The organism is Shewanella sp. (assembly GCF_041630135.1).
Lineage (GTDB): Bacteria > Pseudomonadota > Gammaproteobacteria > Enterobacterales > Shewanellaceae > Shewanella.
The window spans coordinates 1-57,671 of record NZ_JBFKLW010000012.1 but is presented as its reverse complement, the minus strand read 5'-3'; the positions used below and the strand labels follow the sequence as shown (position 1 = coordinate 57,671).

At 52.2% G+C, this 57,671-nt stretch carries 48 protein-coding genes and 1 pseudogene (1 of these 49 running past the window's edge); 29 read left to right on the top strand and 20 right to left on the bottom strand.

Translation table 11 applies throughout. The annotated features are described in order from the left end of the window. A protein-coding gene (locus ABYK60_RS05225; RefSeq protein WP_372870869.1) for a patatin-like phospholipase family protein crosses the window boundary here: on the top strand, positions 1-419 show its 3' portion. 1,783 nt of this gene lie to the left of the window's left edge; the window shows 419 of its 2,202 coding nt (coding positions 1,784-2,202); its start codon lies off the left edge, out of view; the stop codon is at positions 417-419. A 121-nt stretch (positions 420-540) separates the two neighbouring features. Beyond that, on the top strand, positions 541-2,637 hold the full coding sequence (locus ABYK60_RS05220) for a M13 family metallopeptidase (protein ID WP_372870868.1): 2,097 nt from the start codon (positions 541-543) through the stop codon (positions 2,635-2,637). Positions 2,638-2,707: 70 nt separating this feature from the next. On the opposite strand, the gene hxpB is transcribed toward ABYK60_RS05220, so the two are convergent. After that, entirely contained in the window at positions 2,708-3,373 is a 666-nt protein-coding gene (gene hxpB / locus ABYK60_RS05215; protein ID WP_372870867.1) for a hexitol phosphatase HxpB, read from the bottom strand. 370 nt (positions 3,374-3,743) lie between these two features. Here hxpB and acnB point away from each other — a divergent pair, with 370 nt between their 5' ends. From acnB to ABYK60_RS05170, 9 genes and pseudogenes are all read left to right on the top strand, one after another. After that, positions 3,744-6,341, top strand: coding sequence for a bifunctional aconitate hydratase 2/2-methylisocitrate dehydratase (gene acnB, locus ABYK60_RS05210; RefSeq protein WP_372870866.1), 2,598 nt, complete (start codon positions 3,744-3,746; stop codon positions 6,339-6,341). 1,284 nt (positions 6,342-7,625) lie between these two features. After that, positions 7,626-7,934, top strand: coding sequence for a hypothetical protein (locus tag ABYK60_RS05205; protein WP_372870865.1), 309 nt, complete (start codon positions 7,626-7,628; stop codon positions 7,932-7,934). Between the two features lie 73 nt (positions 7,935-8,007). Further along, entirely contained in the window at positions 8,008-8,238 is a 231-nt protein-coding gene (locus tag ABYK60_RS05200; RefSeq protein WP_372870864.1) for a PspC domain-containing protein, read from the top strand. 81 nt (positions 8,239-8,319) lie between these two features. Then, on the top strand, positions 8,320-9,354 hold the full coding sequence (locus ABYK60_RS05195; protein ID WP_372870863.1) for a zinc dependent phospholipase C family protein: 1,035 nt from the start codon (positions 8,320-8,322) through the stop codon (positions 9,352-9,354). Beyond that, entirely contained in the window at positions 9,351-9,749 is a 399-nt protein-coding gene (locus tag ABYK60_RS05190; RefSeq protein WP_086585074.1) for a hypothetical protein, read from the top strand. Before ABYK60_RS05195 ends, ABYK60_RS05190 begins: the two co-directional genes overlap by 4 nt. 141 nt (positions 9,750-9,890) lie before the next feature. Further along, positions 9,891-10,295, top strand: a complete 405-nt coding sequence (locus tag ABYK60_RS05185; RefSeq protein ID WP_372870862.1) for a hypothetical protein — start codon at positions 9,891-9,893, stop codon at positions 10,293-10,295. A gap of 147 nt (positions 10,296-10,442) precedes the next feature. Next, entirely contained in the window at positions 10,443-10,880 is a 438-nt protein-coding gene (locus ABYK60_RS05180; protein ID WP_372870861.1) for a DUF695 domain-containing protein, read from the top strand. 56 nt (positions 10,881-10,936) lie between these two features. Then, entirely contained in the window at positions 10,937-11,554 is a 618-nt protein-coding gene (locus ABYK60_RS05175; RefSeq protein ID WP_372870860.1) for a hypothetical protein, read from the top strand. Between the two features lie 197 nt (positions 11,555-11,751). Next, positions 11,752-12,387: pseudogene (locus tag ABYK60_RS05170) on the top strand (transposase); the annotation flags it as partial. A gap of 639 nt (positions 12,388-13,026) precedes the next feature. Here the strand turns inward: ABYK60_RS05170 and ABYK60_RS05165 are convergent. The 5 genes from ABYK60_RS05165 to dctP form a co-directional block, all read right to left on the bottom strand. Further along, on the bottom strand, positions 13,027-14,409 hold the full coding sequence (locus tag ABYK60_RS05165) for a DEAD/DEAH box helicase (protein WP_372870859.1): 1,383 nt from the start codon (positions 14,407-14,409) through the stop codon (positions 13,027-13,029). Between the two features lie 668 nt (positions 14,410-15,077). Then, the gene (locus ABYK60_RS05160; RefSeq protein WP_372870858.1) at positions 15,078-15,695 is read right to left on the bottom strand and encodes an alpha/beta hydrolase; all 618 of its coding nucleotides are present in this window, start codon (positions 15,693-15,695) and stop codon (positions 15,078-15,080) included. Between the two features lie 236 nt (positions 15,696-15,931). Next, positions 15,932-16,552 (bottom strand): glutathione S-transferase family protein, encoded by a 621-nt coding sequence (locus tag ABYK60_RS05155; RefSeq protein WP_372870857.1) that lies wholly within the window; start codon positions 16,550-16,552, stop codon positions 15,932-15,934. A gap of 286 nt (positions 16,553-16,838) precedes the next feature. Continuing rightward, a complete protein-coding gene (locus ABYK60_RS05150; protein ID WP_372870856.1) occupies positions 16,839-19,115 on the bottom strand; it encodes a putative bifunctional diguanylate cyclase/phosphodiesterase in 2,277 nt (758 codons plus the stop codon). A 3-nt stretch (positions 19,116-19,118) separates the two neighbouring features. Beyond that, positions 19,119-20,189, bottom strand: coding sequence for a TRAP transporter substrate-binding protein DctP (dctP, locus tag ABYK60_RS05145; RefSeq protein ID WP_372870855.1), 1,071 nt, complete (start codon positions 20,187-20,189; stop codon positions 19,119-19,121). 586 nt (positions 20,190-20,775) lie between these two features. On the opposite strand from dctP, the gene ABYK60_RS05140 reads away from it, so the two are divergent. Further along, positions 20,776-21,564, top strand: a complete 789-nt coding sequence (locus tag ABYK60_RS05140) for a substrate-binding periplasmic protein (RefSeq protein ID WP_372870854.1) — start codon at positions 20,776-20,778, stop codon at positions 21,562-21,564. Between the two features lie 61 nt (positions 21,565-21,625). On the opposite strand, the gene rsd is transcribed toward ABYK60_RS05140, so the two are convergent. Next, positions 21,626-22,090 (bottom strand): sigma D regulator, encoded by a 465-nt coding sequence (gene rsd / locus ABYK60_RS05135; protein WP_372870853.1) that lies wholly within the window; start codon positions 22,088-22,090, stop codon positions 21,626-21,628. Between the two features lie 458 nt (positions 22,091-22,548). Here rsd and hemE point away from each other — a divergent pair, with 458 nt between their 5' ends. Continuing rightward, on the top strand, positions 22,549-23,613 hold the full coding sequence (gene hemE / locus ABYK60_RS05130; protein WP_126169225.1) for a uroporphyrinogen decarboxylase: 1,065 nt from the start codon (positions 22,549-22,551) through the stop codon (positions 23,611-23,613). A 95-nt stretch (positions 23,614-23,708) separates the two neighbouring features. Here the strand turns inward: hemE and ABYK60_RS05125 are convergent, their stop codons facing one another. From ABYK60_RS05125 to ABYK60_RS05110, 4 genes are all read right to left on the bottom strand, one after another. Continuing rightward, positions 23,709-25,136, bottom strand: coding sequence for a sensor histidine kinase (locus ABYK60_RS05125; RefSeq protein ID WP_372870852.1), 1,428 nt, complete (start codon positions 25,134-25,136; stop codon positions 23,709-23,711). After that, positions 25,136-25,894 carry a response regulator transcription factor gene (locus ABYK60_RS05120; RefSeq protein WP_372870851.1) on the bottom strand — a complete coding sequence of 253 codons (759 nt, stop codon included), beginning with the start codon at positions 25,892-25,894 and terminating at the stop codon, positions 25,136-25,138. The genes ABYK60_RS05125 and ABYK60_RS05120 overlap by 1 nt, the downstream gene beginning before the upstream one ends. 64 nt (positions 25,895-25,958) lie before the next feature. Continuing rightward, entirely contained in the window at positions 25,959-26,675 is a 717-nt protein-coding gene (locus tag ABYK60_RS05115) for a spondin domain-containing protein (RefSeq protein ID WP_372870850.1), read from the bottom strand. Between the two features lie 11 nt (positions 26,676-26,686). After that, a complete protein-coding gene (locus tag ABYK60_RS05110; protein ID WP_372870849.1) occupies positions 26,687-27,388 on the bottom strand; it encodes a spondin domain-containing protein in 702 nt (233 codons plus the stop codon). A gap of 338 nt (positions 27,389-27,726) precedes the next feature. On the opposite strand from ABYK60_RS05110, the gene ABYK60_RS05105 reads away from it, so the two are divergent. Both ABYK60_RS05105 and ABYK60_RS05100 read left to right on the top strand, forming a co-directional pair. Then, positions 27,727-30,195 carry a putative bifunctional diguanylate cyclase/phosphodiesterase gene (locus ABYK60_RS05105; RefSeq protein WP_372870848.1) on the top strand — a complete coding sequence of 823 codons (2,469 nt, stop codon included), beginning with the start codon at positions 27,727-27,729 and terminating at the stop codon, positions 30,193-30,195. 70 nt (positions 30,196-30,265) lie between these two features. Continuing rightward, a complete protein-coding gene (locus ABYK60_RS05100; RefSeq protein WP_372870847.1) occupies positions 30,266-31,066 on the top strand; it encodes an SDR family oxidoreductase in 801 nt (266 codons plus the stop codon). Between the two features lie 58 nt (positions 31,067-31,124). On the opposite strand, the gene ABYK60_RS05095 is transcribed toward ABYK60_RS05100, so the two are convergent. The 3 genes from ABYK60_RS05095 to purH form a co-directional block, all read right to left on the bottom strand. After that, entirely contained in the window at positions 31,125-34,331 is a 3,207-nt protein-coding gene (locus ABYK60_RS05095) for an ImpA family metalloprotease (RefSeq protein ID WP_372870879.1), read from the bottom strand. A 194-nt stretch (positions 34,332-34,525) separates the two neighbouring features. After that, positions 34,526-35,821, bottom strand: a complete 1,296-nt coding sequence (purD, locus tag ABYK60_RS05090; protein ID WP_372870846.1) for a phosphoribosylamine--glycine ligase — start codon at positions 35,819-35,821, stop codon at positions 34,526-34,528. A 57-nt stretch (positions 35,822-35,878) separates the two neighbouring features. Then, on the bottom strand, positions 35,879-37,468 hold the full coding sequence (gene purH / locus ABYK60_RS05085; RefSeq protein WP_372870845.1) for a bifunctional phosphoribosylaminoimidazolecarboxamide formyltransferase/IMP cyclohydrolase: 1,590 nt from the start codon (positions 37,466-37,468) through the stop codon (positions 35,879-35,881). 294 nt (positions 37,469-37,762) lie between these two features. Between purH and zntR the strand changes: the two genes are divergently transcribed. Together zntR and ABYK60_RS05075 are read left to right on the top strand one after the other, a co-directional pair. Continuing rightward, a complete protein-coding gene (gene zntR / locus ABYK60_RS05080; RefSeq protein WP_372870844.1) occupies positions 37,763-38,242 on the top strand; it encodes a Zn(2+)-responsive transcriptional regulator in 480 nt (159 codons plus the stop codon). Beyond that, positions 38,233-39,624, top strand: coding sequence for an SO_0444 family Cu/Zn efflux transporter (locus ABYK60_RS05075; RefSeq protein WP_372870843.1), 1,392 nt, complete (start codon positions 38,233-38,235; stop codon positions 39,622-39,624). The genes zntR and ABYK60_RS05075 overlap by 10 nt, the downstream gene beginning before the upstream one ends. Before the next feature lie 54 nt (positions 39,625-39,678). On the opposite strand, the gene ABYK60_RS05070 is transcribed toward ABYK60_RS05075, so the two are convergent. Then, complete coding sequence (locus ABYK60_RS05070; RefSeq protein ID WP_372870842.1) at positions 39,679-40,269, bottom strand: carboxymuconolactone decarboxylase family protein; 591 nt, start codon at positions 40,267-40,269, stop codon at positions 39,679-39,681. 199 nt (positions 40,270-40,468) lie between these two features. Here ABYK60_RS05070 and ABYK60_RS05065 point away from each other — a divergent pair, with 199 nt between their 5' ends. Both ABYK60_RS05065 and ABYK60_RS05060 read left to right on the top strand, forming a co-directional pair. Next, entirely contained in the window at positions 40,469-41,857 is a 1,389-nt protein-coding gene (locus tag ABYK60_RS05065; protein WP_372870841.1) for a PLP-dependent aminotransferase family protein, read from the top strand. Between the two features lie 93 nt (positions 41,858-41,950). Further along, the gene (locus tag ABYK60_RS05060; RefSeq protein WP_372870840.1) at positions 41,951-43,906 is read left to right on the top strand and encodes an alpha/beta fold hydrolase; all 1,956 of its coding nucleotides are present in this window, start codon (positions 41,951-41,953) and stop codon (positions 43,904-43,906) included. Between the two features lie 388 nt (positions 43,907-44,294). Here the strand turns inward: ABYK60_RS05060 and ABYK60_RS05055 are convergent, their stop codons facing one another. After that, positions 44,295-45,332 carry a DUF4382 domain-containing protein gene (locus ABYK60_RS05055; RefSeq protein WP_372870839.1) on the bottom strand — a complete coding sequence of 346 codons (1,038 nt, stop codon included), beginning with the start codon at positions 45,330-45,332 and terminating at the stop codon, positions 44,295-44,297. A gap of 311 nt (positions 45,333-45,643) precedes the next feature. Here ABYK60_RS05055 and ABYK60_RS05050 point away from each other — a divergent pair, with 311 nt between their 5' ends. Together ABYK60_RS05050 and ABYK60_RS05045 are read left to right on the top strand one after the other, a co-directional pair. Continuing rightward, complete coding sequence (locus tag ABYK60_RS05050) at positions 45,644-46,105, top strand: GNAT family N-acetyltransferase (protein WP_372870878.1); 462 nt, start codon at positions 45,644-45,646, stop codon at positions 46,103-46,105. Beyond that, positions 46,102-46,419, top strand: a complete 318-nt coding sequence (locus ABYK60_RS05045; RefSeq protein ID WP_372870838.1) for a putative quinol monooxygenase — start codon at positions 46,102-46,104, stop codon at positions 46,417-46,419. The genes ABYK60_RS05050 and ABYK60_RS05045 overlap by 4 nt, the downstream gene beginning before the upstream one ends. A gap of 57 nt (positions 46,420-46,476) precedes the next feature. On the opposite strand, the gene ABYK60_RS05040 is transcribed toward ABYK60_RS05045, so the two are convergent. Beyond that, complete coding sequence (locus tag ABYK60_RS05040) at positions 46,477-46,731, bottom strand: hypothetical protein (RefSeq protein ID WP_372870837.1); 255 nt, start codon at positions 46,729-46,731, stop codon at positions 46,477-46,479. 133 nt (positions 46,732-46,864) lie between these two features. On the opposite strand from ABYK60_RS05040, the gene ABYK60_RS05035 reads away from it, so the two are divergent. Then, on the top strand, positions 46,865-47,749 hold the full coding sequence (locus tag ABYK60_RS05035) for a radical SAM protein (protein WP_372870836.1): 885 nt from the start codon (positions 46,865-46,867) through the stop codon (positions 47,747-47,749). A 95-nt stretch (positions 47,750-47,844) separates the two neighbouring features. Here ABYK60_RS05035 and ABYK60_RS05030 read toward each other — a convergent pair whose 3' ends face one another. Next, the gene (locus ABYK60_RS05030) at positions 47,845-48,678 is read right to left on the bottom strand and encodes a mechanosensitive ion channel family protein (protein WP_372870835.1); all 834 of its coding nucleotides are present in this window, start codon (positions 48,676-48,678) and stop codon (positions 47,845-47,847) included. A 301-nt stretch (positions 48,679-48,979) separates the two neighbouring features. Between ABYK60_RS05030 and ABYK60_RS05025 the strand changes: the two genes are divergently transcribed. Then, positions 48,980-50,155 (top strand): type III PLP-dependent enzyme, encoded by a 1,176-nt coding sequence (locus ABYK60_RS05025; RefSeq protein ID WP_372870834.1) that lies wholly within the window; start codon positions 48,980-48,982, stop codon positions 50,153-50,155. A 70-nt stretch (positions 50,156-50,225) separates the two neighbouring features. Here ABYK60_RS05025 and ABYK60_RS05020 read toward each other — a convergent pair whose 3' ends face one another. Further along, a complete protein-coding gene (locus ABYK60_RS05020; protein WP_372870833.1) occupies positions 50,226-50,441 on the bottom strand; it encodes a YdcH family protein in 216 nt (71 codons plus the stop codon). Positions 50,442-50,821: 380 nt separating this feature from the next. On the opposite strand from ABYK60_RS05020, the gene udp reads away from it, so the two are divergent. The 5 genes from udp to ABYK60_RS04995 all read left to right on the top strand — a co-directional run bounded on the left by udp (position 50,822) and on the right by ABYK60_RS04995 (position 54,609). Further along, complete coding sequence (gene udp, locus ABYK60_RS05015) at positions 50,822-51,580, top strand: uridine phosphorylase (protein WP_372870832.1); 759 nt, start codon at positions 50,822-50,824, stop codon at positions 51,578-51,580. A gap of 139 nt (positions 51,581-51,719) precedes the next feature. Next, positions 51,720-52,187: an NfeD family protein gene (locus tag ABYK60_RS05010; protein ID WP_372870831.1), complete on the top strand. Its 468-nt coding sequence runs from the start codon at positions 51,720-51,722 to the stop codon at positions 52,185-52,187. A gap of 22 nt (positions 52,188-52,209) precedes the next feature. Then, the gene (locus ABYK60_RS05005) at positions 52,210-53,121 is read left to right on the top strand and encodes an SPFH domain-containing protein (RefSeq protein ID WP_372870830.1); all 912 of its coding nucleotides are present in this window, start codon (positions 52,210-52,212) and stop codon (positions 53,119-53,121) included. A gap of 12 nt (positions 53,122-53,133) precedes the next feature. Further along, on the top strand, positions 53,134-54,066 hold the full coding sequence (locus tag ABYK60_RS05000; protein ID WP_372870829.1) for an SPFH domain-containing protein: 933 nt from the start codon (positions 53,134-53,136) through the stop codon (positions 54,064-54,066). Positions 54,067-54,096: 30 nt separating this feature from the next. Next, positions 54,097-54,609, top strand: a complete 513-nt coding sequence (locus ABYK60_RS04995; protein WP_372870828.1) for a DUF2059 domain-containing protein — start codon at positions 54,097-54,099, stop codon at positions 54,607-54,609. Positions 54,610-55,182: 573 nt separating this feature from the next. Here the strand turns inward: ABYK60_RS04995 and ABYK60_RS04990 are convergent. Next, entirely contained in the window at positions 55,183-56,091 is a 909-nt protein-coding gene (locus ABYK60_RS04990; RefSeq protein ID WP_372870827.1) for a winged helix-turn-helix domain-containing protein, read from the bottom strand. Between the two features lie 141 nt (positions 56,092-56,232). On the opposite strand from ABYK60_RS04990, the gene ABYK60_RS04985 reads away from it, so the two are divergent. Next, positions 56,233-57,671 (top strand): UvrD-helicase domain-containing protein (locus ABYK60_RS04985; RefSeq protein WP_372870826.1); only part of this gene is annotated, 1,439 nt, incomplete at its 3' end.

The following is a 57,671-nucleotide window of genomic DNA, read 5'->3' as shown; positions in this document are numbered from 1 at the left end:
CTGACTGGAAAGGGGCGCTGGGCGTTGGTAATCACGCGTTTGTGGGTAAGGCATCGCTTGAGTCGTCAAATTCCGATGGTAATTCCATTCACATTGCCGAGCTTGGGGGCTTCCTTAACCTGTCTGGATATCGCAAAGATGCGTTGGCCGGTGCCCACAAACTGTTTGGTGCCTTTGTGTACCAATATGATCTCGGTCGTGATGCGCTTGGCATGACAGATTACCCCCTCTACCTCGGGGCGAGTATTGAAGCCGGTAATGTGTGGTGGGAAAGGGACGATGTGTCCCTGAAAGACCTGATTTTTGCCGGCAGCCTCTACATAGGTACCGACACCGACCTGGGCCCTGCCGCACTGGGTATAGGTTTAAGTGATGATGGCCAGCGCTCTTTCTATTTGTTTGTCGGCAAGAATTTTTAACTCACAGAATTTTACAAAACCCGCTTAGACCCGCCTGGCAACTCCTGCTAGGCTGTGCGGGAGCATTTTACCCGCAACAACCCGTTGCGGCGTATATATAACAATAAAACCGGGGATTGATATGACCAAGTTATCTACTCTGGCTCTGGGCGTCGCCCTGGGTCTTGGCCTTGTGGGTTGTGGCGATAAAGCGTCAACGCCAGCCGTTGCCGAAAAGCCAGCAGAAGCCGCACCAACCGTTGCCGCAGCGGCTGAAAAAGCCCTGATATCAGGCATCGAGCAGCAAAACTTCGATAAAGAAGTGCGCCATCAGGACGACTTTTACTACAGCGTGAATGGCACTTGGCTGAAAAACACACCTATTCCGGCCGATAAGTCCAACTATGGTGCTTTCTCCGTACTTTATGATGACAGCCAGAAAGCCCTGCGCGAAATTGTTGAAGCGGCAGCCGCCAAAGAGAACAAACAGGCCGGCTCCACCGAACAGAAAATTGGCGACTTCTATGCCAGTTACATGAATACCGACAAGCTGGAAACGCTGGGCGTTGCGCCAATTAAGGCGAGCCTGGATGCCATCGTTGCGGCCACCGACCACAAAGCGCTGGCGGGGCTGATGGGAACACTTCTTACCAATGGCAGCTCAATTCCATTCGGTTTCTGGGTAAATAACGACGCCAAAAACTCGACTCAATATGCGGTGTACATGAGCCAGGGCGGTCTGACACTGCCGGATCGTGACTACTACCTGAAAGACGATGCCAAGGACGTTGCCAACCGCGAAGCTCTGGCCAAATACGTGACCGCTGTACTCAGCGCCGCCGGATATGCCGATGCCGAACGCGCCGCCAAGAGTGTGGCTGACATTGAGCTGTTTATTGCGCAAAACCAGTGGAGCCGGGTTGAGTCCCGCGATGCCAACAAGGTTTACAACAAACTGACCCGCGCTGAGCTGAGCACCCTGCTGGGCGACTTTGATTTTGAAGCCTTTGCAGCCAGTGCAGGTATGGGCGACAAGGTGACTGAAGTGATTGTACGTCAGCCATCTTATTTTGAGTCACTGGGCAAAGGCTACAGCCAATTCCCGCTTGAAGCCTGGCAGGACTACCTGGCTTTCCACCTGGTGGACGGCGCAGCCGAGCTGCTGAGCGATAACTTCGTGCAGTTGCACTTTGATTTCCATGCCAAAACTCTGGCCGGTGTGCAGGAGCAGGCGCCGCGCTGGAAGCGTGCTGTGGACGCGGCCGATCAGGTGATTGGTGAGCTGGTGGGTGAAGCCTATGTGAAGGCCCACTTCAAGCCTGAAGCCAAGGCTCGCATGGAACAGCTTATTCATAACCTTATCAAGGCGTTTGAAGTGAGCATCAATGAGCTGGAGTGGATGACTCCTGAGACCAAGATTGCCGCACAGGAAAAACTCGCCAAGTTCACCTACAAGATTGGTTATCCGGACAAGTGGAAGGATTACACCGGGCTTGAAATCAAGGCCGACGATCTGGTGGGCAACTACGTGCGCTACGCCAACTTCGAATACGCCGATATGCTGGGCAAGCTGGGTCAGCCAATCGATCGCACCGAGTGGCATATGACGCCGCAAACCGTGAACGCCTACTACAGCCCCGTGGGTAACGAGATTGTGTTCCCGGCAGCCATTCTGCAGCCACCATTTTTCAACATGGATGCCGATGATGCGGTGAACTATGGCGGCATTGGCGCGGTTATTGGCCATGAAATCAGCCATGGCTTTGACGATCAGGGCTCCAAGTATGACGGTAACGGTAACCTGCGCAACTGGTGGTCAGACAAAGACCGTGAAGAGTTCCAAAAGCGCGGCAAGCAGCTCTCTGAGCAGTACAGCAAGTACGAGGCGCTGCCGGGCAAGTTTGTTAACGGCGACCTGACATTGGGTGAAAACATCGGTGACCTTGGTGGCCTGACCGTGGCACTGCGCGCCTATCAGATGAGTCTGAATGGCCAGCCATCCGTGGTTATTGATGGCCTGAGCGGTGAACAGCGCTTCTTTATGGGCTGGTCGCAGGTATGGCGCCGTAACTACCGTGATGAAGAGCTGAGCAAGCGTCTGCTGACCGACAACCACTCTCCAAGCCACTTCCGTGCTATGGGAACGCCACGTAACATCCCCGGCTTCTACGAGGCCTTTGGCGTAACCGGTAACGACAAGATGTACCTGCCTGAAGAGGCACGGGTGAAGATCTGGTAACGGATTTTCAGCAATAAAAAAGCCGGTCTGCTGTAAAGCGGCCGGCTTTTTTCATATCCAATTGACTCGATTAATCTTGAGCCGCCAGCAAGGTCGGCAATACGGTCAGGTCACTGGCTTTTACGTGGGCGATAGCCCAGCGGGCTTGCTGCTGTTCGTGGGCTGGAGGAATGGCCAGGGTTTGCATGGTGGCGGCGCGGGCGGCAATCAGGCCGTTGAAAGAGTCTTCCACTGCCAGACAGTGACGGGCGGCAATGCCCAGTTTGGCTGCGCAGTTGAGGTACACCTCAGGATGCGGCTTGCCAAAGGCCAGATGTTCGGCGGATTCCATGGCATCAAAATAGTCGCGGATCTTCAGGGTATCCAGCACAGCATCGATAATGGCCCAGCTTGAAGAGGTGGCAAGACCAATCTTCAAACCCTGTTGCTTACAGTAATCCAGCGCTTCTATCACGCCCTTCATCGGCACGCCCTCGGCGAGGATATGGGCTACTACGCCGTCAACAATCTGTTTGGCCACTGCGCCGTTGTCGTAGTTATCCCAGGGGAAGCGGCGATACCAGTAGTCCACCACCATATCGATACGCAGCCCCACGGTATCGTGAATGTCTTCGGGCTTGATTGGCAGGCCGAGCCCGGCCAGTACTTCGTATTCGGCCAGCTGCCACACGGGTTCTGAATCGATAAGTATGCCGTCCATATCAAAAATCACGGCATCGATGCGGTTGGTTAACATGCTGTCTCCTCGGCTAAAGAGCCGATATTGTCACTTGGGCAAAATTTTTTTTCAGCCTCAATTTACCAATGTCAAAAAGTAGCCCGTTGAATTTAAATGGCGTGGTAACAGGTAACTTGCTGTATTGTATGGTATTTGACGTCGTTTCAAACTATTGTCTAATTTCATGCGTTTTATCACTGGGATAAGGTGGCCATTGCCCACAGAATTTCCGCAGATTTCCCCCGCACAAGAGTGTGAGCTGATTCATACTTTTTCAAAGCTGTAGTATACTGCAGCCCGGAAATCCGGGTCGTCCTGTCGGACTGTAGCCTTCATCTACGAAGACGTGCAGTTTCGTTGAGAGCGCCATACAAAGAGGAATGTTGCCGTGCTAGAAGCATATCGTAAACACGTCGAAGAACGTGCTGCAGAGGGCGTTGTCCCTAAGCCACTCGATGCCCACCAGGTAGCCGAACTGGTTGAATTAGTAAAGAATCCTCCAGCAGGTGAAGAAGCCTTCATCCTGGATCTGCTTGAAAACCGTATTCCCCCCGGCGTTGACGAAGCCGCCTATGTGAAGGCCGGTTTCCTGGATGCCATCGCCAAGGGCGCTGCCACTTCTCCCATCCTGAGCGCTGAGCGTGCCGTTGAGCTGCTGGGCACCATGCAGGGTGGCTACAACATCGAGCCGCTGATCCATCAACTGGACAACGACAAGCTGGCCCCGCTGGCCGTTAAAGCCCTGTCGCACACCCTGCTGATGTTCGACTCTTTCCACGACGTGGTTGAGAAGATGAACGCCGGCAATGCCCACGCCAAAACTGTGGTTGAGTCATGGGCCAACGCCGAGTGGTTCCTGAGCCGTCCAAAGCTGGCTGACAAGATTTCGCTGACCGTATTCAAGGTAACCGGTGAAACCAACACCGACGACCTGTCTCCGGCCCCGGATGCCTGGTCTCGTCCAGATATCCCGCTGCACGCCCTGGCGATGCTGAAAAACGCCCGCGACGGCATTGTGCCCGATGAGCCAGGCGCCATTGGCCCAATCAAGAAAATCGAAGAGCTGAAAACCCAGGGTTTCCCACTGGTTTATGTGGGTGACGTAGTAGGTACAGGTTCTTCCCGTAAGTCTGCCACCAACTCAGTGCTGTGGTTCATGGGTGATGACATCCCATTCGTGCCTAACAAGCGTGCCGGTGGTTTCTGTCTGGGCGGCAAGATTGCGCCTATCTTCTTCAACACCATGGAAGATGCCGGCGCGCTGCCAATCGAGCTTGACGTCAGCAAGATGGAAATGGGCGATGTGATTGATATCTACCCTTACGAGGGCAAGGTACGTCGCCATGGCAGTGATGAAGTGATTTCTGAGTTTGAACTCAAGACCGACGTGCTGCTCGATGAAGTACGCGCCGGTGGCCGTATTCCGCTGATCATCGGCCGCGGTCTGACCGACAAGGCCCGTGAAGTGCTGGGTCTGGGCGCGTCGAAAGAGTTCGTCCGTCCGCAGGATGTGGCCGACACTGGTAAGGGTTACACCCTGGCCCAGAAGATGGTGGGTAAAGCCTGTGGCGTGGCCGGTGTTCGCCCCGGTCAATACTGTGAGCCCAAGATGACTTCTGTTGGTTCTCAGGACACCACAGGTCCTATGACCCGTGACGAGCTGAAAGACCTCGCATGTCTGGGCTTCAGTGCTGACCTGACCATGCAGTCATTCTGTCACACCGCCGCTTATCCAAAGCCAGTGGACGTGAACACTCACCACACCCTGCCTGACTTCATCATGAACCGCGGTGGTATTTCACTGCGTCCCGGTGACGGTGTTATCCACTCATGGCTGAACCGCATGCTGCTGCCCGATACCGTAGGTACCGGCGGTGACTCGCACACCCGTTTCCCAATCGGTATCTCCTTCCCGGCCGGTTCCGGTCTGGTAGCCTTCGCCGCTGCCACCGGCGTTATGCCACTGGATATGCCTGAGTCGGTACTGGTGCGCTTCAAGGGTCAGATGCAGCCTGGTATCACCCTGCGTGATCTGGTGCATGCCATCCCGCACAAGGCCATCGAAATGGGTCTGCTGACCGTTGAGAAGAAAGGCAAGAAGAACATCTTCTCTGGCCGCATCCTCGAAATCGAAGGTCTGGAGCACCTGAAAGTAGAGCAGGCGTTCGAGCTGTCTGATGCCTCTGCCGAGCGCTCTGCCGCCGGTTGTACCATCAAGCTGGATAAAGATCCTATCATCGAGTATCTGAACTCCAACATCGTCATGCTCAAGTGGATGATCGCCGAAGGCTACGGTGACCGCCGTACCATCGAGCGTCGCATCAAGGGCATGGAAGAGTGGCTGAAGAACCCAGAGCTGATGGAAGCCGATAAGGATGCCGAGTACGCTGCGGTTATCGAAATCGACCTGAACAACATCAAAGAGCCAATCCTGTGTGCCCCTAACGATCCGGACGATGCCGTGCTGCTGTCTGCCGTTGCCAACACCAAGATTGACGAAGTGTTCGTGGGTTCTTGTATGACCAACATCGGCCACTTCCGTGCTACCGGTAAGGTACTGGACAAGTTCGCCAAGAGCCTGCCAACCCGTCTGTGGATTGCTCCGCCAACCAAGATGGACAAGGACCAGCTGACCGAAGAAGGTTACTACGGTATCTTCGGCCGCGTCGGTGCCCGCATCGAAATCCCCGGCTGTTCACTGTGTATGGGTAACCAGGCTCGCGTAGCCGATGGCGCCACCGTGGTGTCTACCTCTACCCGTAACTTCCCGAACCGTCTGGGTACCGGTGCCAACGTGTACCTGGCCTCAGCCGAACTGGCCGCCGTAGCCGCCCTGCTGGGCCGTCTGCCATCGCCAGAGGAATATCAGGTTTACGCCAAGGAAATCGACGCCACTGCCGCCGATACCTACCGTTACCTGAACTTCGACCAGATTGATTCCTACACCAAGAAAGCCGGTGAAGTGATCTTCCAATCTGCGGTCTAAGTACTGATTCGCTGAGTCAAATGAAAGCCGGCGCAAGCCGGCTTTTTTGTATCTTTTTTTAGTAGGTTAGTAAAAGCCCGCCGCCCCAAGGGCAAGGCTTTACACTCGTACAGATATTTGGTTGCCCGTCATCGTTCTTTGTTGTACCTTGGTGCAACTTGTTACTGACAAGGCTTTGTTAACCCTAAGGTGATGAATTGCAGGCGTTAATTAAGCATGCCGTACACGGTACACGGTACACGGTACACGGTACACGGTAAACGGTAAACGGTACACGGTAAACGGTACACGGTACACGGTACACGGTACAACAACGTGGATCAGGGAAGAACCGCTTAGCCAAGCCGCCACAGGCTCGGCCAGCAAAGCAGGGACAGCGCCACTTAGGCACGCCACTTAGGCACGCTACTTAGGCACGCCACTTCGGCAAAAGCAGCCCTCCCTTCAACTTCTCCCCTCGTTGCACAAAACATGATGCAGTCCAAGGTTTAATTAAGCCCAGACTGTTAGCGTAGTAAAGTTAATTTTTTAAACGAAATCTGTTGGTTGGGTACGTAATAAGGCTGCGAGTGCCGGTGCGGTAGCCTACCCGGAATTTGGGTGTTTAGCGCCAACACTGGGGCTTTCGTGGGAATGCCAAACTGCGTTTGGCGAAAGTCGTGGGGCTTCACCCCACACCCGAGGAAAGGGGGCAGTATCGACTTGCCCCCTTGTCCAATCCCCCAGCGACCCGCCACGAAGCGGACGGCTCCTTGGGCATTTGGTGTCCTATAGCTATCGCGTCAGACGCTCATCCCTGATTCGACTGACGCTGCCTCGGTATCCATACCTCGGCCACGCAACGGACACCAATGCCCCGCGGCCGCTTCAAGCGGGAGCGGCGTAGAATTCGGCAAATGCGTTGGCGGGAAGAGTTGTGGGTGTGCTATCACTCACGCGCGATTCTGTTGGCCACCAGAATCGGCCTAACTCTGTATGCCCATACAGTATGATTTAAAATCAGTCGATTTTGGGGCTAAAAACAGTGCCGTCGTTGCGCATTATTTCTGAAGCACTTTTTATAACTTCAACAAATTCATGAGCTTAAAATTGTGCGCGAAACAAAGCGAGCGCAAATCATGCGCATGCGCACTTTCCACCCAGGATGATTTTTGTTAAGTTGAAAATCGAATTTAAAAACAGCGTGTTGCGTGATTTCTTGCCAAGTGGTTGGAGGTGAGATTATGCGCAAGCGCACTATACAAATGTTAGCCAAAATTATAAAGTTACTCATGGAGTCGAGTCTTGCGTTCAATAATTATACTGTTGTTTTCTTTTATGGTCGTATCGTGCGTAGTTGTTCCAAAGAAAATCGAGTATTACGATCACGATTGTGAAATTGCTTCAAAGCGTTATGAGTTAACAACAGAGCAATATTCACTTTTCGAGCAGGCGAAGGCATGTTCGGATGATGAGTGTACAGCACAAGCAGTGGGTGTGGCATTTGGTGCAATAGCGGTTACATCAATCAGTGCTGTTATATCAGGATCTATCGTGTTAGTGGGCAATACTGTATATTGGTTAGAAAAACAAGGTAAGTGCAGTAGAGTCTGAGCGGCTAACAAAAGGTTCAACCTGACAGCTTCGCTGCAGGTTAACCAAGTGTTAGCTGTACAAGGAGGTTTTAGTGCAATCCAATATTAAAGTATTAACTAAATCTAAACATGGTCTAGTCTCGGGAACTTTAAGAGGTTTAGCGGACTATTACGGTTTAAATTTAAATGGGCTTCAATTTGTTTTTCTTATTGCTGCATTTTTTGGAGTAGGTTTGGTTTTATACTTTGTTCTATGGATAAGTATTCCAAGCTATTCACAAAGGGCAATCCTGTTAAATGATTTACAATCTAAACAAGAGTAATGTACAGCTAACAAGCCAAATCAGCAGGACAAATAAAGCTTGCCTTTTGTCGCTGCGCTCTAAGTTTAGGCAAGCATTTATTTGCCTCTGTTTGGGGCGTTATATGCTATTACTGGCCAACCTTATCTACATCACATTAAGTTTTTAAATTTAATAGTAAAATCATTGATCATTTATCATGGAGGATTAGCTATGCCAGGCGCATTTGCACATATAACAGCTGTTAATTTCGCAATAAGCAATTCAAATCTCAAATCATTAAATATGTCTAAAAAAGCAAAGTTAGCTCTCAGCCGAAATCAAAAATTCGTTGAGCTAGGTTGTGTCAGCCCTGACTTTCCTTATTTAAAATTAGGAAGTCCAGACCAAAATGAATGGGCCGATAAGATGCATTATGAGAAAGTAGGCGTCTTAATAAGAAAAGCAATATTACTTGTAAAAAATTTATCAGGCGAGGATCAAGAGAAAGCATTTGCTTGGCTTTGTGGTTTTGTTGCCCATGTCATTTCTGACATTACAATTCACCCTGTTGTTGAGATGAGAGTTGGGCCATACCATGAAAATTCTCAAGAACATCGAATTTGTGAGATGAATCAAGATGCGTATATATGGCCAAAGTTAAACTTAGGTGAAATCGGTTATGCTGAAAGGGTAAATAATAATATTGGCTCTTGTAATGATCCTTCAAACCCATCGAATTTAGATAGAATAATTACTAACCTATGGGAAACTTGCTTAAAGGATGTTTTCCCTGAAAAAGCTGACTCTACACATCCTGATATTAACGGTTGGTATAAAGGCTTTCAGTTTATAGTTGATAATATTGAAGAGGGTTATCGACTTTTTCCTTTAGCTAGACATGTTGCTGCGAAACAAGGGTTAGTTTATCCAAGTTTGGAAGAGATAGATGAATCTTATATTAAAGCTTTGAAAACACCTTGTGGGATAGAAGATTATGATTCAATTTTCGAGCGAGCAGTTGAAAATGTGAAGCAATACTTGTGCTACTTGTCTAACGCTGTTTTTGATGATGGTAGTGTTGATATGTTTTTAAATTGGAACTTAGACACTGGTCGTTGTGAAAAGGAAATGTTGACAGCTTGGAGTAACTCATGAAATATCTAAACTTATTAATTTTATCAGTGTTAACTGCTGGATGCGCTGTATCTGAACCATATAACGATGAAAAAATGTATGACTTAGCTTCCCAATTTAAAGATCTTGCTCAAACTGTCGATGGAGCCATTAAATTTGGTGATGTCATGATTGATAGCGGTGCACAGGCCTTAGAAATTGTTTCAACAGAGCAACCTGATAAGGTTGCACCTTTTGTTAAATATACAATTAAAGCTGAAATGCAAGGCGACAATGCCGTACTTCTATTGTGTGAAGAAGATGTTGCCTTAATCGAAGATGCAGGGTGTAACGCTGTACTTGATAAAGTTTATTGGCATGAACTTAAAAGTAATAGTTGTGTGATTACATTGCAAAGTAATCAGGTATGCAATTAGAGAACGCATATAACAAAGCATTTAAGAGTGATTCCCAACGCTTGGCATTTTTCATTCCATCGTTGGGTTTCGTGTTTCTGGTGCAATGGTTTAGTGTCGTGGTAGCGTTGCTCACACCTTAATGCGGCGTTAAATTTACGAATGAGAATGTTACTGCGATTTATAAAATGGACGCTTTTAGCAGTTGGTAGCTGCCTGTTTCTATGGTTTATCATAAGTTTTACTCTTTATCGGCTTACTGATAAATCTAAAGAGGAGCTAGTTGGGGAGGTTCATTACAAATTTATAGAGCTAAATATTACCAATAGGCAAATTTTCGAAGAGCTAATAGGCAATAAAATAGTCAGGCTTGAGAACTACGGAGTCTTCTATGTTTCTCCGAATGACCGTAAGCTTTTGTGGCCAGAAAATCCTCACGAAATGTTAAAAAAGAAATATACTATTAAGGCCAAAATCGAAGTTAGCAGTCTCAAGTTTGGTGGCTACTCAGTGGCTAAAGTGGTTTCTACAGAGAAACTAGATCAACAACCAATAATCAGTAAATAAATTTAACAAAGCGCTCTACCAACGGCAGCAAGCTGCCTGGACTCAAAAAAGCTGCGCTTTTTCTCGCCGGTAAGCGCGGCGTTATATTCCCAAGTAGGCACAGAGTACATTGAAGATTATTAGAGTTTTTTTATTTGGAGTTTGTTTATGGCAGAAGCTGTCGCTGAGAACACCTATTTTACTGCTCAAGGGGAGCAAGATGGTAAGCCAGTTATTTATCGAAGTATGGAAAAGGTGCCTGAAGGACAAAACGAATCTGACTACCCCACTCTAATAAATATCTACTGGCCTTTTGAGGCAGATGAGAATAATGGTATGCCTAATGCCCAAACAAACCATGACCAAATTGCGTTTGAGGATACACTAGATCAACTAGATCAGAATGGTGTGAGTCATTTAATGCTTGTAGTAACAGGTAATGGTAGAAAAGAATGGGTTTGGTATGTCAAAGATGTGGAAGGTTGGATGATTAAATTAAATGAGCGACTTTCAGGTCATAAAGTATATCCAATTCAAATTGAGATAAATCAAGATCCAGAATGGGCTACATATCACAACTTTGTAGCAGGTGTTAAGGGAATATAACAAGCAAAGGCAAAGCGACGCGTAACGCGCGCTTGCTTTAAACGTTATGCAGAATCATGAAAAATATCTTCGCATTATTCATTGTCCTTATTTCTAGTAATGTCCTTGCCGATTGGATGGATGACCCGTGTGTTTTGTTTGATGAGAAAGGCACGAAATGTACTTACACAGTCGATAATGTGAAGTTCATTATCTCCCCTGGCGGAGAGATCGACTTCAATAACAGCAAGATGCAAGTTAACTTACCCGAACACTTTGAGATAGAAGAAGTGCGAGATGGCCAGATTTTTGGTGATGCCACATATTTAGCTCTTGCAATTACTGACCATGATTCTGGTGGAACAATAATTATTTCAATATCACTTAAAAAGCGTGAAATTATTTGGTCCAGTGAGTTCCCTGCATTTAATTCTTCACCGCTGCTAGTCTATGAAGATGAACTGTATATTGGCGGTATAGGCAGGGTAGCCAAATATAGCGCCTTGAGTGGGAAGTTAGTTTGGGAGCTAAAAGGGCTTTACGAAAGAGATACTCAAGCCTTTAACGGGTTTAATAAGCCAGTTATTACTGGTGCTAACGTTGAATTTCCTGAAAGTAAGGTTTCTACGGCTAAATATAGCGGTATTCGTAAAGTGGTTGTTAATAGGCAAACAGGTAAATTGGTATCAAAGTAAAATGCATAACAAACGCAAGCACTCGGACCAATTCTCCGCTGCGCTCCAAATTGTCCGGTGTTGCGGGCGTTAGGTGATTCATCAATGTTAAAGTACCTCCTCATAGAAACAAAGAGCGGACAGCCAAATCTTTTTGATGCTTTGCATACCCTCGACTAGGCTTTGAAGTACCTGCTTTGAACCTGTTGAGGCTTGCCATGACTACCGCCCGTCGCCAGTTGATCGATGCTGAAAGTACACCTTTCTACCATGTGATAAATCGGTGTGTCAGAAGGGCATTTTTGTGTGGTGAAGATGCGGTTTCGGGGCGCAGTTACGAGCATAGGCGTGGCTGGATAGTGGATAAAATCAAACAGTTGTCGTCTGTCTTTTGTATTGATGTTTGCGCTTATTCGGTGATGTCCAATCATTACCATTTGGTGCTGAAAATCGATCTTGCGGTGCAAAAAGCGCTATCGCCGTTTGAAGTCGTCGAGCGCTGGAGTGGTCTATTTTGCGGTAATCCAATCGCCGCTAGATTCCTTAAGGGCGATAACCTGTCGGAAGGTGAGCGTATACTGCTGGATACGCTTATTAGTGAGTGGCAGGAGCGACTTGGCAGTATCAGTTGGTTTATGCGCTGTTTGAATGAAGAGATTGCCCGCAAGGCAAATCGGGAAGATGGCTGCAAGGGCGTATTCTGGGAAGGACGCTTCAAATCTCAGGCTCTGCTCGATGAACAGGCGCTGCTGGCCTGCATGATGTACGTGGATCTAAACCCCATTCGTGCAGGTATTGCTGACTCGCTGCAAGCGTCTGATTACACGTCCATTCAGGAACGGATCGAAGAACTTGATGAGCCTGCAACCGCCAAAGTTTCACTTAAACCATTACTCCCATTTGATGGCGCAACAACAGCCGCCGAACAGTCAGGCATCCCGTTTCACTTTGCCGATTACCTGGAGCTGATTGACTGGACCGGTCGGGCGGTGCGTGAAGACAAGCGTGGCTTTATTGCATCCTCCAGACCAAAGCTGCTGCTTGAGCTTGGTATCAGCGACGATGCCTGGATAACCTCTGCTAAGGAATTTCGCCGCCAGTACAGTGGTATTAGCGGCCGCTGGGATGCCATGTGTGCCATGAAGGCCAAATGCGGTGGGAAATGGTGCCGGGGCAAACAGCAAAGCCAAGCGATACATCCCCAGTAAGCTACAGCCTTTTGTAGTTTTTAGTCGACACAGGCATAAGCCTTTCTTTGGCATGTCTGGCTACTGCACTTTTTGAAATGAATTGCCCTAAATGCTCGATTTAGGGAGTCCACTGCCGAAAATTTCACGTTACCTATAAGTGGCTGAGGCTGATTTGGTTGCTTTCTTGAAGCGCGGAAAATGTTTAGGATGTCCTCATTGGTGTTGTGGGCGTCCTCACTCTTTGATTCCACAGCCTAGGCCGCTGAATGCGGCCTCATTTCCTCTGGCGCTATTCCTCTCGCGTCAGCCTCTTGGCTTGCCTGAGTCCTTGCCTTTTGGCGTCCCTGATCTGGCGGCGCCCGCTCCACGCTGTGGGTTTGCCGGTTTTTTCCGTTGCGCCGCTGCCCAAGGGCTTTTGGCAGCAGTGCCGCCTTCGCTTGCCCCTGGCTTTTCTGGGCGCGATTTGTGCTGAGAGATGGGCTGAGAGTTGCGCTGAGAGCTGGGCTGAGCTTTGCGCTGAGAGCTGGGCTTATAGTCGAGAATAGACACAGGAATGGGCTTTTTGGGCTCAAATCCCTCAATGACCCGCCGCTCAATCACATGCCCCAGACGGCTTTCAATCATACACAGATTCTTGAAATCATCTTTTGACAGCAAAGACACAGCTTCCCCTGTCATGCCCGCCCGGCCGGTACGACCGATACGGTGGATGTATTCATCCGGTGGGTATGGCAGATCGTAGTTCACCACCCTTTGCAGCTTATCGACATCAATTCCCCGTGCGGCCACGCCCGTGGCTACCAGATACTGCAAACTGCCGTCTTTGAATTCGCTCAACAGCTGCTCACGCACCGCCTGACTGCGGCCACTGTGAAACGCTTCGGCGTGAATGCCACGCTTTTCAAGCTGGCTGACCAACTTGGCCGCGCCATGTTTGGTTTCAATGAAAATCAGTGCCTGCTGCCATTGTTCAGTTTGGATAAGATGGCTCAGGAGGGCCGACTTGGCGTCCTTATCGACCGTCACCAGCCACTGGGAAATTTCTTTTTTGCTGGGCTTGGCAATGGCAATTTCAACCGGATCCGGCACCGCTGTTTTGGCCAGATCGCGAATGCGTGGGGATAAAGTTGCCGAAAACAGCAGATTCTGGCGGTTCGTGGGCATACGGCCGATAAGGTCGTTAATGACCTCAATAAAGCCCATATCCAGCATGCGGTCAGCTTCATCCAGCACCAGCACCTGGATTTCTTCAAAATGCACAGCGCGCTGATGGTACATGTCTTTGAGTCTGCCAGGCGTCGCCACCAGAATATCCACGCCTGCAATCAGCGCCTGCTTTTGGGCCTCAATATCCACACCGCCATACATGGCCAGCACGGTCAGCGGCAAGTTCGCAGCGTAGGCGCTCAGATTGTCAGCCACCTGCACCACCAACTCCCGGGTTGGCGCCAGGATCACCGCCCGTACCCGTTTTTTCCGCTCAGTCTTTCCCTGGCTTAAGCGCTCAATCAGCGGCAGTCCAAATGCCGCGGTTTTGCCCGTTCCGGTTTGAGCCGCGGCCAGCAGATTGCGGCCACTTAAGGCTACCGGGATAGACTTTTGCTGGATCTCGGTAGGCTGTTGATAGTTCAGTGACTCAAGTGCAGAAGTAATGGCGGGAGCTAATCCCAGACTGGCAAATGACATAGCAAATCCAACTCAGTGTAGTGGGCGGTAGCCTCAGGATGGGCGCGCATTTTATCGCTATTCATCCGGGATTCAAAGCCGGCGGCGCGTGATGGGGGTAAGCCGACATGGCTTAAGTCTGGCACAGAAAGGCCGCACACATATGGACACATCCCACAGATGCTGGCCGTTTTTATTTGCGGATAGCCATTCTATGTGTGAAGCAAAAGTGAGGACAGCTATAACACTTCACTCGCAGATTGCACCAGCTTTTACCCCATCGAAGCCGCTTTGGCGGTTGGACTGAGTGAAACGGGCAAGCCGAGATATGGATATCGAGGCAGAGACCGTCGAGCTTGGAGCGAGTCGGTCTTGGTGACCGTTTTCAGTCCATAAGGCCAAAGTGCCCGGCTTCGTCTGGGGTCGTTGGGGGATTGGACAAGGGCTCATGCTCGCCAGAGCATCCATGAGCGCGAACCATGGATGGTGAGCTGGCCCTTTTGCACGGAGGCAATTGCAAGTCGATACTGCCCCCTTTCCCCGGGTGTGGGTCGGCGACCCACGACTTCGAGCAAACTTTCCGTCGTTTAGTCAAACGACACCCCAAACGCGCAGACAGCCACTATTCGGCCATCCTGTCGAACATCATGAAACTGATACCGTTTGCATCTGAAGTAAGCGCCAATCCATCACTCTGCCTTACCGTGTACCCAATCCAGCACTGGGCTTAGCCACTCGGGCAAGGGCTGATAAAAGGCGCCGTGAAGTTTGCCGGTATCGATTTTTAGCTCCTTGAAGCTTGCCGGTTTTTCGGGAAAGTCCATAAAGTGGCGGCAGCTTGCGCCCAGGGTATCGCTCGCTTCATAAATCGACAGCACCTTGCCGGATAATCTTAAGTTGGGTGGCACTGAGCCTTCGGGGCAAGAGGCCAGCAGCACGTAGCGCAGCTGTGGTCGATGCAGATAGCTCGACACTCTGGTAGTAATGCCGCCGCCCTTTGAAAAGCCGACCACCACTATGTTGTGCTCGGGTACACCCGCCTCAATCAATTGTTCAACCTGCGCCACTATGGTGCCTGCATAGGCGTACATGTTGGTATTGGCCGGGCGCTGGGATGAAATCACCACCGCGCCACGGGAAGCCAACGCATCCAGCACTGCCGGGTAATCATATAAGCCAAAACGCGGGTCGGTTGGCCTGGGGCCGCTGTTTTCGATGATGCGGCCGTGTAAATAAAAGAGATAGGTTGCCGAAGGGCTCGGCTTTTCCGGCGCCGTGGTGACCACGGCGCCTGCGTGTGCCTGCATGGCTAAACTGCTTATGAGCACCCATGTTGCCAATCTTATTTGCATCACTACCTCGTCAGTGTGTTTTTTCGTTCACTCTAGGTCACACAAATTGGCAGGCTTGAGAACAGATAACATTCCGGATGGGAAGGGTATCGGTGCAAGCCGGCTTCTTTGTATCCTGATTTCAGCCGCAAAGTACCAGCCCTGCCTTGAGATAGGCTAACAAGCAGTCAGCAAGCACGGTTACGGACGTTCTATTTGGCCGCGCGGGCCTGATAGTAAGAGGTCACCACCGGGTCGGCACCGATGCGCTCTGCATAGGCTTGAAGGGAGGGCGCGATACGCGTGACGCAGTCTGCCGGAACATGATCCAGCTGTCCCGAACCCAGCCAGCGCAGCAACATAAGTACCTTTAAATCTGCAATGGTCAGCTTGCCGTTGGCGAAATAGTTGCCCTGCGTCGCAAGCTTTTGTGCCATCCAGCCCAGGTACAGGGTCAGAGGACCCGTGACAAAAGCCTCGCGGGCACTCTTGAGGGCATCACCCTGCAGGCCAAAGCTTGCTACCAGTTTATGGGTGAGGTCTTCACAGCCGTCCATGATTTCATCGCATAGCAGCGCCTGAAAGGCATCCTGCGGATAAAGGTCTGCTGCCTTGCCAAAATAGCGCAGTAAGGCACTTGACTGGGTGTACTGCACTCCCTCTATGTTGACAGTGGGCACCTGGCTCAGTGGTGTGCTTTTGCGCACTTCGGCAAATTCACCATAGCCGAAACGGAAATCCTCAAACGGGATGCCGGCGGCGTTGAGTGCGATACGGATTGGCTCACCGCGGCCGCCATCAACATCGAAATAACTGACTTTAATCTGGCTCATTGTGCTCTCCTGAGAGGTTTGTTTTGCTGGATATAAATCTTAGTTGCTTTTATGTCGTGCAGGTTCCGACACCGAGAGTGCTGATGGAGTCTTGTGGTAAAAAAGACAAAACAGACTGTACAGTCATAGCAGGTTGCTGCTTCGGATGCTCTCGGCTAAAGAGTTGATTCCCATGCTGTCGGACCTTCGAACTGCCCTGATTCCTGGTCTGGTATAAATTCGGGAGTTCAGTCATGCAGCACAGATTTTGCGAATGACGTTGGGTGTTACAGGAGCCAAAAAAGACTTAATGCTTATGATTTTTCACCACTTTTGATGAAATGATATAGTCTTCCACTGCTTTTGTGGGCATAGGTTTCGAGAATAAGTAGCCCTGTGCAATGGTACAGCCCATATGGGTTAAATGATCAACTTGTGTTTGTCGCTCTATGCCTTCCACAACAACCGTTAACTGAAGGCTGTTTGCCAGCGATACTATGGTGCTTGTAATTGCGCTGTCTTTTTCCGAGTGATCAATTTCCACAATAAAAGAGCGATCGATTTTCAGGCAGTCAATGGGCAGTAGTTTGAGATAACTCAGTGATGAATAACCTGTACCAAAGTCATCAATCGATATGTTGAGGCCAATCTGTTTAAGTTCGGTCAGCACCTGAATCGAATATTCCATGTTATGGATGAGTGTCGATTCGGTAATCTCAATTTCGATGGTGCCGGGGTCGAGCGAGGATGTAAGGATTTCATTTCTCAAAAATGGGATAAACTCGGTGTCGTAGAACTGGATTGGTGATAAGTTGAATGAGATGCAAATATTGGCATCAAGTCGCTGTTGCCAATCATTTAATTGGCGCAATGTTTCTTTCACCACCCAGCGGCCGATGGGAATAATCAGCCCACGCTCTTCTGCAAATGGAATAAACTCTAACGGGGAAACATAATTTCCCTCGGATTTTTTCCAGCGCAGTAATGCTTCAAAGCCGACATATTGTCGGGTTTTTAAGTCTATTTTGGGTTGGTAATGGAGTTCAAAACTCCCTGATTCTATTGCTTGCCGCAATTCAGCTTCCAAGGCGATGCGCGCATAGCTTTTTTCGTCTTGTTCGGCGGAATAAAAGCAGACCCGGTTGCGACCCTGTTTTTTGGCACGGTACATTGCCGTGTCAGCCTGTTTCAGCAAATTACTCACGGTAGAGCCATTGTCTGGATACAGGGCGATTCCGATACTGGCACCAACGTACAGTTCTCTGTCGTCTAATTTAACGGGTTTGCTGGCAAGTGAGATGAGCTCTTCAGCGAGCACGGCGTAGTCATGCTGGCCTGAAAAGGCATTGGCAATGACAACAAACTCGTCACCGCCGATACGAGCCAGCATGTCAGACTCCCGTATACGATGGCTAAACCGCTGCGCCACCTCAATCAGAAGTTGATCGCCCATTTCGTGGCCTAAACTGTCATTGACGGATTTAAAGTCGTCCAGATCAATAAACATTAATGCCAAGCTGCAATTTAATCTTTTGGCTATGCGAATATCACGATTTAGCTGATGTTCAAAATTAGACCTGTTTGGCAGACCGGTCAGTTCATCGTGAAACGCCATATGTTCGATTGCGTGTTGTTTGGCTTTGAGCTCTGTCATATCACGCAACAGGAAAACAGTGGCATTAAGTTTAGGGTCGCTTTCTATAATGGTGTAAATATTAAGCAATATATCGACGGAAATTCCCGATGTTGAGTTGATTTCTACCTCACCGGACCAGGTTTTGTTGGTGGCAACAGCCTGCATTATTTCGTCGCTTTGTATATCTGAATCAGCCAAAATCGTAGTGAGGCAAAACTTGTGATCAACTAAAGTTTGCTTGCTTAGGCCGGTCAGCTCAGAAAACTTAGGGTTCACATCAATGATAACCCCGTTGCTGTCAGTAATAATGATGCCTTCGTCGATGGAGCCAAGGGCGCTTTTCGCGATTTGAATTTGCCGCATTGGATTGATAAGGGAATGCCTGACGACGGCATGAACAATAAATACAATGAAAGCACCGACAATCAGCAATTGTAAAAACTCAATGACTAGTCCCGCTTGAAAAAAGCTTCGGTAGCGAGATTCATGTAGCACGACTTCGACATTACCTATGGTTATACCGGATTGAATGATGGGTTGATTAACGACCAGTAAGGCCCCTGATATGATGCGTTTATGGTCCTGGGCTGTGTAGTTGCCGATTGTTCCATCGGGTAAACGCACTCGCCCCATAAAGAGATGACCAAAATTGCCATAGACCCTGATCCCGGACACTTCTGAAATATTGAGTTCAAAGTCGAGCATTGCCGATGCCACATCCTCTGAAAGCTGACGGGATGCGCCTTGTTTGTAGATGTCCCAAATCATTGGGCTTACGGCATTCGCAATACGAATAGCAATAGTGTTGGTGTCTTCCAATAGCTTTAATTCAATTTCCTGTTGCGCTCTGTAAGTGCGAATCAGCAAAAAGCTGGTCATTACCAACGTAGTAATGACCATGAGAACCATGAGCAGTTTTAACGAAATGTACTGATTAAAATTGGTCATGGGTTATTGTTCATCATAGGGACCAAACAACAGGTAGTAGTTTTGGTATTTCGCTTTAAACAATTGCTTACGCTCAATGAAGTCACGGGAAAACTCATTCTCCTCTTTATATTTTTTGTAGACCTCATCTGACGCCAGTTTCCACTTTGCCAAATCCTCATCACTCCATGTGTTAAGCGTAATGCCTTCGGCTTTGAATTTGTCCAGTGCTTCAAAGTCTTTCATTTTACTGCTTATTGTAGTGGTGAGTGTGTAGGCCTTAATGGCCGTTTCCAGGATCAGTTTTAAATCTTCGGGTAATGCGGTATAGGCTTTGTCATTAATGAGAAAGTCTGACAAAACGGAGGGTTGCCAAATGGCAGGTACAATCGCGTAGCGGCTGATATCCTGCAGCCCCAGGTCCCACGCCCCTGACGTCGTCGTCCACTCGACGGCATCCAGCGCGCCTGATAAGAGTGCAGGGCGAATTTCTGATGGTACAGTGGGGATTGCATATGCGCCGCTGGCGGCGGCAAGTACTTCACTGGGTAAGCCGGGGCCGATACGCACTTTCTTACCTTTTAAATCACTTAAGGAATGAATGGGAGTTCGCGAGAGTAAACCAAACTCCATCCCAGGCCACCATGCCGGACGCCACAGCACACCAGCGGGCTTTGATAAATCGTTTGCCAGCTGCGTGCCTTCGGCCCCCAGAAAAAACAGCATGGAAGCATCGAGGTTCATGAAGTCAAATGGTCCCGCATTCATGACTGCCCAGGCAGGGTGTTGACCAGACCACCAATTCGGCCAGCCATTACCCATTTCTATTGTTCCTTCGCTGACAGCAGAAAAAATATTGGGACCAATCACTAAAGCGTCTTTGCCTCCGGAGTAGAGGGTTATGTTCAGCCGCCCGGAGCTCATGATACGCACGTTTTCGGTAAACTTTTTAAGCTCAATAAAATCATTGGCCTGCTCAACCGCATGGGATTGTAAGCGCCAGTTAAATATTTGTTTTTGTTCTTCTTGTTGACAGCCTTGTAGTGTCAGTAAAGCTAAGCACAATAAAGTCATTAAGCCTTTAACGATTGACATGGTTTGCCCCCTAACCCGAATCATGCGGAAAACATTCCTTCAGTTTTTATTCTGGTTTTCTGTTGCCATTAGCGGGTGACCGCCGATGTTACTGTTTAGCTTCTTTAAGACTAGTATCAATTTGTTGATGATATTCTTCAGCTTATGCCGCCAGCCCCGCATACTCAACAGCGGGCATATCGTTTAATTGGCTTTCTGGGTAAACAGGCCTGGAGCGCTGAGGTCACATTCGATTGTATATCTGGCGTTGTTCAGTATCTTAAGCCGTGCTGGTTCCGGCCCTGGCTCCTCAATTCGTCATTCACTTCCAGTGCTACAACCTGCTGCACCAATGACAAAAAGAGCTGTTGGGTATGCTCATTTATTGTTAAAGGTCGTCGGTTTTTGCCGTTGTATCTTGCGCACAAGCTACAAAAACATTCCTGGCCTTCATCAACCAAAGCAATTGGCGAAGCATTGCTGTAAGTTCGGGCTATATTTTAAAACAGGAAACTTAAGCAGTAGCTATTACAAGGGACTTATGTGTCTCTGAATACCATGCAGCTGCTTGGTTGTCACTTTTCAGTGTGTTCAACGGATGGTGATTATGCTCAGGTTTTCTTTATGGATAACCTTGATTTTGATGGTTTTGCCTGTTGCTTCTGAGGAGGTGGATGGGTATGTCCCCCCCACTTTTACCGTTGGGGTGCAGGATTTCTATTACCCACCTCATTCCTTCATTGAGGAAGGGCGTTATGCCGGCTTTGGTCGGGATGTTCTGGATTTATTTGCCAGTCATCGTGGCTACAGGTTTGTCTATGTACCTCAACCTTATATCCGCAACGTGGTGGATTTACTCGGCGGCAAAATCGATTTTCAGTACCCCGACGACAGCAAATGGTTGGTGGAGATGAAATTGCCCCATACCATTTTTTATAGCAATGGCATCGTAGGCTATATGGATGGCGTGAATCGAAATCGAGCGGATTTGGGTAAACCCTTGGAAGAGTTAAAGCGCATGGTCATGCCGATTGGGTGGACTGCCAAAGATTATGAACCCCTGGTCACCGAGGGCAAGCTTATTATTAATCAGGTAGGTTCGGTTCAGGCGGTCATCGCCATGGTACTTAAAGGGCGGGTCGATGGTGCCTACCTGAATGCTGATGTGGTCAATTACCATTTTGCCAGTATGGGGCGGGAAGGCGACGTTGCCATTGATACCACTCTGCCTTATTCCTTTGGCCACTTTACCCTGTCCAGCAAAAAGCACCCGGCCATTATTGAGGAATTTAATGCGTTTCTGAATGAGCAGGCAGATGCAGTTGCCAGCCTGAAAGAAAAATATCACTTTAAGTATGACAAGGAGCCGTCGGTGCAACCTTTCACGGTGAATTGATATTACCCCAAACAAAAAGCCGGCATGCGCCGGCTTTTTTTATGGTAACTGCCCTGAGTATTTACGAGTGCTTGGAGTGCAGTACTTCCAACAGCTCATCTTCCAGTTGGAAGCGGGTTTCCATGGCGTCGCCCAGGTTGGAGAGGTCTTCATCCAGTTGCATCAGTACGTTGTCATCGGCTGAGGCCGTGTACTTGTCATTGAAGTCGAGCGCAGCGTCTGTGGTGTTGTGAATGCGCGGCAACAACTTTTTTGCAATCGCCTGGCTGGCCTGGCCGTTGGTTTCGCAGGCGCTCACCACGCGGTTATAAATCTCAAAATGGCCTTCAGAAACGTAATCGACCAGGAGATCGCAGAAGGCTTTGACATGGTCTGACGACGGCAGACTCTGGCGACTTTCGTAAGGAGGTAAGCCTGCGATTTGGCAGTAGTGCACCAGCAGATTTCTGCGGTTTTCCAACCAGTGATCGATGAGCTTGTTGGCTCCCCCCCATCTCTGTTGTGCACGCTCTAGCTGGGTCAGCATTGTTAGCCTCTCTTCCTCAATAGTCATATCTTTACTGTAGGAGAGATAATGGTAGTTGATCAACTGATTTTTGACGCTTCAGGTGCTCGGTTTTAAAAGGACAAACCAGTTGTTTTGTATACAAAAAGAATGCAAATAAAAAGCCCGGCAACAGAAGTCTGATGCCGGGCGAGTCAGAATATATCTGGGCTCGATGTGACGAGCTTCTTGATTGTTCTTGCTAGCGCAGACTTTTTATACCAAAGGGGATCTCCCCACGCAACTTTTTTCTGCCACGGCGTTCACAAAGACGTCATTTTCCCTTCATCTGTTGATCTTGATCAGAAGACATTGAAAAAGTCTCTCAAGGCGGCTTAGCGGGTGGGATCAGTTCACATAAATGCATTGAGAAAGGTTACTTTATTCCCGTAAATGCTAAACTACCGCGCAGCTTTCAATAAGAACAGGAATCACGCCAAATGGCAGAATTGAAAAACGATCGTTACCTGCGCGCCCTGCTTAAACAACCCGTGGATGTCACGCCCGTGTGGATGATGCGTCAGGCGGGACGTTACCTTCCTGAATACCGCGCCACCCGTGCCCAGGCCGGTGACTTTATGTCACTGTGCAAGAACGCTGAACTGGCCTGCGAAGTGACCCTGCAGCCTCTGCGTCGCTATGAGTTGGACGCCGCCATCCTGTTCTCTGATATTCTGACTATTCCCGATGCCATGGGCCTGGGACTGTACTTTGAAACCGGCGAAGGCCCACGTTTCGAGCGTAAGGCCGATACTCTGGAAGCCATCAAGGCGCTGCCTATCCCGGATCCTGAAGATGAGTTGGGCTACGTGATGCGTGCCGTGAGCACCATCCGCCGCGAACTCAAAGGTGAGGTGCCGCTGATTGGTTTCTCCGGCTCGCCATGGACCCTGGCCACCTACATGGTAGAAGGCGGTTCGAGCAAGGCGTTCGAAAAAATCAAACGTATGATGTACTCAGAGCCAATGGCATTGCATCTGCTGCTGGACAAGCTGGCCGACTCGGTCATCCTGTACCTGAATGCGCAGATCGCCAACGGAGCTCAGTCGGTGATGATTTTCGACTCCTGGGGCGGCGCTCTGTCTCACAGTGCCTACCGTGAGTTCTCACTGCGTTACATGCAGAAGATTGTTGATGGTCTGACCCGCGAAGCCGACGGCCGCAAAGTCCCAGTTACCCTGTTCACCAAGGGTGGCGGTCTGTGGCTCGAATCTATGGCCGAAACCGGCTGTGATGCGCTGGGTCTGGACTGGACTGTGGACATCGCCGATGCCCGCCGCCGCGTAGGTCACAAGGTTGCGCTGCAGGGCAACATGGACCCATCCATGCTGTACGCACCAATCCCACGTATCGAAGAAGAAGTTGAGCAAATTCTGGCTGGCTTCGGTGAAGGTACAGGTCATGTGTTCAACCTCGGCCACGGTATCCATCAACATGTGGACCCAGAGCACGCAGGTGCCTTTATCAAGGCTGTGCACGAGAAATCTCGTAAGTATCACAAGTAAGCTATTGCACTTAAGTTGATGACGCTGAAAAGGCCCGCAATCGCGGGCTTTTTTGTGACTGTGCAGTGGGTCTCTAACTGGCGGTGGAGCAGTGCTTATGTCGGCAGTTCAATTCTGAATTCACAGCCCTCGCCGGGGCGACTGACCGGCATCAGCTTCATGCCCAGAAGACCGGTCAGCTGGCGCACGATGGACAGACCCACCCCCAGCTGTGGCAAATCCGTACTGCCGGTTTGCTGCCAGGCTGCCTGCAATTCAGCGCCCATTCCTGGGCCTGTATCGCGAATGCTGATGGTTTGCTGTGCGCCCTCAAGCAGGCTCACACAAATTCTGCCGCCCTGGGGGGTATAGCGCAGTGCGTTATCCACCAGGTTTGCCAGTACCCGGCCAAACAGCTGTGGATCGGTATGCAGCGCTAAGGCACCGGGATCGTCGATACAGAGCTCAATCTGCTTTTGCTGTGCTTTGGGGGCAAAGCACTGACCCAGTTCATCCAGTACGGGCTTGAGCGGCGTTAAGCGCGACCGCACCCGTATCTGACCATTTTCCAGCGCCGCCAGCTCCAGCAGCTCGCCAAGTTGCGATTTAAGTTTTTCCCCCGAGCGCATGCCTGCGTCCAGCCAGGCAGTGTCACGCTGCTTTTCCGGGGTGATAAGAAAGGTTTCCAGATACCCCAGCAGCGAGGTGAGCGGCGTTTTGAGATCGTGTGATAAGTGCAGTAAAAACTGCTGCCGGGCCGCTTGTTGGTTCACCAGTTTTTGATGCTGCTGCGACAAGGTTTCCAGTAACATATTGATATTATTGCTAAGGCTCTCTATCTCTGCGCCGCCACCATACTGGCCCGGTAAGCTGGTGTGGCCAGCATCAGCGCCTGAAAGTCTCAGGGCCTCAAGATCTGTGCTTAATCGTTTAAGTGGTGCGCTCAGCACCTTGGCCAGCAGCAAAAACAGCGCCACTACAAAGCCGATGGCCAGCAGCATTCCGGCGCCAAGGCCGCGGCTTTGAATGTCTGAGGCCAGCAGTTGATGCCAGCTGTCGTAAATCTCACCGCCGATAATCACATAAAGGTAACCGGTGAGTTTGCCATCAGGGGCCTTTAATTCGCTGACTGAAAATATTTTTTGCTGCTCGGCTGAGCGTGGATCTGTCCCTGTGATGGGCAGTTCATCGCCGCGCAGAAAGCCCTGAACAGGGGCCAAATCCACTTTATCAGTGACTACCTTATTCGGGGCAGCGTCGAAGGCCAGCACCTGTCCTGTGGGACTTAAGGTATAAATTTCAAAACTTGGCCCCAGCAGCATAAAGTCGTGAAAGGCTTCTTTGAGGGCGCTGTCGGTGGTGACACCCCGCGACAGCATGGGATTGATATGGGCCATATGGGCCGACAGTTCCCTGTGCAGCGACTGCTGCACCTTGTCACGCCCCAGCCGGTGGCTTTGCTCCAAAAAGGCGCCCAGCGCCAGCATCAAACCCAGCATCAGTAGCGTCGAGGCCAGCAACAAGCGTGAAAATAGGGTCTTCATCAGTGCAATGCCGCCTGAGCTGCGGGAGGAGCAAATTTGTAGCCCACCCCCCACACGGTTTGTACCAGCTCCCGGGAGCCGGGGATATGGGCGAGTTTGCCGCGCAGACGATTAATGTGGCTGTTTACTGTGTGCTCAAAACCATCGAAACGATAACCCCACACGGCATCCAGCAGTTGGGTGCGGCTGAAAACCTGTTGGGGGTGGCGAGCCAAAAAGGCAAGCAGATCAAACTCTTTGGCTGTAAGAGCCAGGGTGTTGTCGAAGGCCACCACCTCGCGGGAGTCCACATCGATGCGCAGCCCTTCAAACTCAATCAATTGCCGGGTTGGTGCTGCGGTGAGGTTGCGTCTGAGCAGCGCTTTGGCGCGGGCACGCAGTTCAAGCACACTGAATGGCTTGGTCATATAGTCGTCGGCGCCACTCTCAAGCCCAAGCACTGTATCGGCCTCGCCGTCGCGGGCGGTGAGCAGCATCACCGGCATCTCCTGGCCTGCGTTTCGCAGTTGCTGACACAGTAACAGGCCATCGCCGTCGGGTAACATGCGATCCAGCAGCACCAGGTCGATACGCTTGGCCTGCAGCAGCGCCTTGGCCTGATGCAAAGAGGCGGCGTGAAAGACCCGGAAATTGAGGGCAGTCAGGTTAACCATAATCATCTGGGCCAAATCCTGCTCGTCTTCCACAAGCAGGATCTGCGCCCCTCCTTCCATTGCATGGCTATCTTTGGTGTTACTTCCTTTGGTGTAGTAAGGCATCACACTGGCTCCGGCGGTGACAGGTAACAAGATGACCTGACGCCGGCGCCTTTTCTTTCATCACTTATTCGGTGCGTGTGATGGTTACCTTGAGTACAGGGTTGTCGAACCTGTGTGAAGTGTGCAGCACTGAGTCGGCCAAACCATCGTCCTGGCTGATAACACCGGGGTGCACGTGAACCCGGTTCACATCATCCCGCGCCGCATTAAAGCCTTCGCCGCCATCGGCTGGGCCGGGTATGCTGCCTTTGGCTTCGGAGTTGGCCTCGGTACCGGCATCGTATGCCATCAGCCTCAGGCTATTGCTGGCGCCATTTTCCATGGACTCGATATCCATGGCATTGAAACCGCTGAAGGCATCATTGGTATTCACCAGCATGGTCAGCAGCGACAGCGCATCCACCTTATTTTCTGCAAGAGTAAGCATAAGGGTTTCACTCATGCCCGGCGGCAGGATACCTGCGCCGCGAACCAGCGCATCAACACCGCTGATGGTATCGAATCCGGTACTGTCGCCGCCTTCGGCCAGTTGCTCCAACGCCACGCTGGCACTTTCACTGATTTGCCACAGTTTGATGTCATCATTGTGACTGATAAGCGCCAGCGGTGACATTGGCTGATTGGCGGTGAGGTTGGTGACTGTCACTTCAAAGCTCTTCATCACCACTGGCGGCGTAGGTGGCTCAGGGGGTGGTGGTGGCAGGTTGTCACTGTCAGAGCAGGCACCCAATCCGAGCAGGGCGAGAGCCAGCAGGCTGGTTTTTACGGGAAGCTTATTCATCTTGAGCCTCCTTATTTCACGGTTACAACCACGCGGGCCACGGGGTTAAGCCAGCGGTGGATGCGGCTGTCGAGATCTGAGGCGCCGCCATTGGGGTCGGTGTCACCCAGCACGCCAGGATGGATATGCACCTTGTCATTGGTTGAGCCATCGGCCACGCCGGTACCGTTGCTGCCGCCATTACCTCCGGGGGCGGCAGGGATACCCGGTTGACCGGGGGCACCCGCGCCATTGATGATTTCATCGTTGGCTTCGGTGCCGGCATCGTAGGCGTTCAGATACAGGGTGTAGGTACCAGCCTCGGTGGGAATAGGCCAGCTATCCAGGCCAATAAAGGCATCGTTGGTGGGCAGCACCATGGCGACCAGACTCAGATGTGTCTGGCTGCCGCTGTCCATCATCACGCCAGACACACTGGCGCCAGCAGCCATCAGTCCGGCCGCGGGGTTTTGTACAGTTACGCCACCGGCACCTTCAACCTGAGTCACCAGCTCATCGATGGCACCGCCTTCGGCCATTTTTTGCAGCGCGGCAGTGGCCATTTCGCCACTTTGGAACAGGTGCATGTCAGCGCCGTGGGCGGCGATCAGTACCGGAGTAAAGTGGTTGCCGTGGGTGAGGTTAGTGATGCTGATATCCAATTCGGCGGCGTTGCCGATATAGGGCAGGGCAGCGGCAAGCAGGGCGCCTGCGGGCAAAATTTTATGGGTCATGGTGTCGCTCCTTTTTGTGATTGATAGAGAGCAGAATCCCTTGAGAACTTCACTCAAATATCGCCGAAATATCACAAAAAAATCACAGAGTGACGGTTGTTTGTGCCAAAGAATGCGCTAAATCAAGGTGAAAGCTCGCGGATTTGGGCAAGCTGCCGCTGTTTTTGCATTGGAAGGCACAAGACTGGTTTCGGCGCGACCACAAATAAGGTATGTTTCGGCGCGTTATTGCAGTACTCGTTTAGTCATTGGCTGGAACGGGTTATATACAGCCGTGGTTAAAGATGCACATTGGCAAAAAATTTCTGGTCTTCATTGCGGCATTTTGTTTGCCGGCGATGTTGCTCGTCTATTGGGCGTTGGGTCTCTGGTTCGACAGCAAGGCCTCTTTGCTTTACCAACAGTCCATTTCTCAGGAGCTGGCGAGTATTCGCGAGCACTATCAAAGCAGCGTCAAAAGGCAGCTGCTGCTCAGTCATATCTATGCGGGGCCATTAAAGGCGTTGCCAGCAGAGGCTCAGGCGAGCCTGGATTCGGCCTGGCATGAGCGTACCCACGCCCTGGGACTGCACTTTTACCGGGTGGCTGAAGACGGGCTGACAGTATTGGGGCAGAGTACAGATGCCGGACTGCCGGTTGATGTGCTTAATGCCCTGGAGTCACCTTTGGATGAAGTGTCAGGGGCTGTGTTACTGGATTCAGGACCCCATATATTAACCATGGTACATCTGGGTGCTGTGAGAGTGCTGGTCTCCAGAGTTTTATCTGAAAATGAGCTCAATCGCTTGGGACAAAGCGGCTTTGTTAAGCAGGTTCGCATAGTGGCGGTGGGGGGACAGCAACCGGCAGGTCATCTTATCCCCATAGACCATTTGGGTGCTGCGCCATTGGCTCTGGAAGTTGTCTTCAATGCTGCCAGCTACAAGGGCATAGCTGTGACTGCCGACCGAATGGTGTGGAGCATTTTTGCTCTGGGTGTGTTGCTGTTGGCGTTGGGGTATTTCTGGTTTCGTCGCAGCCTGGTATCGCCATTGCGCAGCATGATGGTACAACTTGGCAAAATAGATCCCAACGCCAGTGAATATCAGCCGCTCAGCGCTGAGGGATGTACCGAGGTGCGGCATTTTTCCCGGGTAAGCAACCAGTTGCTGGCAGAAATCTTTGCCCAGAAGGAGCGTGGACGGGCAATTTTGGAAGGCATTGCCGATGCGGTGCTGCTAACCGATACCCAGGGTAAGCTGATATACCTCAATCCACCTGCGACTAGGCTTTTCGGGCGCGGTATTGAGCAGCTCAAAGGCAGAAGTCTGGCTGCGGAACTGGGATTAAAAGAATCGACCATACCCGATTTTCTTGTGGGTTCCGGCCAGCAAAGATGGCAGGGGCGATTGCGCCTGGTGGATAAGCTGCTGCAATACAGTCTGAGCCGTATCGAAGACCATCAGGGGCACATGCAAGGGGCGCTGATGGCGCTGCGGGACGTGACCGCAGAGGAGCGGCTCAAGGCACAGTTGCGGCGTCAGGCCGAGGAAGACAGCATTACAGGTCTGCCCAATAGGGCCAGTTTTGAATCGCGGCTGCAGGCCATCAGCGGCGATGTGAGCTCGGCGGCTGTGTGCTATCTGGATTTGGAGCAATTTAAGATTATCAACGACAGCTGTGGCCACCTGCAGGGCGATGAGATGTTGCGCATGGTGGCCACTGCATTGCGGGGCTGTTTGCGCGAGCAGGATTTGCTGGCTCGCCTCGGGGGTGATGAGTTTGGCATTCTTTTGCTTGATATCAGTGCCCAGCAGGTAGCCAAGCTGCTTAAAAAGTTGCAACGGCAGTTGTCGATGCAGGTATTGGAGTATCAAGGGCAGTGTTACCGGGTTGGCGTGAGTATCGGGGTGGCGTTTGCCAGGGCTCCTGTGCCACCGCTGGGGGAGCTGTTCAAGGACGCCGATATTGCCTGTATCGCGGCCAAGCGCAAGGGTTGTAACCAAATTCACTTCTACGATGACAAAGATAAAGAACTGAATTATCAGCGTAATGCGCCCAAATGGGCTATGCGTATTGCCCATGCGATTCATAGCAATGAACTTGAGCTTTACTATCAACCGATTCATGCATTGGATGGGGCTAATCACCGTCAGCGTATGGAGGTGCTGCTGCGGATCCGTGAAGCCGATGGCCGTATTTTGCCGCCTGCACAATTTATTGCATCGGCAGAGCGGTTCAAGTTGATGCCTGAAGTGGATAAAGCGGTAGTGTCCCGGGCCATGCGTTGGCTGGCAGCCCGGCCGGAGCTGTGGAGTGACCACTGTTTGTCCATCAACCTGTCTGGTAATTCGCTCGGGGTTGAGGGCATGGAAACCTTCATCGTTGAAGAGCTCAGGCGTACCGGTGCCCCTTCAAGTTGTATCTGCTTTGAAATTACCGAAACCTCGGCAATTCAAAATCGGCAGCGGGCACTGGATATGCTCAGAAGCCTTAGGAAAAAAGGCTTTTCTTTTGCTATTGATGATTTTGGCAGTGGCTTTGCTTCCTATGGCTACCTGCGTGAGTTGCCAGTGGATTACGTGAAAATCGATGGTTGCTTTGTGCGCCAGCTGGCGGGCAACGCCAAAGACTACGCCATTGTGAAATCCATTCACGATGTGTGCGCCGTGATGGGCATAGAAACGGTGGCCGAATTTGTTGAGAGCCAGGAGATCATCCGTAAACTGGAAGAAATCGGCATCAATTATGCGCAGGGCTATGCGGTGGGCAGACCCAAGCCTCTGGACGATTATCTTGGCCGTCCACAGCTGGCCCGATTGGCCTGATATTGCAAGTTTCCCCTGATTGTGACAGTGTAAGCCATTGTTAGTTAGGTTAAATAAGTTTGGGGGGCCTATGGATGGCCTGATGGACAAGGTAGTTATACTCACTGGTGCCTCGGAGGGGATTGGCAGGGCGCTGGCCCGTTCATTGGCAAGGCTTGGGTGCCGACTGGTGCTCAGTGCCCGAAATGAAGCCCGCCTCAGAACCCTGCAATTGGAATTGGGGACTGCTGCCGATGTATTGCTGGTGGCTGCCGATGTGGCCGACGACACTCAGTGCCAGGGGCTGGTGGATGCCTGTGTCGAGAAGTTCGGTCGGCTGGATATACTCATTAACAATGCCGGCATGACCATGTGGTCCCGCTTCGATGAGCTGGAAGATCTTCAGGTGCTCGAGCAAATCATGCAGGTTAATTACCTCGGCCCCGCCAGACTCACTCACTACGCCTTACCGCATCTTAAACAAAGCCATGGGCAGGTGGTCGCCATTGCCTCGGTTGCGGGACTGACCGGCGTGCCCACCCGCAGCGGCTATGCGGCCTCCAAACATGCGATGTTGGGCTTTTTCGACTCGCTCAGAATCGAGCTTGCCGATGATGATGTGGCCGTCACCGTGATTTGCCCCGACTTTGTGGTGTCGCAAATTCACAAGCGCGCCCTGGATGGCAAAGGTAATCCGCTTGGCACCACGCCGATGAAAGAAGACAAGATTATGAGTGCCGAGGCCTGCGCCGAAGCCATGATCCCCGCCATTGCCTGCCGCGAACGTATGCTGATTATGTCCCGCCGTGGCCGTCTTGGCCGTTGGGTGCGTCTGTTGTGGCCTTCGGCCATCGACCGTATTGCCAAAAAAGCCATTGCCGGTGGCCACTGAGGTAAAATCTTAAGCCAATAAAAAAACGCCCCGAAGGGCGTTTTTTTATTTTACAGGTTTATTGCGCCGGGCAGCTTGCCGGTGAGCTGCCATCGCGCCACTGGGTGGTGGCATCTGAGAGTGACAGCGACAGGAAGCTCAGGCCTTCGCTCATGTTGGCAGGCGGCAGGTCAGTCTCCAGCACATACATGCCCATGGGCAGGTTGCCCTTGGTGGCATTGGCCTGTGCCTGGGTGGCCGCGAGGCTTGAGTAGCGCAGCCCCAGCATATCGAAGTGGCTCTGCCAGTTGATGCCGGTGAGCTTGCTTAACGACACCAGCATAAAGTCGTTGCCGGGAATATCCCGCACCTTCTTGCCCGCGTAAACGCTGTGGCCTTCGAAGGGGAACAGGCCAAAACCGATGCGGTCTTTATTGGCATCCCAGTCAGCCTGATTGCCGCTTAAGGCACCAAAGACGCGCTGGTGCTGGTACAGCAGGGTGAAGATGTTGAAACCATTGGCCAGACGGGTGCCATCGGCGAGCTGCATGCCGTGGCTGCGCAGCGCCATCTGGATGTAAAACGCCATCCGGTAGCCGTTGTGCACCGCATAGTCATTGCTCTTCCAGGGCGCTTCATAACGGTCGCTGCCCGCATCCAGTACCTTGCAGTTGCCACCAAGTACCACCCGGTTGCCGCTGCTGTCCTTCACGCCAGCGGCATCCGACATAAACACATAAAACAAGTCTTTATGGTTCATATGGCCATCGGTAACGGGGGTAGTGTTACCGTCACGCACATAATGGGCCTGCCATTTGACCACGTAGGGGAAGATGTTGTTGGAGTTCTCCCCCGCGCGGCTGCCGTAACCTGGCCAGTTGTCGGCATCGCCTGCGGCGGCATATTGCACGTTGAGGCGGTTGGTTTGCAGGTTGTGGCCCAGCTCGTGGTTGTCGCCCCAGCCGGTGGGGCTGATGTTCCAGGCCGCATCCCAGGGATTACCACTGCAACCGGCGCCACAGTGAGCGTTCTGGTCGTAGTTGGCATGTTGGATGATTTTGCGGGTGTGCAGGGTTTCATCCAGACACTCGTTGCCAAGTAAATTTACGCAGGCAGCTTTCACATCGGCGGGCAGAGATTCAGCCAGGGTCTTACCCTGAATTTTAAATCCGGCCAGGGTGTACACAGCATTGATATGATCTTCAGAGATGCTCTCAAGCAGCGCATTTACATCGGGTATGGTGCCGCCAATGGCGTTGGTAAAGCGGTCGCGGCGCATATGCTGCTCGGCGCCATCGGTACGCAGATCTACATGGGGCAGTTCGGTCTGGCTCAGGCGCTCATTAAAGGCAGCGATTTGGCTGTCATCGCTGAAATTCATGATGGCCGGATGGCGGGTTACGCCGCTGGCGCTGATGTCTGTGCTGAGGGCTTCACCGCTGCCACCCAGATACAGGTACAGAGGGCCACCATAGGGGCTTGAAAAGCTGATGCTTTCGCCTTTTTCCAGACGCAGGCGCTGGGTAGCCAGCTCCAGTGGTGCCCGATACACCTTTTGCTGATAGGCGCGGTTGGTGTTACGTCTGTGGTAGTTGAGCTTGATTTCCACCCGTGCATCGCTGTTATCCAGTCGATTCAGGGTCACCGTTTGCCCCGGCAACACATACCAGCCTGTGGTGGTCCACTGGTTGGGGTAGGGCACGCCTATGGTTTTGCGTTCGGTGACCGTCGCAGGATGGGCGTAACTGGCGTTGCTGCCTTTGGCGAGATTGTTCCTGTCGGTTACGTACTCACCGAGGTCGGGTTGAGCAGGGTTGTCGGTGCGGGCATAGTTTATCAGCCAGTCAGCGAACATGGCTTGTTGCCAGCTTTGTTGTTCGTCCCAGCCGATGGGGTAGTCGATGGCAGCGCGGTATTTGTCGGCAAGCAGCACGGCAGCATGCAGGGTGTCTGCTCCGCTCAGAGCCAAGGCATCCTGGCCCATGTTATCCAGAGTGATGGCAGCGCCCCTCAGCCAGTCGGCACCGGCTTTGAAAGCCTCAACAAAGCCCGCTTCGTTGCAGGAGAGGAAGTTGCCACCACAGTTGTCCAGCAGCGCGGTATCGAAGTTACCGGCACCGAGGTTTGTCAGCAGGCGGTCGACTGCTGCCAGGTTGGCATCGCCGGCGCGGATGTCGCTTACGGCCAGATTTTCGGCATTGAGTTTTGACCAATAGTTGCCATAGGTTACCAGCCCCATTTGCTGATACAGCGGGCTGAGCATAGGGCTGGCTTCACGCCAGTAGTTGGACAGCAGCAGCGGGATCCCCGCCGCTCTGGCCTTGGCGACGGCTGCGGCTATGCCCTCATGGCCAAGTGACTTGCGGTCTATGTCCGACAGGATAATCAGGTCGGGCTTAAGGTTGTCTATACAAGTTGATAGCTCATTGTAATCACAGCTATTGGCTTCGTTAATGCTGTGGGCATTGGCATAGTTATTGGTCAGCCAGGTGCGAATGCCCTCGTTATGGGGGAAGTACCAGCTGTCGGCCCGACTCGGCATTTGCGCCGTGACTATACTGAGGCCATCGGTTTGGTCACTGCCCTTGGTCAGCCAGCCAATGAGGCGTTTGAGCAGCATATTGGTTTCAGCGGAGGTACTGACTGAAAACAGGTTTGCTGCCATTGCGGCGCTGCGGTAATCAGCATCCTCTGACGCCATCACCAGGCCACGATTGGCGCTGTTGCCACTGCCATCTTTATTGGCGGGCAGTAAGGTGTGGGTGCGCTCCGGCAGGAAGCTGGTGAAGGTGATGGAGTCGTGGCTTGGGTGCCAGCTGATGTGGGAAATGCCCTGATACAAGTTATCGACCAGTGCCTTGCGTGCACTCTCGGCCGCAGCAACGGCTTCTCTTGCGTGCGTGATAAGCTCAGCATCGCTGGCAAGGCTGTGGTCGCGGTGACGAATGGCGTTGGCGGCATTGGTGATAAAGCTGGCGCTGACGGTGCAATTTGCGCTCATGGCTGCGGTGGTAAAGCTGCTGCCCGAAAGAGTGCCACCACATCCTTCTATGGTATCCAGAGTAAAGCCGCTGTTGGCCGTAACAGTGAAGCTACCCTGTTTGCCAGCTTCAATACTGAGATTGGCAGGGGATAGCTGGCCGCCGACACCGCTTTGAGCCTTGGCTGTGTACAGGGTGACTGTCGGGGGCGTGGTGGTGCCACTGCCCTCACTCTCGGAAGAACCGCCACCTCCGCAACCGTAGAGTGCCAGGCTCAGTGCGGTGAACACCAGAGTGTTTTTCATGAGCTCCGTGTTTCTCATGGGGAGTCCTTGTTAATTTTTTGTACCGTTATTGTGTTGGCATTATAACTGTTACATAGGCTTTTTAAAGAATGGATTCACATAATATTTAATTTTAACAGTGACTTATAATTGGCGCGTGTCAAATTTCAGGCACAAAAAAGCCGGCTGACGCCGGCTTTTCAACGGGTGAAAGGTTACTGCTGTTCCCGGGCTATGGCGCGATAGCCAATGTCGGTGCGGAAGTACACATCATCCCAGTGAATTTCATCCACCAGTGCGTAAGCAGCTTTTTGCGCCTCGGTCACGCTGTTGCCAAGGGCGGTGGCACAGAGTACGCGGCCACCGTTGGTCACCACGCGGCCATCGACCAGCTTGGTACCGGCATGGAACACCTTGGCGTCGTTGTTGCCAAGGGACAGACCCTCAATCACATCACCCTTGCGGTAGTCATCCGGATAGCCACCGGCGGCCAGCACCACACCCACGGCGGCGCGGCTGTCGTACTCGGCGGTCACCTTATCGAGCTCACCGCGGCAGGCGGCCAGACACAGCTCAACCAGGTCAGACTTCAGGCGCATCATGATGGGCTGAGTCTCTGGGTCGCCGAAGCGGCAGTTGTATTCCAGCACCTTGGCCTGGCCCTGTGGGTCGACCATAAGTCCTGCATACAGGAAGCCGGTGTAGACATTGCCTTCAGCGGCCATGCCATCCACGGTTGGGCGGATCACATTGGCCATAACCCAGTCGTGTACGTCCTGAGTTACCACAGGAGCTGGTGAGTAAGCGCCCATGCCACCTGTGTTGGGGCCATGGTCGGCGTTATCGCGGGCCTTGTGATCCTGGCTGGTGGCCATAGGCAGAATGTTTTTGCCGTCGACCATCACGATAAAGCTGGCTTCTTCGCCCTTAAGGAACTCTTCCACCACCACGCGGGAACCGGCTTCACCGAATTTGTTGCCTGCCAGCATATCGTCGATGGCGGCATCGGCCTCGGCCTGGCTCTGAGCGATGATAACGCCCTTACCTGCAGCCAGACCATCGGCCTTGATTACCACCGGGAAACCGGTCTTGCCGGCAAGCTCGGCCACAAAGGCTTTGGCGGGCGGGATCTCGGTGAAGTTCTGATAATCCGCCGTCGGGATTTGATGGCGGGCAAGGAAGTCCTTGGTGAAGGCCTTGGAGCCTTCCAGCTGGGCAGCGCCCTGGGTTGGACCAAAGATGGTCAGGCCTTCGGCGCGAAACGCATCAACCACACCAATCACCAGCGGCGCTTCCGGGCCAACTATGGTCAGGGCGATATTGCTTTGTTTGGCAAAGGCGAGCAGTGCAGGGATATCGGTGGCATCAATCGCCACGTTTTCCACCTTGGGTTCGAGGCTGCTGCCTGCATTGCCGGGTGCCACAAATACGGTATTTACGTCGGCATTCTGAGCGGCTTTCCAGGCCAGGGCGTGTTCGCGGCCACCACTGCCAATTACGAGAATATTCATCTGCTTATTCCTTAAATCTTGAATGCGAAAGGCAGCCATAAGGCTGCCTCAATCTTATCAGTGGCGGAAGTGGCGCATGTTGGTGAACACCATGGCCATGCCGTGCTCGTCGGCGGCGGCAATCACTTCCTCGTCGCGGATAGAGCCGCCCGGTTGGATGATGCAGCTGATGCCGGCAGCGGCGGCGGCGTCGATACCGTCGCGGAATGGGAAGAAGGCGTCGGACGCCATCACAGAGCCCTCAACCACCAGACCTTCATCGGCGGCCTTGATGCCGGCAATCTTGGCGCTGTAGACGCGGCTCATCTGGCCTGCACCCACGCCGATTGTCATACCTTCTTTGGCATAAACGATGGCGTTGGATTTCACGAACTTGGCCACTTTCCAGCAGAACATCAGATCTTTGAGTTCAGCTTCGGTCGGTACGCGTTTGGTCACGACTTTAAGCTCGGCCTCGGTCACCATGCCCTGATCGCGGTCCTGAATCAGCAGGCCACCGTTTACGCGCTTATAGTCCAGACCCTTGGTCTGCGCAGTCCACTGACCACATTCCAGCAGGCGCACGTTGGTTTTCTTGGCAACCACGTCGCGGGCGGCCTGGCTCACAACGGGGGCGATGATCACTTCCACGAACTGACGCTCAACGATGGCGGCGGCGGTGTCGCCGTCCAGCTCGCGGTTAAAGGCGATGATGCCACCGAAAGCAGAAGTTGGGTCGGTCTTGTAGGCGCGGTTGTAAGCGTCCAGCAGGTTGTCGCCCAATGCCACACCACAGGGGTTGGCGTGCTTAACGATAACGCAGGCGGGGGCGTCGAATTCTTTTACGCACTCAAGGGCAGCATCGGTGTCGGCGATGTTGTTGTAAGACAGTGCCTTACCCTGCAGCTGAGTGGCGGTGGCCACGGAGGCTTCGTCGCTGTTCAAATCCACGTAGAAGGCAGCGCTCTGGTGGCTGTTTTCGCCGTAGCGCAGGTCCTGCTTCTTCACCAGCTGGGTATTGAAGGTGCGTGGGAATTTGGAGTCGTCGTGGCACTCGTCGCTGCTGTGAGCTGGAACCATGGTGCCGAAGTAGTTGGCAATCATGCCATCGTAAGCAGCAGTGTGCTCAAAGGCGGCAATGGCAAGGTCAAAACGGGTAGCGTGGGTGGTAGAGCCGCCATTAGCGCTCATTTCGGCCAACACGCGGTCGTAGTCTTTGGCGTTAACCACAATCACCACGTCTTTGTGGTTCTTGGCGGCAGCGCGCACCATGGTGGGACCGCCGATATCGATGTTCTCGATGGCGTCTTCCAGCGTGCAGCCAGGCTTGGCAACGGTAGCAGCAAAGGGATACAGGTTAACGGCAACCAGATCGATAGGGCCAATGTTGTTGGCGGCCATTACGTCTTCATCCTGGCCGCGGCGCGCCAGAATGCCACCATGCACCTTGGGATGCAGGGTCTTGACCCGACCGTCCATGATCTCAGGGTGACCTGTGTAGTCAGAAACTTCGATCACAGGTACGCCGTTATCGGCCAGCAGCTTGGCGGTGCCACCGGTGGACAGGAGTTCTACGCCCTGTGCATGCAGTGCCTGGGCAAACTCGAGGATACCTGTTTTATCGGACACGCTCAGCAGCGCGCGGCGAATGGGTCTGGCATTATTCATTTTGGGTACAGTTTTCCGCTGTTAAGGGTTCAAGGATCTTTCGGAAAACAAAACAGCATCAATGTTTTATTTTCCAAAAGTCCCTCGCGTTTCCCCTCACGCGAGTTTATTGGTCTGCCAAGACACCTTTTTATGGGCGCGTATTCTACCGTAAAACGCTGCCCGGCGCTGTTTTTTCTGCGTGATTTCACAATATCGTTCTGCGAACGACACCCAAGCCAACACAGACCCTTGACCTTGGATTAAACTCCAAGGTTTATACTTGCGCCATTGTTGGATATTCGGGATAGACACATGTATCGCATTGGTGAATTGGCGAGCCTCTGTGAGGTGAAAGCCGATACCCTGAGGTTTTACGAAAAACACGGTTTGCTGGCGCCTTCGATGCGCACTGATTCGGGCTATCGACTTTACAGCCGCGATGATGCCGCCCGGCTCAAGTTTATTTTGCGTGCCAAGGCGGTGGGTTTCAGCCTGAATGAAATCACCGAGCTGTTGTCCATCGAGCTGAATAAGGCCGAGTGGGCCTGCGCCGATGTGAAAGGCATGGTGGATGACAAGCTGGAGCAGGTGAGTGCCAAAATCGCCGAGCTGGCTGTGTTTCGCGATTCTTTACAGCGTTTGTCGGACGCCTGCTGCGGTGGCCCCGAGAGCGCCGAACACTGCTCCATTCTGGAAGCATTGGAAACCAATCGTCAGGTGCGCGCCGAATCCCACAGTCACACCCAAGTTAAAATGGCAATACAGCCAAAGGATCAGGACTCATGCTGCTGAATAATTTCCTTCATTTATTTTTAGAGTCGGCTCCCTGGCTTCTGCTGGGCCTGTTCTTGGCGGGCATGCTGAAAATGTTTGTGCCCATGGAGTGGATGCAAAAGCAGCTCGGTGGCCATGGCTTTAAGGCCACGGTTAAGGCGGCGCTCTTGGGAGCTCCCCTGCCGCTATGTTCCTGCGGGGTGATCCCTGCGGCCGTTGGCCTTCGGCGCAGCGGCGCTTCCAAGGCAGCCACCACTTCGTTTTTGGTGTCCACCCCTGAGACTGGCGTCGACTCAGTCACCGTCTCCTATGTGCTGCTTGGGCCCTTTATGGCCATCATCCGCCCCATCGCTGCCGTAACCAGCGCCATTGTGGCAGGGCTGCTGGTTGGCCGCGATGAAGATGAGCCGGATAACGGATATCAATCCAAAGAAACATCTCCTAAAAAGCAGTCTGATAAGTCTTCTGATAAGCCAATGGCCAAGCCTGCCATGAGCTTCAAACCGGTTGCGGCAGACAGCCCACTGATGACCCCAGCCGGCGCCAAGCTTGCAGCCGCCCCCGCGGTAAGCTTTAAGCCAGCGACTGAAAAGATGGCCGCAAAAACTGGCGACAGCTGCTGTTCCGGCAAAGCCGAAGCTGAGCCCAAGCCTGAATCCACGCCCGAGCCCACGTCCAAAGCCAGTCAAGAGTCATGCTGCGCCCCGAAGGCGGTAGCCACTGCTTCCTGCTGCGCTTCTTCTTCATCTGCGTCCAAGGCCAAATCGGCCGATACAGGCTGCTGCGGCAGCACGCAACAAGATGCTCGCCAGGCAAATAAGCCAGCCGCTGTGATTGAGCGGATTTGGGACGGGCTGGTGTATGCCTCCACCGATCTGGTGCGCGATACCGCCATCTGGTTACTGATAGGTCTTTTCTTTGCCGCCTTGGTGCAAACCTATGTGCCGGCAGACTTTTTAGCTCAGTGGGGCAATGGCATTCTCGCCATGTTGGTGATGGTGCTGGTGTCCATTCCCATGTATATCTGCGCCACGGCATCGACCCCGATTGCGGCCGGTTTGCTGCTGGCCGGTGTGTCTCCCGGCGCTGTGCTGGTGTTTATGATGGCAGGCCCAGCCACCAATATCGCAACCCTGGGGGTGGTGACCAAGGAGCTGGGTAAGCGGGCGCTGTTTGGCTACCTGGGTGGTGAGCTGGGTGTGGCGCTGGTGTTTGGTGTGCTGGTGAACTATCTGGTGGCGACCTTCGGCTTTGAGGTGGCGCCGCAGATTGGTGAGGAGCATGCCATGCTGCCAGACTGGCTGGTGGCCTCATCCGGGCTGCTGCTTGCCTTTCTGATGGGCCGGGTGCTGTGGCAAAAACTGCCGCGTAAGCAAAAAACCGGCAGCTGTTGCAGCTAATCCCATTGCATCAAAAGCCCCGCAGCGCGGGGCTTTTTGTTTAAAGAGCTGAGCTTATTTGTGCTTGCCGGTATTCCAGCCGCGGTGGCCAAGCAGTTTTTCACCCGATTCGATGGCGCCGGTTTCCAGGGTGGTACCCATTGAATCGTTCCAGCGGTTGAGGTAGCCAAACAGGGCGATAACCCCCAGCATCTCGACTATCTCATCTTCTTCCCAGTACTGATGCAGTCTGGCATTCAGCTCGGCGTCTACTTCATTGGGCACAACCGAGGCCGCCACGGCAAAATCCAGCGCTGCCCGTTCGGCCTCACTGAATGCCGGATGGGTCTTGTATTCCCATACATGCTCCAGCTGCTCAGCGTCGGCCCCGTATCGCTCGGCGGCGCGAATGGTGTGCGCCTGGCAGTAGCGACAGCCGGTGATATTGCTGGATACATAGGCTATCAGCCGCTTCTGGGCGCTGGTCAGGCGCCCCTTGTTTTCCATTACCGCCATGTTCAGTTCGATAAAGGCCTTGGCGATGCGGGGGCGGCGCATCATGGTCAGCACACTGTTGGGGCAAAAGCCCAGTGTCTCGTTGAAAAACCTGGCCATTTCGGCCACTTCCGGGTTGGAATCGGCGGGCAGGGGGCTAACCAGCGGCATGATGTCTCCTTGATGCATCCAAAAAGAGAAAAAGCACCTTGGGGCTATCCCGCACCCGCGGCGCTTTGAGAGAGTACCTTCATAGCCTAAGAAAAAGTTTTGCTTGGCAATAGCTGCGCCGCCGCACTAAGTTATCGATACACTTTCAGAGCAAACTTTCACTGTATCGTGGATTTTTTGCAGAACTGTATCGGTTGAAATGAAAAAATATCAGCAAGTCGCAGAGGCTATCGCCAGGCAGATCCGCGAAGGTCGTTATGGCCTGGGTGAGCGTTTGCCCTCGGTTCGGGAGGTGTGCGGCCGCTTTGGTATCAGTATGTCCACTGCCCAGGCCGCGTTTCGGCTGTTGGAAGATCAGGCACTGGCACAGGCCCGGCCGGGCGCCGGCTTTTATGTCAGTTTTCGCGGCACGCCGCAGGTACCGGTTGAGGGGCCTGCAAGGTATGAGGTGCATAACCGCATGCTGCAGGTGCTGTCCTGGTGCGCCCAGCCTGGCATCACAGATTTGGGTACCGCGGTATTGTCTCCCGGGCTGTTGCCCCGAGCGGCTTTATCGAAGCTGCTGGCTCGTCAGGCACGTTTTGAGATGGCAACCGTGCTGCAACCGCTTTTCAGTGGTGGCCATCCACCGCTGAGGCACGAAATTTCCAAACGGCTGATATTGCAAGGGATCGAGCTTGGTGAAAGCGAGGTACTTGTTACCGGTGGCTGTCAGGATGCGATTTCACTGGCTCTCAGTGCCATTGCCCGTGCCGGCGACACCATAGCGGTGGAAAGCCCCTGTTTTCCCGGGTTGCTGCAGGTGATTGAATCTTTGGGCATGAAGGTGCTGGAAATTCCCTGCTCGCCCAGACAAGGCATCAGTGTGGAGGCGCTGCAACTGGCGCTGGCACGTTGGCAGGTGGCAGCTCTGGTGCTTTGCCCGGATTTTTCCAATCCCACCGGCAGCCAAATGCCCCTGGCCAATCGGCAACGGTTGCTGGCGCTGGCGAGGCAGTACGATCTGGCGATTATCGAGGATGACCTGTTTTCTGAGTTGCAGGAGCCTGGCAAAGGCATACCCGCCCTGAAGGCGCTCGATACTGACGGGCGGGTTATCTACTGCTCATCGGTGGCCAAATCGCTGGGATCTGGGCTCAGGCTCGGTTGGCTGTGCGGCGGCCGTTATCATGGTGATATCGCCAAATTGAAGGCGTTTCGGAATGTATCTGAGCCCATGATTATTCAGGCATTGGTGGCGGAGTTTATGGCCAGCGGTGGTTATAGCAGGCACCTTGGAAGCCTTGGAAAGCGACTGCAACTGAACTTGAAAAAACTGAGCAACTGGGTGGAGCAGGCCTTTCCGGGTCAGACTCAAATCGGACGGCCTGAGGGGGGCTTTGTGCTCTGGGTAACCTTGCCCGGCATAGATTCGGGGCAGCTGTTGTCCCTCGCGGTTGCCGAAGGGGTGGCCTTCTTCCCGGGAGATGTGTTTTCCGGGGCGGGGCAATACAACCACTGTCTGCGTTTAAGTGGTGCCTTCGACGATGACGACAAGACCCAAAAAGCCGTGGCAGTGCTTGGACGACTTGCCCATAGTTTGTTGTAAATGCTTACAAAAGGAACTTGTCTAAACAAGTTCATCCACCCATGATGGATGGGTTCCAGCGGTAACGGATTAACAATTTTCAGAGGGATTTTCATGAAAAAAACCATGCTGGCGCTAAGCCTGTCTGCCTTGGCAGTCATGGGGTGCCAATCCACATCAAATGAATCGGCTACAGCGCCAAAGACCAGTCAAAGTGGTGCCGAAGCCCTGGGCCCCATGGCCAAGCCACGTTTGTTGGCGCATCCCCGTTATGACGCCAAAACCTTCTACGACACCACCTCATATACAGGCTCCAGCATCAGTGCCGATGGCCGTTCTGTGCTGGTGGGCTCTGACGAGTCGGGCATTTACAACTTGTACAGCCTCAATCTCGCCGATGGCAGCAAGACACAGCTGACCAATTTCGAAGACAGTACCTATCCTGAGCGCTGGTTCCCTGCCGACGACAGGGTGCTGTTTTCCAAGGATCAGGGCGGTAACGAGTTAAATCATGTGTATGTGCGTGAGCTTGATGGCAGTATCCGCGATCTGACCCCGGGCGATAACACCCGCGCCTCCTTTGCCGGTTTTACCGAAGACGGTAAGTCATTCTTTATCCTCACCAATGAGCGCGATCCCAAGTTTATGGATCTGTACCGCTATGATGCATCCAGCTACGAGCGCACCCGGGTATTCCAAAACGATCAGGGCTTTTCGCTGGGGGATATAGATAAGAGTGGCCGCTTTGTGGCGCTGAACAAATCAGTCAGCAATAAAGACAGCGACATCTATTTGCTGGATTTGCGCAGCCGCAGCCTCAAACCCGTGATGGTCAGCGAGTCTGGCCTTGAAGCTGCAGAAGAGGTGAAGAGCTTCTCGCCGGATGGCCGTACCCTGTATTACAGCAGCAATGCCAAGTCTGAATTCGATGAGGTGTGGGCCTACGATATTGCCTCGGGCAAGCGCACCAAGGTGGCCTCGGAAGACTGGGATATTCTCTACTATGGCTTCTCTGAAAGTGGCCGTTATCAGGCGATGGCGGTGAATGCCGATGCCCGCACCAAGGTCAGTATCACCGATACCCAAACCGGCAAGGCGCTGGCGTTGCCACCGCTGCCTGCGGGTGACATCCGTGGCGTGAGTTTTTCCAAAGACGATAAAACCATGGTGTTTTATCTGAACTCGGACATTTCGCCTTCGGATCTGTACGTGTGGCGTGTTGGCGAGCCGTCGGTGAAGCGCCTGACCAATGCCCTGAGCGCGGATATCGATCGCAACAGCCTGGTGGCCTCCAAAGTGGTGCGCTACAAGAGCTTCGATGGCCTTGAAGTGCCAGGGCTGCTGTATCAGCCTAAACTGGCGCATGGTACCAAACCGGCACCGGCCATTTTGTGGGTTCACGGCGGTCCGGGTGGCCAGAGCCGCAGCGGCTACAGCCCTACCATCCAGCATCTGGTGAATCATGGTTATACGGTGTTTGCGGTCAACAACCGTGGCAGTTCAGGTTACGGCAAAACCTTCTTCCATCTGGATGATAAAAACCATGGTGAAGGCGATCTGCAGGATATGGTGTGGGCGAAGAAGTATCTGCAAAGCCTGGACTGGGTCGACAACGACCGCATCGGCATTGTCGGTGGCAGTTACGGCGGCTTTATGGTGGCCGCCGCACTCGCTTTCACTCCACAGGAATTCAAGGTCGGTATCGATATCTTTGGGGTGACCAACTGGGTACGTACCCTGAACTCAATACCTCCCTGGTGGGAGAGTTTCCGCAAGTCGCTCTACGATGAAATGGGCGATCCGGCCACAGATGGCGAGCGCCACAAGGCGATTTCACCCCTGTTCCACGCCAGCAACATAGTAAGGCCGCTGATGGTGATCCAGGGCGCCAATGACCCACGGGTATTGCAGGTGGAAAGCGATGAGCTGGTGGAAAAAGTCCGTGCCAACGGAGTACCTGTGGAATATGTGCTCTTTGATGACGAAGGCCATGGTTTTACCAAAAAGGCCAACCGGATTATGGCTTCCGAAGCTTACCTTAAGTTCCTCGAAACTCATTTAAAGTCTTGATGTAACAGGCTTGCAGTACTAAAAAGGCACTCTGGTGAGTGCCTTTTTTACAGATGTTTAATAGTGGGTGCGGGCTTACTTGCCTTTCTTGCCGAGGTTTTCAACCATGCTGCCGGCTTGCTGTTTCTTCGCCTGTTTGGCGGCGCGTTTTTCCTTCATGCTTTTCTGCGGTGCTTTTTTTTGGTCTTTGCTCATGATGGCTCCCTGCGGTGGTCGGTGGTGCCGTTTTGATGAATTTTTAAACGGCAAGTGTCAGCTTAGAGAATTCAGAAAAAGACAGATAGTTTATTTTGTGCTAACAGAAAAGGGCTTATACGAAAGCTTGCTAATGAATTTGATTAATTAAAAAAGCCCCTGTTTTAAGGGGCTTTTTATCAAGCAAGCTTGATTAACCTGCAGGAGTGTAGTCAGCAGGAATATTGCGGTTGCTGGTGGTTCCCTGAGTCACTGTTACGTTCTGCTCATCGGCGTGGATGAAGAAGGGGGCTGCGATATCTTCTGGACTATCTGTGTTGCCGTTGTCGGCCTCCGGATCGTCGTTCTGCGCCACACAGGTGTAACCCAGTGCGTAGCTGCCGGCAACCACATAGCCAAATTCATAACCATGACCGGTGACGTTACCACCTTCGTCGGTGATTTCATTGACGCGAGCCACGGCCAGCGGCGCAACCATGGGCTCGGTAACCTGTGGGCGGATGTCGCTCATGTTGTCAAGTACAGTGCCTGCATCGTACAGGTACACAGCACCTGCGAACTCGCTGCCACCGGCCGCAGTTTCACAGGCGGCAATGGTGTCAGGGCCAATCAGGCCTTCGATATTGCCTACATCGGCGCGGTTTACCAGTTGTACCGACGTGGGTTTGAGGGTCCAGTAATCTTTGTTGCCATGGGGCGCCTGGATACCACGGGCGAGATCAAATTCGGCAACGTAGTCGTTGGCACCTGCGGCAATGGTGAAGGCCTTGTTGAAGAACAGACGACCCGCGTCAGTGTCTTCGGCACCCGTGCCGCCACAGCTGCCGTTACTGTTGGTTACCAGACCATGGTCATTGCCATCGTTGGTTTTTACGAAAGAGCTGTCAGTATCTACGGTTTCGCGGTTTTCCATGTAGATACACATTTGGTATTCGCCTACAGGTACCTGTACACCTTCTACTAGAGTTTCGGCGGAAGCGCCCTGGAACGACAGCAGGTCAACCTGTTTGGCGGCGCCGTCGTTGGCGACGTTGAAGGAGTATGTGCCGCTGGCATTCTTCAATACCACCTGTTTGAAGGCGATATTAACCTCAGTGGCATCGGCTGGATTGTCAGATACGCCCAGGCTGAAGCTGCCCATTTGCACCTGTGGGGTGTCATCGCCACCGCCGCCGCATGCAGCAAGCATGGAGGTCAGGGTGACGGCAATCAGAGTTTGGGTGAATTTCATGTTGCACCTTTTATGTTATTCAGAGTTCCATAAGTCCCTGTTTTTGAGGTTTACTTCTTCCTTAATTCCCCGGAGCTAAGGCTAAAGTATTAGTCTGAGCACCTGTCGGACAGGATAGCCCCTCATACGGTAAATGGAAATAGCCAGAAGTAGCTCCTGGTTGCCTGAGCAACGCGCGGACTTACATCAACGGTTGATAAAGTCTGGCACTTCCAGCTTCTCATTGCCAAATCGGTCGCACAATTGCAGGGCTGCGCCTTTGAATTCGCAGTGATAGACTGGCGTTTTAGACTATTTCGGAGAGCCCCGTGATCCAATGGCAAATCAAGCGCTTCGCTGAGCTGGATGCCCTGACGCTGTATCAAATGCTCAAGCTCAGGGTTGATATCTTTGTGGTGGAACAAAACTGTCCTTATCCCGAGCTGGACAACAAAGATCTGGCACTGGATGCAATGCATCTGCTTGGTTGGCGTGGTGATGAGTTGGTGGCTTATGCCCGTATGCTGCCGCCGGGAGTGAGTTATCCTGAGGCCAGTATCGGCAGGGTGGCGGTGGCTGAGGCAGCCCGCGGCGGTGGTAATGCGCGCCAGTTGATGGCCAAGGCCATTGAGGCCACCCTTGCCCAGTGGCCTGAGGCCGGGATCCGTATTGGTGCCCAGCACTATCTCGAAGGTTTTTATGGCTCATTGGGTTTTGAAGCCGTCTCCGATGTGTATCTTGAAGATGGTATTCCCCATCTCGACATGGTGTTCAAACAGGAATTGATGTCATGACTCAGTATGTGAAAAACCAGCGCCAATTGGTGTGTGTTGCCAGCTTTTTGGCCTTCCCCGACAAAGAAGAGGAGCTGATTGCGGCCTTAAGTTCGCTGATTGCCGACACCCGCCGCGAGCCGGGCTGTATCCGCTACGAACTGAACCAGAGCCGTGATGAGCCAAGACGCATCACCTTTGTGGAGAAATTTGTCGACTTACAGGCCTTTGAGGAACACTGTGCCAAGGAGGCGATTCAGCATTACTTCCATGAGGTAATGCCAGTTCTGGTGGAGTCTTATCACGTGGAGACTTTCCACGAGATTATTGTTTGAGATATTGGTTTTGTAAGTCCCTCAGATAAGGGACTTAGCTGGAAGTTCAAACTGGTCTCAATGTGGCCGCAGGACGATTTTCGGGTCAGTATCGAGCTCGCCTTCAGCCGTCAGGGTCGCTATTTCCTTGTCCTGGGCAATGATTGCAATGGGTCCTTGTGGCGAACTCCTCACAAACAGCAGGCGGTAACCCCAGGTTTGTAATCGGTACAGGCTCATTTTCTGTTCAGCGGTCATTACATCCCAATGTTCCTGGGTTTTGATAGCAATCCCTCGCCTGTCTTGAACCACTGCTAAGGTTTGACTCATCATATCTCGCCCCAACAAATAGGTAATAACTGGCAAATTAAGAGCGCATTTTACGTTAACCTGATTGGCTAAAAATTGCGCTGGCGCATGTTTCTCCTGTATACGGAGCTAACGTCTGTTAAGGATCAGCTTTTTTATGTTCGATTACATACAACCGGTATTTCGCCCCCCGTCAGAATGGAAGTCACTGATATTGCAGGTAACCAACGGTTGCAGCTATAACCGCTGCCGCTTTTGCGATATGTACACCGCCGAGCAGAAACGTTTCCGTGCCTTTAAAGAAGATAAAATCGAAGCGGATTTGGCCAAAGCTGCGGCATCGGGCGTGTCCATACGGCGGGTATTTCTGGCCGATGGTGACGCCATGACACTGCCATTTTCCCGCCTCGAAGCGATAATGTTGCTGATAAAACGTTATTTACCCGATGTGAGCCGGGTGAGCAGTTATTGTCTGCCGCGCAACCTGACCAATAAGTCGGTGACACAGTTGGCGCGGCTGCGGGAGCTTGGACTCAGTTTGATGTATGTAGGCTGCGAGAGCGGTGATGATGAAGTGCTGGCGCGGGTGGCTAAGGGCGAAACCTTTGCGTCTTCTTTGGAAGCGTTGGAGAAAATCCGTGCGGCGGGGATGAAATCCTCGGTGATGATTTTAAATGGTCTGGGTGGCAAGGCTTTATCTCAGCAACACGCGCTGAATTCCGCCCGACTGATGAATGCCGCCCAGCCTGATTACCTCAGTACGCTGGTGGTGACTCTGCCGCTGGGCAAAGCGCGGATGGATGAGGGATTTGAGGGGGATTTCCAGCTGCCATCTCAGGCAGAACTCTTTGCCGAGATGCACACCTTACTTGAGCATCTGGACTTGAAACAAACGGTGTTTCGTTCAGATCATGCCTCTAACTATCTGGTACTGAAAGGTATCTTAGGGCGTGATAAAGAGCTTCTACTCGAACAGGTACATCAGGCGATGCAAACGCCAGCCCGGGCAAACCTGCGGCAGGAGTGGCAGCGAGGGCTCTAGTTCATCATTATGGTGCGTGTGGAAATTTTACAGGGTGGGCGACCAGAGCCAAAAAAGCCCCATTAACAAGGGGCTTTTTGGTGGCAGAACTGAGTTTACTCAGATATCAGGTGAACTTCCCTGCTGGGGCAGGGGATCTTAATGGCAGCGGCTTTTATTGCCTTATGAATGGCCTGATGGGTGATGTACTTGTCCTGGAAATAGCTCTGGGTGGGTAGCCAATAACGGATGCCGATTTCAATGCCAATGGCATTAAAGCCATTGATGCCCACCTGTGCAGAGTGTTCTGCGCTGAGGCGACCACTTTGGCGCAGAGCTGTTTGCACCAGATTTACAACGGCTTCGGCATCTTCTTGGTAGCTGATGTTGAATTTGCTTTCTACCAGTTTGAACTCAAATGAGTTATGCAGTATTTCGCCCACTATGTGTTTATTGGGAATACTGATTTGCTCCCCTTCTTCGTTGGTCAGAATCGTCATGCCCAGCAAGATATCTTTAACAACCCCGGTAACACCGCGCACGCTGATGGTGTTACCCACAACAAATGGTCGGGTGACTATGATGGTAATACCTGCCGCATAGTTCGACAGCATCCCCTGAATAGCAAGCCCGGCGCCGAGAGACGCTGCACCTATTGCCGCCACCATAGGCGTGACACTGATCCCAAGCTTACTCAAAGCAATAATAGCCACCATAATGATGATCAAAATGCGGGTAAGGTTGGTGGCGAAGTTGCTCAGGGTAATATCGATAGCGTGTTTTTCGAGTAGCTTGGCCACCATGGATGCCGCTTTCTTTGCCAGCCACAGGCCTGCCAAAAAGATTAGGGTGGCGCCCATTAATTGAAAGCTGTAGTTCATCAAATATTGGTAAATCATGTCGTAGGCACCTTGCAGCTGCGCCAGTTCCTGTTCCAGGCTCGAATTCATGTCCATATTTCCTTTATTCTGTATCTCTGCTGAGAACTGGGGGTATTTTAGCGAATAGATAGTGGAAACGAGAGCAAAAATTCCTGAAGAACAGGTTTTTTTACAGAGCGAATGTTTGTAGGTGTATGTTTTTATTGATTAAAACAAGCCGTTCAATATATTTTACCCGTAGCGAATAATAAATTACGCAAATTGCATAAAAATTCGTTGCATCTGAGGGGAAAATAGCGTCTACTTCGCTCGATTTTTTGCGGTAATCTGCCATCCTTTATATAGGTAAATCACAGGAGACTAAGGGCCAATGAGCCAATTTCAATCTATTGACGTTGCTAATTTTTATGACAGTGAAACCTTTGCGCGAATTCAGGAATTCGCCAGGGACAAGGCAACCCCTTTCGTGGTGATTGATACCAACATCATTGCGAAACAATACGATGACATGGTGACCAATTTCCCTTTTGCCAACGTTTACTATGCAGTTAAGGCTAATCCGGCAAAGGAAATCCTGACCTTGCTGAAAGATAAAGGCTCCAATTTTGATATTGCCTCTATCTATGAACTGGATATGGTGATGGCCGTTGGTGTAACGGCTGATCGGGTCAGCTTTGGTAATACCATTAAAAAGCGCAAGGATGTACGCGCCTTCTTTGAGCGCGGTGTTCGCCTGTTTGCATCAGATTCCGAAGCGGATCTCCGTATGATTGCCGAAGAAGCCCCCGGCTCAAAGGTGTACGTACGTATTCTGACCGAAGGCTCACAAACCGCCGACTGGCCGCTGTCGCGGAAATTCGGTTGCCAGAATGAAATGGCTTACGAGCTGCTGGTACTGGCTAAAGAGTTGGGGCTTGACCCTTACGGTATTTCGTTCCATGTTGGCTCACAGCAGCGTGATATCGGTGCCTGGGATTCCGCCATCGGTAAGGTGAAAGTGCTGTTTGACCGCTTGCGCGATGACCATGGCATTGTGCTTCAGATGATTAATATGGGTGGTGGTTTTCCGGCCAATTACATCGACAAGACCAATCAACTTGGTGTTTATGCGCAGCAAATCAAGCACTTCCTTAAAGAAGATTTTGGTGATGAATTGCCTCAAATCATCCTTGAGCCCGGGCGCTCACTGATCTCTAACGCCGGTGTGCTGGTGTCGGAAGTGGTGCTTATCAGCCGCAAATCTCACACGGCGCTGGAGCGCTGGGTGTATACCGATGTGGGCAAGTTTTCCGGTCTGATTGAGACCATGGATGAGGCTATCAAATACCCTATATACACAGAAGCCAAGGGCGCGCTGGAGAAGTGTGTTATTGCCGGTCCTACCTGCGATAGCGCCGATATCATGTATGAACACTACGCCTATGGTCTTCCCGGTGATCTGGCTATTGGCGATCGTCTTTACTGGCTGACTGCCGGTGCTTATACCACTACCTATTCGGCAGTGTGCTTCAATGGTTTCCCACCGCTGAAAGACTACTATCTGTAATGGTTCATCCATAATAGAAGGGCGCCTAATCGGCGCCCTTTGTTTTTTAGCAGTGGCTAACAGAATCACCTCAGTTGTCGTATGACTTGAGGATTTGATGTATCTCTTCTTTCAAGTGCAGCTTCTTCTGCTTCAAAACCTTTAATTCGGGGGTCGCGTCGGCAGCTGGATGTTTCTCCAATTCGTTGATTTCGTTGTCCAGTTCGTTGTGTTCGTTGAACTTCCTGAGAAAATGCGCATCTTCAGATTTTAATTTGGTTATCAGGTCTCTGTACTCTGGAAACATCGGCATTGTCCTTGTTTATTGGTGTTTTTTATTGGGTTCATCTTAACCCTACGCCTCTGTCCAACAACAAAACGTGACCTTGATCACCATGCAGGCATGGCTATATTAATGTATTGAAAAATAGGCGGTTTCATTGGTTTTTTGTTCAGGTAGTGTCGACTTGGTCACAAATGTATGAATCAACCGAGCTATTAAGGCTGATTTTGCTTGAGGCTGCTATCTTACATATCAGAGGATTAGCTTATTCGGTAACTCTTTTACGACATTGTCATGATGGATTGGCAGAAAAAACGTGATCAAGTTAACCTTATTGGCTTCGATACTAGGTTAAAGTCGAAGTTATTAGAATTTTATTATCAAAAATGAAAGGGGTTTTCACCATGGCTGATGTATTTCACTTGGGTTTGACAAAAGAAATGCTCGACGGCGCCACTCTGGCGATTGTGCCGGGCGACCCGGAGCGCGTGAAGCGTATCGCCGAATTGATGGACAAGCCAACCTTCCTGGCCAGCCACCGCGAATTCACCACCTATCTGGCCTATCTGGACGGCAAGCCTGTGGTAGTTTGTTCTACCGGTATTGGTGGTCCATCTACCTCAATTGCGGTTGAAGAACTGGCACAGCTTGGCATTAACACCTTCCTGCGCGTGGGCACCACGGGTGCTATTCAGCCCCATGTAAATGTAGGCGATCTGATTGTGACCCAGGCTTCTGTGCGTCTTGATGGTGCCAGTCTGCACTTTGCGCCTATGGAGTTTCCTGCGGTGGCCAATTTTGAATGTACCACTGCTATGGTTGCTGCTTGCCGCGATGCTGGCGTTGAGCCGCATGTGGGTGTAACAGCCTCCAGTGATACCTTCTACCCGGGCCAGGAGCGCTACGATACCGTATCTGGCCGCGTGACCCGTCGATTCGAAGGCTCCATGAAAGAGTGGCAGGAAATGGGCGTGCTCAACTACGAGATGGAGTCTGCCACTCTGTTTACCATGTGTGCCTCTCAAGGCTGGCGTGCTGCCTGTGTGGCCGGTGTGATTGTAAACCGTACCCAGCAGGAGATCCCTGACGAGTCCACCATGAAAAACACTGAAGTCAGTGCCGTGTCTGTGGTAGTTGCTGCGGCCCGCAAGCTGCTGGCCTGATCCCGGCTCGATTAAAAAGGCGCCCTCAGGGCGCTTTTTTTATGGCCGAAAAAATTCCATTCGGATTGACATAATATGTCGCAAAGCTGAAAAACTGCTGTTATAGTCGTGTGAGGATCGCACTGGATTGGAGGGGGAGATGGAGTTTTCAAATCCGGTAATCATTTGGGCCTGTGTGGGTGTGGTGTTGATGTTGGCCGAGGTAATAGTACCCGGTGGCATTGTCATCCTGCTGGGCGCAAGCTGCCTTATAGTGGCGGGCTCACTGGGCATAGGTTTGATTGAGGGCGTGGCTCAGGCCTTCACCCTCTGGTTTATCAGTTCTATGGTGTTGTTGCTGGCGTTTCGTCAGGTGACCCAGCGTCTCGTCGGGGGTGACTCCCACGTTGATAACACAGATGAAGAACTGGAACTGTACAATCAGCAGGCGCTGGTTAAAGCCGATATCGGACCGGGAGAAAAACCGGGCCGGGTCGAGTTTCAGGGGGCCGACTGGCCCGCATTGGGGGATGGCAGCCTGATCCCATCAGGAAGCCGTGTCAGGGTAATTTGCCGTGACAACATTTCATTAGTGGTCGAGGCTGTGCCTGCGGACCAACACGCCTGATTTCTCGAACAGGGAGGGAGCCATGTTACTGTTCACAATCGTTTTTCTATTCATTGTTTTTCTTCTTTATAAGCTGATGCTGGTGGTGCCCATGCGCGAGGTGGCTGTGATTGAGCGCCTGGGTAAGTTTCGCACCGTGCTCGCGCCGGGCTTTCATTTTCTGATCCCGTTTTTTGATCGGGTGGCGTACAAACACGATACCCGCGAACAGGTGCTGGACGTACCCGCTCAAAGCTGTATCTCCAAAGACAACACTCAGCTTGAAGTGGATGGTCTGGTGTATCTGAAAGTAATGGATGGCAAGTTGGCAAGCTACGGCATTGAAGACTATCGTCTGGCTGCGGTTAATCTGGCCCAGACCACAATGCGCTCGGAAATCGGTAAGCTCACCCTGAGTGAAACCTTCTCTGAGCGGGATCGTCTCAACGAGTCCATAGTGCGTGAAATTGATAAAGCCTCGGAGCCCTGGGGCATCAAGGTGCTGCGCTACGAGATTAAGAACATCACCCCATCGCGCCACGTTATACATACCCTTGAAAAGCAAATGGAAGCTGAGCGTCGCAAGCGGGCAGAAATCACTCTCGCCAACGCCGAGAAGGCGGCCATGATCAACCTATCCGAAGGTGAGCGTCAGGAAGCGATTAACCTCTCTGAAGGGGAGAAGCAAAAGCGTATCAACGAGGCCAGGGGCACGGCGGCGGAAATTGCCATTGTGGCTGGTGCCAAGGCCGAAGGCATGGCGCTGGTGTCCGGGGCGCTGGCGGTGAATGGCGGTACCGAAGCGATGAACATGCAACTCAAGGAGCAGTTCATCAAGCAGATAGGTGAAGTGCTGAAGAATGCCGAAGTCTCAGTGGTTCCGGCTGAGCTTGCCAAGATGGAAGGCTTCTTCGAAGGCATGGACAAAGTCAGCCACGCATTGAATAAGGGATAAGGAGACGCACCCATGGAATTGCAGGTAGAAACTGATCTGATTGTAATGGGCATTTGGGGCCTGATTTTCTTCATCTTTATTGTGAAGCTGTTCCAATCTATCCGCCTGGTACCCACAAAGTCGGCTTACATTGTTGAGCGACTGGGTAAATATCACTCAACCCTGGATGCGGGCTTCCATGCCCTTATCCCTTTTGTTGATAAGGTTTCTTATATTCATGATCTGAAAGAAGAAACTATCGATGTTCCGCCGCAGGAATGCTTCTCCAGCGATGAAGTAAAGGTGGAAGTGGATGGAGTGATTTATATCTCCGTGGTTGACCCTGTTAAGGCCAGTTACGGTGTCACCGATTACCGCTACGCTGCCATCCAGCTGGCGCAGACTACCACCCGCTCTGTGATTGGAACCCTGGAGTTGGACCGTACCTTCGAAGAGCGGGATGTGATCAGCGCCAAGGTAGTGGAAGTGCTGGATCAGGCCGGTGCTACCTGGGGGATTCGGGTACACCGTTACGAAATTAAAAATATCCAACCACCTGAAACCGTGAAAAATGCCATGGAAATGCAGGTGAATGCCGAGCGTGAGCGTCGGGCACTGCTGGCCAAGAGTGAAGGTGATAAACAGGCAAAGATTAATCGCTCCGAGGGTATCAAGGCCGAAACCATCAACCGTTCGGAAGGTGAGATGCAAAAGCGCATCAACGAAGCCGAAGGTAAGGCAGAAGAAATTCTGGCCATTGCCCGCGCCACCGCCGAATCGATTGAAAAGCTCGCCGGCGTGATTGCTGCGCCCGGAGGCCAGAATGCACTCAGATTGCAGTTGGGTGAGCAGTATCTCAGTCAGCTCAAGGGCCTTGGTCAGCAAGGCAGTCGCGTGGTGGTACCTGCCAATATGGTCAACTTCGACCAGTGGATGGATGCCATGGGATTAAAAGAAACACGCTGATAAAGCGTCAATCACAACAAGGAAAGCACAATGAAAAAGACACTGATGTCCATACTGATAGGCGCCAGCTTGCTGAGCGCCCCCGTGTTTGCAGGCGAGGTTGAGCGCCGCGCTCAGGTTGAAGAATTATTGGTTGCCATGAAGGCCGATGGCATGATGGATGCTATTTATGGCCAGATGAATGGCATGATCAACCAGATGCAGGCACAGCTGCAAATTAAAGACAGCGAACGTGCTGAGCTGGAGGCCTTCAACGCTAAAGTGGTCAAGCTGGTCTCTGAGGAGATGAGCTGGGATAAGCTCAAGCAGCCGACTATTGATATCTACGTCAAAAACTTCAGTGAAAAAGAACTCGCAGATATGTTGGCTTTCTATCAGAGTGAAACCGGCAAGGCCATGGTGGAGAAAATGCCGGCATTGATGCAGGAATCCATGCAGATGACCATGGGAATGGCACAGCAGATGATGCCCAAGCTTCAGGCGTTATCAGAAGAGTTTAAAAGAGAACTCGAGGCTTCCCGTTCGCAGAGCAACAAGCAGTAATAGGGATTTGGCAATAACAAAAAAGAGGGCTAAGGCCCTCTTTTCTTTTGAAAAAGTCATTGCGGCGTAGGTTGTTTCGAGTGCTCAGCCGTTTTGCAAGTTGTTAGTGTCATTAACGGCGGTCAGTTTTCCATGGCATTTTCGGCTTTTGTGCCGGCTTTTGGGTTACTTCAATGCTATCCGCGTAAATTGCTTTGCCTGCCCCTGACCGAAGCATTGGCCTGGATTGTGTTTAGTCCCGCAGATGAAGCAAAAGATAAAGGCTGGTGATGATAAAAATGGCAAGCAGAATGAAAAGTAACATGGATTTCCCTCCCGTCAGGCGCTCCGATGTTAACGCCTTGATTGCACCTGTAACTGGGTGGCGGCGCCCAGGTCATCCCTGACCATGGCCGGTGCCAGGCTCGACTCCAAAGCCCCGACCAATTGGGCGCCATCGTAAGGGGCATTTCCCCTTTTCCCTTTCCGCAGTTATCCGACCCTGAGTCGCATACTTTCGGACAGCAAAGTTGTAGCGCCAAATTGCTCTAATTGGGTGTGAAATGTTTTGAATTTATTTGAAATCAATATAAATCAGTTGGTTGCAATATCATGTTGTTGCGCTATTGGTGCAGCTGGCGCGGCATTGTCGGTGGACTTTACGCCCCAGTTGACACCATCGAGCAGGGCGAACAGCGCTTCTTCATCCACGGCAACGCCCTGGGCACCGTGCTCAAGTACCAGCTGACGCTGCGCATCAGAAGGCAAAATGGTGTAGAGGAAAAATGGGGTGGTGTCGCCACTCTGTCGCAGGCTCTCTACCAGTTTGAGCCCTGCCAGCGAATCGTCGCCACGACCCATGTCGGAGATAATCACATCGTAGCGATACATAGAGAGCAACATCAAGGCTTCTTCGGTGCTGGTGGTGGTGTACACCGCGATATTGCGTTGTTTCAGATTGGCGATCTCGGCTTCGTTATTACTGGGGTGATCATCCACCCAAAGCAGCCGGCCTTTCACTCCGGCAGGCTCACCAATGAGCAGGGTTTGCGGATGTTGGCTGAGATATTGCCAAACGCCAGCCAACATAACAGTAGCGGCCAGTGCAGCCCACAGGAGCGGGTGAGTGCGGTGCTTGTTGGCCGGTGGCGGGGCGGCAAAGGCTTGCCTGGGTTCTGTCGCAGTTTTTTGCAGCCGGGCGGCCAGTTCGGGCTCGAGCCGATAACCACGGCCGTGCAGGGTTTGAATAACGCTTTCGGCCACCCCGGCATCTTTGAATAATTTGCGGGTATCGGAGATCAGCCGGGCAACTGACCAGCTGCTGACCACGGTGTTGGGCCACAGGGTGTCGAGCAACATTTGCTGATCCACCGGCTCCGGAAAGCGCTCGATCAGCAGTTGCATCAGCAGCAAGGTGCGTTCGTCACAGTTAAGCTTTTGACCGTGGCAGGTCAGGCTGCGTCCTTGGACGTCCAGTGTCAGCGGCGGCAGTGTATAAGTCATGGAGTTGAATATGGCTGTCTCAGAGTTGCACAATTGTATGTTAATCGCTCGCTGGCAATTTGCCCAGTAATGGATGGTACGGCGGCGCCCCATGCCGGAATGCTTCTGTTATAATGCCGCCTCGACTTTTGGGAGGCAGGAATGGACGTTTCTTTTTTACTGGATGGCCTGAACGATAAACAGCGTGAAGCGGTGGCCGCGCCCCAATCCAGCATGCTGGTGCTGGCTGGTGCCGGCAGTGGCAAGACCCGGGTACTGACCCACCGGATTGCATGGCTGTTGCAGGTTGAAAACCAGAGTCCTTATTCCATTCTCGCCGTGACCTTTACCAACAAGGCCGCCGCCGAAATGCGTGAACGGGTGGAAAAAATCGTCGGCCACAACACAGGCAGGATGTGGATTGGTACTTTCCACGGCCTTGCTCACCGCCTGCTGCGTACCCACTGGCAGGACGCCGGATTGCCGCAAAGTTTCCAGATCATGGATTCCGACGATCAGCAGCGGCTGCTTAAGCGTATCCTCAAGAGTCTGAATCTGGATGAAAAACAGTATCCGCCCAGGCTGGTGGCGGGTTATATCAACGGCAAAAAAGATCAGGGCTTAAGACCCGCGCATATTGATGCCGGTCCCTTCCCGATGGAGCAAAAGCTGCTGGAGCTGTATCGCATCTATCAGGACAGCTGTGACAGAGCCGGTTTGGTGGATTTTGCCGAAATCTTGCTGCGCGCCCATGAACTCTGGCTCAATAAGCCCCATCTGCTGGCTCATTATCAGGACAGGTTCCGCCATATTCTGGTGGACGAGTTTCAGGACACCAACGCCATTCAATACGCCTGGATCCGGGTGCTGGCGGGTAACAGCGGCCATGTGATGATAGTGGGCGACGACGATCAGTCGATTTACGGCTGGCGCGGCGCTCAGGTGGAAAACCTGCATCGCTTCTTAAAAGATTTCCCCAGCGCCCAGACTATCCGTCTGGAGCAAAACTACCGCTCCACTGGCAATATCCTCAAAGCCTCCAACGAGCTCATTGCCAACAATCCTGACCGTATGGGCAAGGAGCTGTGGACCGAAGACAAAGACGGCGAGCCGATTTCCCTTTACTGCGCCTTCAACGAAATGGATGAGGCGCGCTTTATTGTCGGTCGGATCAGCGACTGGCAGGACAAGGGCGGCATGCTGGGTGAGTGCGCCATTCTCTATCGCTCCAATGCCCAGTCGCGGGTATTGGAAGAAGCCTTGTTGCACAAGGGCTTACCTTATCGTATCTATGGCGGGCTGCGCTTCTTCGAGCGTCAGGAAATCAAGGACGCCATGGGCTATCTGCGGCTTATTTCCAACCGGGATGACGATGCTGCCTTCGAGCGGGTGGTCAACACCCCCCCCCGTGGCATAGGCGAGCGCACCATGGATATCCTGCGCTCAACCGCCCGCAAAGAACAGCTGACCCTGTGGCAGACCAGTCTGCGACTGATGGAAGAAAAGGTACTGTCAGGCCGCGCCGCCAATGCGGTGAAGGGCTTTTTGGATTTGATAGTGCAGCTGCGAAGTGACACCGACGAGCTGCCACTGTACCGGGT

What these genes read in the sequence shown, in the direction of transcription:
- ABYK60_RS05220 (WP_372870868.1), top strand. Translation starts at nt 541, where the DNA reads ATGACCAAGTTATCTACTCTGGCTCTGGGCGTCGCCCTGGGTCTTGGC.
- hxpB (WP_372870867.1), bottom strand. Translation starts at nt 3,373, where the DNA reads ATGTTAACCAACCGCATCGATGCCGTGATTTTTGATATGGACGGCATA.
- ABYK60_RS05190 (WP_086585074.1), top strand. Translation starts at nt 9,351, where the DNA reads ATGAAATATCTAAACTTATTAATTTTATCAGTGTTAACTGCTGGATGC.
- ABYK60_RS05185 (WP_372870862.1), top strand. Translation starts at nt 9,891, where the DNA reads ATGAGAATGTTACTGCGATTTATAAAATGGACGCTTTTAGCAGTTGGT.
- ABYK60_RS05180 (WP_372870861.1), top strand. Translation starts at nt 10,443, where the DNA reads ATGGCAGAAGCTGTCGCTGAGAACACCTATTTTACTGCTCAAGGGGAG.
- ABYK60_RS05175 (WP_372870860.1), top strand. Translation starts at nt 10,937, where the DNA reads ATGAAAAATATCTTCGCATTATTCATTGTCCTTATTTCTAGTAATGTC.
- ABYK60_RS05165 (WP_372870859.1), bottom strand. Translation starts at nt 14,409, where the DNA reads ATGTCATTTGCCAGTCTGGGATTAGCTCCCGCCATTACTTCTGCACTT.
- ABYK60_RS05160 (WP_372870858.1), bottom strand. Translation starts at nt 15,695, where the DNA reads ATGCAGGCACACGCAGGCGCCGTGGTCACCACGGCGCCGGAAAAGCCG.
- ABYK60_RS05155 (WP_372870857.1), bottom strand. Translation starts at nt 16,552, where the DNA reads ATGAGCCAGATTAAAGTCAGTTATTTCGATGTTGATGGCGGCCGCGGT.
- ABYK60_RS05150 (WP_372870856.1), bottom strand. Translation starts at nt 19,115, where the DNA reads ATGACCAATTTTAATCAGTACATTTCGTTAAAACTGCTCATGGTTCTC.
- dctP (WP_372870855.1), bottom strand. Translation starts at nt 20,189, where the DNA reads ATGTCAATCGTTAAAGGCTTAATGACTTTATTGTGCTTAGCTTTACTG.
- ABYK60_RS05140 (WP_372870854.1), top strand. Translation starts at nt 20,776, where the DNA reads ATGCTCAGGTTTTCTTTATGGATAACCTTGATTTTGATGGTTTTGCCT.
- rsd (WP_372870853.1), bottom strand. Translation starts at nt 22,090, where the DNA reads ATGCTGACCCAGCTAGAGCGTGCACAACAGAGATGGGGGGGAGCCAAC.
- hemE (WP_126169225.1), top strand. Translation starts at nt 22,549, where the DNA reads ATGGCAGAATTGAAAAACGATCGTTACCTGCGCGCCCTGCTTAAACAA.
- ABYK60_RS05125 (WP_372870852.1), bottom strand. Translation starts at nt 25,136, where the DNA reads ATGAAGACCCTATTTTCACGCTTGTTGCTGGCCTCGACGCTACTGATG.
- ABYK60_RS05120 (WP_372870851.1), bottom strand. Translation starts at nt 25,894, where the DNA reads ATGCCTTACTACACCAAAGGAAGTAACACCAAAGATAGCCATGCAATG.
- ABYK60_RS05115 (WP_372870850.1), bottom strand. Translation starts at nt 26,675, where the DNA reads ATGAATAAGCTTCCCGTAAAAACCAGCCTGCTGGCTCTCGCCCTGCTC.
- ABYK60_RS05110 (WP_372870849.1), bottom strand. Translation starts at nt 27,388, where the DNA reads ATGACCCATAAAATTTTGCCCGCAGGCGCCCTGCTTGCCGCTGCCCTG.
- ABYK60_RS05105 (WP_372870848.1), top strand. Translation starts at nt 27,727, where the DNA reads ATGTTGCTCGTCTATTGGGCGTTGGGTCTCTGGTTCGACAGCAAGGCC.
- ABYK60_RS05100 (WP_372870847.1), top strand. Translation starts at nt 30,266, where the DNA reads ATGGATGGCCTGATGGACAAGGTAGTTATACTCACTGGTGCCTCGGAG.
- ABYK60_RS05095 (WP_372870879.1), bottom strand. Translation starts at nt 34,331, where the DNA reads ATGAAAAACACTCTGGTGTTCACCGCACTGAGCCTGGCACTCTACGGT.
- purD (WP_372870846.1), bottom strand. Translation starts at nt 35,821, where the DNA reads ATGAATATTCTCGTAATTGGCAGTGGTGGCCGCGAACACGCCCTGGCC.
- purH (WP_372870845.1), bottom strand. Translation starts at nt 37,468, where the DNA reads ATGAATAATGCCAGACCCATTCGCCGCGCGCTGCTGAGCGTGTCCGAT.
- zntR (WP_372870844.1), top strand. Translation starts at nt 37,763, where the DNA reads ATGTATCGCATTGGTGAATTGGCGAGCCTCTGTGAGGTGAAAGCCGAT.
- ABYK60_RS05075 (WP_372870843.1), top strand. Translation starts at nt 38,233, where the DNA reads ATGCTGCTGAATAATTTCCTTCATTTATTTTTAGAGTCGGCTCCCTGG.
- ABYK60_RS05070 (WP_372870842.1), bottom strand. Translation starts at nt 40,269, where the DNA reads ATGCCGCTGGTTAGCCCCCTGCCCGCCGATTCCAACCCGGAAGTGGCC.
- ABYK60_RS05065 (WP_372870841.1), top strand. Translation starts at nt 40,469, where the DNA reads ATGAAAAAATATCAGCAAGTCGCAGAGGCTATCGCCAGGCAGATCCGC.
- ABYK60_RS05060 (WP_372870840.1), top strand. Translation starts at nt 41,951, where the DNA reads ATGAAAAAAACCATGCTGGCGCTAAGCCTGTCTGCCTTGGCAGTCATG.
- ABYK60_RS05055 (WP_372870839.1), bottom strand. Translation starts at nt 45,332, where the DNA reads ATGAAATTCACCCAAACTCTGATTGCCGTCACCCTGACCTCCATGCTT.
- ABYK60_RS05045 (WP_372870838.1), top strand. Translation starts at nt 46,102, where the DNA reads ATGACTCAGTATGTGAAAAACCAGCGCCAATTGGTGTGTGTTGCCAGC.
- ABYK60_RS05040 (WP_372870837.1), bottom strand. Translation starts at nt 46,731, where the DNA reads ATGATGAGTCAAACCTTAGCAGTGGTTCAAGACAGGCGAGGGATTGCT.
- ABYK60_RS05035 (WP_372870836.1), top strand. Translation starts at nt 46,865, where the DNA reads ATGTTCGATTACATACAACCGGTATTTCGCCCCCCGTCAGAATGGAAG.
- ABYK60_RS05030 (WP_372870835.1), bottom strand. Translation starts at nt 48,678, where the DNA reads ATGAATTCGAGCCTGGAACAGGAACTGGCGCAGCTGCAAGGTGCCTAC.
- ABYK60_RS05025 (WP_372870834.1), top strand. Translation starts at nt 48,980, where the DNA reads ATGAGCCAATTTCAATCTATTGACGTTGCTAATTTTTATGACAGTGAA.
- ABYK60_RS05020 (WP_372870833.1), bottom strand. Translation starts at nt 50,441, where the DNA reads ATGTTTCCAGAGTACAGAGACCTGATAACCAAATTAAAATCTGAAGAT.
- udp (WP_372870832.1), top strand. Translation starts at nt 50,822, where the DNA reads ATGGCTGATGTATTTCACTTGGGTTTGACAAAAGAAATGCTCGACGGC.
- ABYK60_RS05010 (WP_372870831.1), top strand. Translation starts at nt 51,720, where the DNA reads ATGGAGTTTTCAAATCCGGTAATCATTTGGGCCTGTGTGGGTGTGGTG.
- ABYK60_RS05005 (WP_372870830.1), top strand. Translation starts at nt 52,210, where the DNA reads ATGTTACTGTTCACAATCGTTTTTCTATTCATTGTTTTTCTTCTTTAT.
- ABYK60_RS05000 (WP_372870829.1), top strand. Translation starts at nt 53,134, where the DNA reads ATGGAATTGCAGGTAGAAACTGATCTGATTGTAATGGGCATTTGGGGC.
- ABYK60_RS04995 (WP_372870828.1), top strand. Translation starts at nt 54,097, where the DNA reads ATGAAAAAGACACTGATGTCCATACTGATAGGCGCCAGCTTGCTGAGC.
- ABYK60_RS04990 (WP_372870827.1), bottom strand. Translation starts at nt 56,091, where the DNA reads ATGACTTATACACTGCCGCCGCTGACACTGGACGTCCAAGGACGCAGC.